We start from the raw sequence: 57,671 nt of genomic DNA, 5'->3' as shown, positions 1-57,671 counted from the left end.
CAAATACTGGGTTATGAACATCAAAACCCCATTTTTGGACATTATCTTGACCGACAGTGTAATCCGTACTGTCGATACTGTATTTATCTATACCTTTAGTCATTATCCCTCTCTACGGAATATTAATAGGGTCTATTAACCTCAATATCCCTTATTTACCTGTGACCTAGTCAAAACTCGAACGAACGATCCAAGCAGTACAAGTTGTTATCACAATTATTCAAATACTTGGATGTCTGAAGTTTAGCAGGTTAAATTATTGTTTTCAGTAAACCAGAATCAGTTCGCCGAATTTTCAAACAAAATATACGTAATTACCCAAACTACTGACGAAAAAAAGGCCGACCGAGTCGACCTTTAACTAAAAAATACTTTTAACTCAAAGCATTTTGCTGTTGGACTAATTTATTTTCAGTTCGTAAACCTAGCAATAAGCTTAGGCACATAAGCAATAATATGAACGCGAATGGTAACGCCATTGATACCGTTCCGGCTTGTAGTGCTTGGATGGATTCAGTACCGCCAACCCAAAGTAAAACCGCGGCAATCGCACCACCCATCAGCGCCCAAAATACACGCTGTGGCACTGGCGCATCGACTTTACCACCAGAGGTAATGCTATCGATAACTAACGAACCTGAATCCGAAGATGTGATGAAGAACACCATAATCAGACCAATCGAAACGACTGAAAGCACAGAACTCATTGGCAGCGCATCATAAGTATGGAATAGAGAAAGCGTAATATCTTGCAGACCATTGACACCGATCTCGCCCACCTTGTTCGCCACTTGGTCAATCGCGATTCCGCCAAAAATAGCCATCCAGATGATGATTACTGTCGTTGGAATGAACAATACAGCTACAATGAATTCACGAATCGTACGACCTTTAGAAATGCGAGCAATAAACATACCCACGAATGGTGACCAGGACATCCACCATGCCCAGTAAAATACAGTCCAACCTTGCATCCAAGTTTCATCGTCACGACCATGAGGATTACTAAGAGGAATGAAGTTTTCAATATAGCCCATGAGTGCCGTTGGGATTGCTTTAATACCCGCCAGGCCACCAGCGATCGTTACGAAGATAAGTAGACCCAAAGCAACCAACATGTTGACGTTACTTAAAACCTTCACGCCACCGTTGATGCCACGAACCACTGACATTGTTGCTAAGAAAGTGACCACTGCGATAACAACCAACTGCATGCCAATACCACCATCGGTACCGAATACATGGTTAATACCACTGGTTGCTTGTTGTGCGCCCAAACCTAACGATGTTGCAAGGCCGAACAAGGTTGCCAGTACTGCAACGATATCAACGATATGGCCAAACCATCCCCAAGTTCTGTCACCCAAGATAGGATAAAAAATCGAGCGGATTGAAAGAGGCAGACCTTTGTTGAAAGTGAAGAAGGCAAGTGCTAGAGCAACAACAGCGTAGATAGACCAGCCGTGTAAACCCCAGTTATAGATGGTTGCACCAAGTGCCAGCTTAGCCGCTTCAGGTGAGTAAGCTTCGACACCTAATGGCGTTTGATACCAACCCGTGAAGTAAGCTACTGGCTCAGCAACACCCCAGAACATCAAACCAATACCCATTCCCGCGGCGAATAACATCGACATCCAAGATAGGTTGGAGTGCTCTGCTTTGGCATCATTGCCACCAATACGTATCTTGCCATACGGGGAGACAATGAGGGCAAAACAGAAAATCACGAAAATGTTAGCAGCCCACATGAAGAAGCCATCGAAGTTGCCGATGATTTTCCATTTGATACCATCGAGCGCAGCTTTTGCTGTTTCAGGTTCAGCGACCAGAAGTGCAAGCAGGAAAATAATGATCGCTCCTGCACTGATACCAAATACAGGATTATGAACATCAAAACCCCATTTCTGAACGTTATCTTGTCCTACTGTATAATCGGTATTTTCAATACTATACCTATCTTTTACAGGCTCCATGTTTCCTCTCTAATTTGCAGCGCACTATTTGCAACATTACATTCGGCGCTTAAATTTCGAAAAGAAGCATATCAACCTGTCGCAAAAATACTAAAAAAACCGTCAAAAATCAGGTCCAAATGGCAGTTTTAGTAATTAAATTACACATTTAATGTAATTTAGCGTAAGATCACTCCACAAGCCCAGAATTAACAGCATATTTAGCTAGCTCTGCCGTAGAGTGAATATCCAACTTGTGCTTAATGTTTTGTCTATGCGTTTCAACCGTTCGATAACTGATGTTCAGCGCCTTAGCTACCTCTTTACTGCTCTCCCCTTTTGCGACCAATTTCAACACTGCTTCTTCACGTCTACTTAACGGATTCTTGATGGATGGCGTGGGAGTAATAGGCTGTGTGAACAAATTCTGAGTTACCTTTTCACAGAAGTAGGTCGAACCTTGATTCACGGTTTTGATCGCCTGTACCATCTTTTCAGCAGAAATCTCTTTCAACATATAACCAACAGCACCCGACTGCATCACTTTCATAATGTATTCACGGTTGTTATGCATGGTCAACATTAGCACCTTCGCATCAGGGTCTTCTTCTTTAATTAGATGGGTTGCGTCAATGCCGTTCATGATAGGCATGCTAATGTCCATCAACACCACATCAGGTCGCAGAGTTTTTACTACCTCTACCGCCTCTAAGCCATTGCTGGCAGTACCTATCACGCTAATATCCGGCTCGAGTTCCAATCTCGCCATAAAGCCATCCAGTACCACTTGATGATCATCAGCGATCACAACTCGAATAACTTCACTCATTCATTAATCCCTCTAGTGTCAGCAACACGGTAATTTCCGTTCCGAAGCCAATTTCACTCATCAGCTCAAAATCACCACCAATGAATTCAACTCGCTCTCTCATATTACGCAGCCCAATCCCTCGTTTCTCCATCGCTTTGTAGGTATTAAAACCCACACCATTATCTTGGATTAAAAGCTGCAATACATTGCCAATTTGCTGCGCGATAACCGTAACTTTAGTCGCTTGTGCGTGCTTTTCAATGTTATTCAATGACTCTTGAACCACTCGATACAAGGTCGTCGCCGCCTCTGATTTCAACTGACCTGGCTGCGTACTAAACAAGGTTTCCACCTCAATACCAGAGTGCGCCTGAAAGTCTAATAATAGAGAAGACAACGCTGCCTCTAAGCCAATATCATCCAATGAACTTGGACGAAGTTGGTGGGAGATATGCCTCACCTCTTCAATCGCTCTCATCAGCGAATGCTGTGACTTATCTAGATGCGCTTTGAGGTCTTCACTTTGTAACTTGTTTCCGAGCAACTCTAAGTGACAACGGCTCGATACTAATAACTGGTTAATGCCATCATGTAACTCACGCGCTAAATGCTTTTTTTCATCCTCTTGAAACATCACCGTCTTGTGGGCCAATTCCTTCAGGTTATTATCGGCGATGCGATGCTCGTGCATGTTGATCGCCAAAGTAAGCACGATAATGACCGCAACTGTCACGCTAAGAATCACCACAATCGAAAAGAACGTGGTCTCTATATTCTTGTTAATCGCAGCCTGCATGGAAGCGACTTCTTGGTGTACATCTTCAATATACAGACCCGTGCCAATCATCCAGTCCCAACGTTCTAACCAAGCCGCATAACTTAACTTAGATACCACTTCTCCCGTCGATGGCTTTTGCCACAAATACTGATGAAATCCGCCTCCGGTTTGCGCTTGCCTTAACAGTGCTTCGATAAGAAAGTCGCCATCTTCATCTTGTAACTCAAGTAGGTTTTTTCCAATCAATTCAGGTTGTATTGGATGAACGAGGTTGGTGCCGTGACGGTCGTACGCGAAGAAGTATCCATCTGAACCATACCTAAGTTTAGACAATATGATTCGAACTTCTCTTTTAGCTTGGGCTTCTTGGATATCAGGATCATTGTAGATATGTTCGATGGCATCAAATGCGAGGTCGACAGTGTCTTTGAGGGCATTTTCACGAGACTTGATCAGGCTGTCTCTGAAGATCTCCACTTCTTTTGCACCCAATGTCTTGGTTTGATGCAACGAGATCCAACTAATACTCGCCGTCACAAGCAACAACGGGAGCAGCGTCAGCAAAATCAGCTTAGCCTTTAGAGGCATTCCTTTTCCTCACAAAAAACGGCTTATTGAACACCAATAAGCCGTCTTATTTTAGCAATTTATCGTTAACCGTTGAAACATATCATTCACATTCTTGGCTTCACTCACATTCCATAGAAAGATGGGAAAGCGAGAAGTGATCCAAGCACGAGGATTTGAATCAGAATGAACGGCATTACACCTCGGTAAATATCCTTAGTGGTTACGCCTTTTGGTGCCACCCCTTTTAGATAGAACAAACTAAAACCAAATGGTGGTGTTAGGAATGAGGTTTGTAGGTTCATCGCGATAAGGATAGCAAACCAAGTCATGTTTATGCCCATCAACTCAGCGACAGGTGCAATAATCGGTACGATGATAAAACAGATCTCAACGAAGTCGATAAAGAAGCCGAGGATCAAAATAACCAACATGGTGATAATCAAGAAGCCCCACTTCTCACCCGGTAGCTGTAACATCCACTCTTCAACCAGATAATCACCGCCAGTGTAAGTGAACGCCATTGAGAACGCGGTTGCACCAAGTAAGATAGCAAAGACCATTGCCGTTACTTTTACCGTCTCTTTAGATGCGTCATACACCATCGACCAACTAAACTGACCGTATAGCAAAGCAAGTACCATAGCACCCGCACCACCTAATGCAGCAGACTCTGTCGGCGTAGCAACACCGGCGAAGATAGAGCCCAATACGACAATGATCAGCGCAAGTGGCGGTACGATAGCTTTCAGAGCATTGATGACTTCTTGCTTACGACTAATTGAGTCATCACGTTCAATCGGTTGAGCTGCTTCAGGGTTTAGCTTCGCGTATATCAATATGTACACGATATAAGCACCGACTAACATCACGCCCGGCCAAATCGCCGCTTGGAACAAGTCACCAACTGGCACACCTAGCACATCACCCAATAGAATGAGAACTATCGATGGTGGAATGATTTGCCCAAGCGTACCAGAAGCACAAATGGTGCCGCAGGCTAAGCCTTTATCATAGTTGTATTTCAACATTACTGGCAGAGAAATCAGGCCCATCGCTACCACAGAAGCACCAACTACACCGGTTGAAGCGGCAAGCAATGATCCTACTAATACCGTCGAAATTGCGATACCACCACGAACCCCACCAAACAATCTGCCCATAGACTCAAGCAACTGCTCAGCAAGCTTGGTCTTCTGTAGAACAAGCCCCATGAAAACAAACAATGGAACGGCCATCAGCACCGTATTTTCCATGATCGATTGAATTCGATATGGCATGAAGGCAAACATCTCAATGCCCTCAGCCCAAACACCAAAGATTAATGCGATACCGCCAAAGGTAAACGCTACTGGGAAGCCAAGTAAAAGTGCAAACAAGGCGACAAAAAACATTACTATTCCAATCATGTCAGCCTCTACTAATTCTTTGTATGAATATTATTTGCGTGGATAAGGTGCGGATTAAAAATCTTGTTCAGTGAATGCAGGATCAAACCCACGCCACTGAGCGCCATTAAGAAGAATGACAGCGGGATCATAGCTTTGATGATCCAACGATAAGGCAAACCACCGGGATCGCCTGAGGTCTCACCCAACTCATAACTCTCTTTAGCAACATCGATACCAAACCAAGCCACCAACAAACAAAACGGAAGCAGGAAGACAACCGTGCCAAGCAAATCAATAATGGCTTGAGCTTTAAAACTCAGCTGCTCGTAAAACACATCAACTCGAACATGCCCACCCGCTTTGATGGCATAAGGAACACCTAACAGAAATACGGCTGAGAAAAGGTGCCATTCCATCTCTTGAAAGGCGATTGAGACATCGTTGAAGGCATATCTCATGACAACGTCATACACGACGTTAGCGATAAGTAAAATAAACAACATACTGGAAAGCCATCCCAGTGCATCACCGATACGATTAAACAGGCGTTCAATATAAATTAGACTTCGCATTCCCGACTCCATGGAATTTGAAAAGACATCGCGTATTGAGTTAGTGCAGCTAAAACGAGTAGCGCTAACCAGATTCACGACATAGAAAGGGTTCTTGGGATCGTATACAGGATTTATCCTGCTTAATTATTATGATTTGAATGAACCCGCCGCTTACTCACTCTCAGTTACCTAGTAAAAAAAGCTTTGGGTTCATTTATCTTTAGTTCAACAAATGTCGACTATTTCGCTTGGCTATTTAAATAAGCTCTGTGTGAAATATCCGTCCATGAACGAACTTGTTCTAGGTAGCTTGCTTGTGAAGCTTGGATCTCTTTTGCTAATTCATCTTTCTCAGCATGCTTAGCTAATAGGCGATCATTTGCTTCTTTCAATGCAGCCATAACCTCTGGTGGGAAATCTTTAACTTGTACGTCTGGGAATTCTGTCTTCATTGAAACCCAGTTCTTGCCACTTTCATGCGTTGCTTGTGTGTACATGTCATAAGCAGCAGTACGCATTGCAACTCTAAGGATTTCTTGTAGATCTTCAGGCAACTTGTTCCATGTGCGCTTGTTCACTAGGAATTGAAGCTCTGAACCTGGCTCATGCCAACCTGTGTAGTAATAAGGCGCAATTTTGTGGAAACCCATACGTAAATCAAGTGATGGACCCACCCACTCTAGTGCATCAATTGTGCGTCGCTCTAGAGACGTGTAAAGCTCACCCGGTGCAATGTTTGTTGGTTTTGCGCCTAGCTCAGCAAGAATCTCACCAGCGAAGCCTGGGATTCTCATTTTCAAGCCTTGTAGGTCTTCAACACTATTGATTTCTTTTTGAAACCAACCGCCCATCTGAATATCAGTGTTACCACCTGGGAACGACATCAAGTTGTGTGGAGAGTAAACCTGCTCCATCAACTCCATACCACCACCGTGATAGAACCATGCGTACTGTTCTGCTGGCGTCATACCGAAAGGCATAGAAGTGAAGTAAAGTGTGTTTGGAACTTTACCTTTCCAGTAATAAGAGCCTGAGTGACCCATGTCGTATTGACCAGACTTAACCATGTCAAATACGCCAAGCGGAGCTTTATGTTTATTGGCTGAATCGATGCGGATTTGCAGTCGACCATTCGACATTTTCTCAGCCATAGCAGCCATATTCTTAGTAGCATCACCAAAAACAGGGAAGTTTGGTCCCCACGTTTCGGCAAGCTTTAAACGGTAAACCTTATCAGCAGCTGTTGCACCAGTAGCGACTAAAGCTAAACAAGCCGCTGCAGTTACCGCAACGTTTTTAAAAACTCGTGTGAGGGAGTTAGAGATGAGACTCATGTTCACGTCCTTTGTTGGGTTAACACTCTTTCATTGAGCATTTTTTATGATTCAACATAAGAGTGCACCGTGATGAAGCAACAAGATATCAGGGAGAGCACGCACGAACGGTTGGTTTAAATGTACGTATTAGACCAAAGGATTACGTATAACTACGTAGGAGATAATTCAATATCACCTACTTTAAAGGAGTTAGGTTATTCACTATAGAAACAGGTATTGATAAATACCTAAGTAGTTATAGTGAATCGAAATTAACAATTGATTCCCATTTCGTGATGAGACTCTATTCCTTGCTACATTCTGGTGATATCAACTAGCGATCTATCACTATGGACGCCCTACTTTGGGGCTTGCTGATTAGGAGCAAGAGTGCCAGGCAAGGGAATCGCTTTCGCAGGACAATAGATTGGAAATGAAGTGGCAAAACTGGGGTTGGCATTATTTGCTAGATACAAAAAAAGCCTCGAAAATCGAGGCTTAAAAACTTAACGAAGCGAATGTAATCCCACAGGATTAGATAGCTTTGTAGATAACCTTGTTACCTGCTAGCTGCTCTTTCGCTACTAGGTTTTCTTCAAGAAGTTTTTTCAATGCGCCTGTTGCCCATGAAGCTGCTTTCGCGTCTTCTTGACCAGCTGCTAGGCCGATACCTTTAGGGTTAATGCCTTCAGCATTGCTAACAACGATGTCTAGAACTTGTTGTTGCTTAGGAGTCAGTGCTACTGCAACTTCTTTCGTTGCTGCTACTGCTTTCTCTACCGCTGGTTTTGCTGCTACAGTTTTTTCTGCTACAACTTTCTCTGCGACAGGCTTCGCTTTTTTCGGCGTTGCCACTGCTTTAACTACAGCCGCTTTAGTGCGTTTCTGCAGTTTAGCCTGCACCTTACGCTTATGAGCAAGTCTCATTGAATATTTCTCCAGTTCACTGCTCTTTTCGCAGTGGTGAAAATTTGAAGCGCGATTTATACCAAAAAACAGGAGCTATTTGTAGAGTGAAGCGCCGAAAGTCGACGAAAAATACCGATATTGTCTATTAGCGTCTATTATTTAAACATCGACTTATCAATTCAGGGTCATATACACTGGTTATCCATCCAGACAAAAATATGAAAACTTGGTGTTGCCTATGGACACTCGTCACCTTACAAACTTCTCTTTGCCTTCATTCACACGCTCGTATCGAATTATCGCCGTCATTTTGGGGTTCGTTTGCTTGATCACTGCGTTATACAGCGACAACCCAAAGCTACTGATCGTGGGGGCATTTTGCATTATTGCGCTTTTGGGTACGGGCTATTATTTAATGTTGCGCAGCAGAGTCATGTTCACGCTCACCCCCACTCACTTTCAGCAGCATTTCTACAAAGGGGGTTGGGTTTTAAAATGGCGCAACATCCAAAAAATTGGCCTTTGTACTTATGAACAAGAAGGCTGGCACCAACCTTTACCTTGGGTCGGTATTAAAATTAAAGATTACTCGCCCTACCTCGATTCAATTTGCCCTAAAATCACTTGCGAGTTATTACTGAGCCAGCGAGCACTTTTGTATCTGGGCGCCAAGCAAGCGGGTAAAGAGTCAAACTTTGAAGATATGGTTCTCGACTCATCGCATTACCATGCACGTCGTACTGAGAACGGTTGTGTTGGACAGAGCAGACATAAAGAGTCGCAAAATTCAGACGACGTTTGTTTCAACGATAGTCAAAAGCAGGGCAACTTGGATACATCTGATGATAGAAATAATAAAGAAACGGTGATTAAGGACTATTCTGGATTACAGGCGATGCTTGCCAATAGGATGAAGTACCAAAGGGGTTTCCACGGTTATGATATTTTCATATCAACTCAAGATTTGAATATGAGTGGGGAAGAGTTCATTGGATTAGCTCGACGTTACTTGGCTGCTGCTGAGCGCTTTTCTGATTAAAGCGAAGACGTTTAGAATAAACGAACACGCATTGAATTAAAAAAGCTTAGCGTTCAAACAAAAGCTAAGCTTCATTTCAATCAACCGCAACACGAATGATCGGCGTGCTAATCACAGACTTAATTAATATAGTGGCATTTCATCGGCTACGAATGGGTTTGATGCGCGCTCACGACCAAATGTAGACTCAGGACCATGACCCGGTACAAATGTCACATCACTGCCTAATGGCCAAAGCTTAGTCTTGATTGAAGCAATCAGCGTATTGAAATCGCCTTGAGGGAAGTCAGTTCGGCCAATTGCGCCATTGAACAATACATCACCCACAAACGCTAAACGAGCTTGCTCACTGAATAGCACGACGTGACCCGGTGTATGACCCGGCGTATGGATCACATCAATCACTTGGTTACCAAAAGTGACTTTGTCACCCTCTTCTAACCATGTGTTTGGTTCAAAAGCTTTGCACAGTGGGAAACCAAACATTTGACTTTGGTTCTCTAAACCTTGAAGCCAAAAGTTGTCCGCCTTATGTGGACCAACAATGTTCACCTTCAAGATTTCAGCAAGTGGTACTGTTCCACCTACATGGTCTAGGTGACCGTGAGTCAATACCAAGTTCACCACTTTAACACCTAACTCTTCGATGATAGCAGCCAGTTGCTGAACATCACCACCCGGATCGACAACGATGCCTTCCATTGTCTCATCACACCACACAATTGAGCAGTTTTGAGAGAAAGAGGTAACAGGAACAACTTGATACTTAAGAGACATATACAAACCTTAGAGGGCAAACTGAAATTTGGGCAAACTATGACATTGGATGTCTACTTTGACAAGTACCTAGCATTCGCTCGCAAATTCAGCTTAACGTTACCAACTGCGTACAGGACCTGTGTCAATATGGATAAAGTTGCTACGCGCATAATAACCGACACCACCCGCGTTCAGGCTTTTGGCTACGTCTCTTAATTCTTTTAGGTTAACGCCATCAATACGGAAATCGATCGCTTTACCCAACATGTGATAACTCTTTTTTGCGACACCATTCGAGTTTGCTCGCAGTGCTTCATTGGTCGCCGGCGAACGGTAACCAGAGATAATTTGAACTTCTTTTTGAATACCTAGAACATTTTGAATCTGAGTGATCTGGTCAAACAAATTCTTGTCCATCGGGTGAATCTCATTGCGGCGGAAGTCACGGCACAATTTGCTTAGGCGAGCCATCTCATCACCAACATAGTTCGTGCCATCGAAATAGCAGGTCTCCAACCTTTCACCAGTGTGAAGATTGTTCATGCTGATCGTTCTAGGCTGATCTGGGTATGAAGCAAAAGCGATAGAAGGTGTGATTGAGGCGACAACAGCAGTACCACCAGCGTAAGTCAAAAACTGACGGCGAGAAAATAAACTTTGAGACATACAGCTAAAAAACCAATTATATCGAACGAAAAATGCACGATACATAATGAAAATTGCTGCGTCAACGTACGAAAAGCACCCAAAACGTTAGTATTTGTAACCTTTGTGCGGTTAGTTATTGATACACATTATAATTTTATCAATAGAAGCTTGGTTGTCATTTTTCGGTCAAGATCACCATTGTTGATTTCGCCGTTTGTTAACCACCCGCTTTATCGTACTGGTAAATATCACCACGGTACTGAATGCCCTCTTCTTCAAACAATACAGTTTGATAGATAATATGCACTGGAATTCTCTTCTTGAGTCGAACCTTGGTATTAGGTGCTAAGTCACCGCCTTGATTAGGAACCTTTCTAACCTTAGTCGCAAATAGCAATTCAGCCAATTGTTCGGCATGTTCGACTCTTATACAACCTGAGCTATAAGCACGAAAGTCATCATTAAACAGGCCTTTACTTGGCGTATCATGCAGATATATCGCACGTTTATTGGGGGTGTTGAATTTATACAAACCCAATGCATTTCGAGAGCCCGCCTGTTGACGCATGCGATATGGGAACGAGTTGAAATTAATGGTTTGCCAATCAATCTCGGTGGTATCGACAGTTTCCATAGAACGCCAACCATCAATCACCTGGAAGTTATGGGTTTCAAGGTAGCTTTCATCGGCTTTCACCTTAGGCAAGATGTCTTTCACCATTATTTTCCATGGCACATTCCAAGTTGGGTTTAAGATCACCGAATCTAGATTTATCTCTAAAAGCGGTGTTTTTCGCGACTTTCTGCCCACGACGACTTTGGACTCAAATACCTCTTCACCATCTTCCCAGTACTTCATATCAAAACTAGGTACATTGACGACGATGAGAGAATCTCTATCTCTTGGCCACAAACGAACGCGCTCTGCATTCAACGCTAATGAATTCAATCGATCATCAAAACTCATGTTGATCCATTTGATCGTGTCAGGCCCTATAATCCCATCAGCTGTCAGGCCATGCATGTGTTGAAAGGACTTAATCGCTTTTTGCAAATCTCGATCGAACACTGGAAGATCAACAGCCACCATTGATGTGTCTACACCCACCAGAGCGATACGTTCTACAAGCGCTACTTTATCTGAAAGATCGTCACCTAAACGTTTCAAACCTTCCTGTCTATATCGCTCGATATTAAGCTCGGATGCAGTTTCTAACACTGAATAGGTCGCCTTGAATTGATCAAAATTCCCAACAGGCGGCGCGTAAGACAGCACCATCTCCAATAAATAATCATTGGCGACGCTGCTCTTTAATCTCATCAAAATATGAGGAGAAGGTGCAGGTAATTTGGAGTGTAGCTTGCCTGAGAAGTACCACTCTTTACCGACCAGTGGCGCATTTTCTACGTAACTCAAGTAATAAATAAAGGTATCGGTCAATAATATGTCCAACTCTTTCCATTGGCGTTGGGCTTGGTATTGACGAATTTGCTTGAGTTGACGCTCAAAGAGCGGTGCCATTTGGGCTTGTTCTAGAAGCGACAATTGGAACTCAAATGCTTTAACAAGTTCAGGAGAGTCCCAAAGAATAGGAAGAGAAGAGTCTTGATAAATACTCTGGGTTAGCTCTGGATAAATGAGCATGAAAGAGAGTTCTGAATCAGCCGGAATAAATCCGCTCTCGTCAGAACTCGTATAGCTCCACGCATGCACAGAGACTAACACCAATAATCCAAAGAAGTACTTCGCTAACATGCTTAACTCCATCACCAACAATCTCATAAGTATGGCAAAGAAATTGGAGTAAGCATGTTATTTTTTAAGGCGTTTTATAAATCAAATTGCACTCCAGTGATTATCCCACTGAATAGATGATTGCTGAATTGATTTTTCATAAGGCTTTCGTTGGCTCACCACACTACCCGCTCCAGAGCTCAATCTAAACTCACCATCAAGCAGCACAGCGCCAGAAGCATCTGATAAAGCAGATAGTTCTACGAGTTCTTTAGTGTCTTTAGACCAAATACCGTAGCAGTTTCCTCTTGGCGAGGTCGCAATAATCCAATCATCTGACGCCGCAATACTCGCGATGTAGTGATTGAACCTTGCCCATTGTTCTGGCTCCGCGTTCAGTGATTCAAATCGTCTACCTTTAGTGTGCATCGCTAAAAGTGAAGGATACTCATCGGGCTCGCCACGATATTGCTGGCCACATAGTACGGTTTCAGCGCCATCATGCGCTAAGTGTCGAATGCTCAGCTTCTTGTCCAGCAATTCAACCTGCTCAAGTAGCACGCCTTCAGGTGAAACATAGCTCAAACTCGGTTGCATCGAATCAAGGTTTTTCGGTGTTCTACCGTCAGTATGAACGCCACCAACACCGATTGCGAGGTTACCGTCAGGCATGATGATGACTTCATGAGGTCCAATGCCAAAACCGGTAAATTCTTCAACTTTACGATACCCTTGCGCAACATCGTAAACGCCAATCACACCTTGGCTGCTGTCAGTTTTACCTTCAGTGGCATACAGTAATTTGCCATCTAATGAATAAATGCCATGACCATAAAAGTGACGATTACGCCCCTTAACGACCATTTTGATTTGTTCACCCTTTTTATAGTCAAACACCATAAAATAATCACCAGGACGACGAGCAAAAACCACCGCATGTGATTGAGTTGGGCAAATAGCGACGCCATGACCACGATCGGGAATCGGCAGCTGACTCAATGGCATCCCATATTCATCAGCCACAACGGCTGAATATTGGCCTCGTCCATTAAGCGCACAACCGATTAATTGAGGCTCATTAGATGAACTCACGACATTAGAGAGACTAGTACACCCAAATGGAAATACAGGAACCGCTGCACAACCTAGTGCAGCCTTAAGTAAACTTCTTCGTGTAGTATCAGTCACCATCGGTAGCATTAAATCCTATTACCACGCCAAGCTCTATCGCCACTTCTTCATGAATCAGGTACTTCAAACGTTCTAGTTTATTGTATTGAGTCAGTACTTCTCGGTAACCTTCTTTGCTCTGTAGCAGAGTAAACAGGCTTGATTCTGTAGGCCAAGTATCTAGCGTTAGCGTGAACTGGGCAGCAACACGATCAGCAAGATCGTTTAAGCCCTTCTCTCTCAATAAACCATCAAGACCATTACCATCTGCGAGGTAAAGCTTCTCAAGCGCAGCAACATTCGCCTTTAGCTGAATCATTGAGGTTTGTGCGCGCCACGACTCAGAGAAATATGGTCGCGGGTGGCCAATCTTAGCCATTGGGCGACTCAGCTTTTTCATGCTGTAATCAAGTTGGTTGGTCAATAAAGCGATGTATTCCGACTCCCAGCGCATCTCGTCCAGTGCTAGCCAAGGGTTAACCTGCCAGGCCTCAGCAATAGAGGTAGACTTCACAGCCAAGTTTTGTGCGATAGCTTGTGAAGATAGACAACCTGAAGCTTTGTCTTGAAGCAGTGGAGATTGCTCATCATACAGAGACCACTCTAAGGCACCAAGTCCTTGAACAGTAACACTCTGCTGTGCGATTTCGTCTTGTGACCAAGCTTTCTCTTGCTGAGTCAGCTGACGCATTTTTAAGCCTGTGGTGTTCTTTTTGTCTGGCCAAAACTGAACATTCCAGCTCTCTTCCAGTGCCGCTATTGGGCCTCTTTCTTGACCTTGCAGTGCCATCCAGCTGTTCATCGTGAGTTGCCACTGATTTTTCAAAGCATCCAGCTCAACATTGTTGGTTTCACAGTAACCTTGCATCAAGACTTCCAGTTCACTGGCTTGCCTAGCGAATAGGACGGCTGAATCAAACTCTTGTTGGTACACGCTACGACTGATGTGAGCGGTCATGTCTGCTTGATAAGAAACACCGTTAACCTCAGATGAAGCCGTTTGCTCACCCGATGATTGGCAGCCTGCCATGATTAATACCGACAAAGGCATTAACAAAAATTTATGTGTCATGCTGTTACCTTACTTCCTAGTTTTTCTTTTAATTATATGAATTCAATAAATATGAAACGACCGCTGAGCTCGTATTACTACAAGTTCAGCGGTAGTATGTTTTTGGCTAACTCGCCGTTGAGGCGCTAAGCTTAAGATTGCCTATAGCGAGTTCAAAAATGCCAGTAGTGCTTCGCGCTCAGTCGCATTCAAAGACAGAACCTTCTGTTTCGCCATCTCTGCTTCACCACCGTGCCAAAGCACCGCTTCCATAACGTTTCTTGCACGACCGTCATGAAGTAAGAAGGTGTGACCATTCACTTCTTTGGTATAACCGAGCCCCCACAATGGTGTTGTACGCCACTCTTGGCCGCTTGCTAAATACTCAGGGCGATGATCCGCTAAGCCTTCACCCATATCGTGCAGCAGCATATCGGTGTATGGACTAATTAACTGATTAGATAACGCAGGCAAACCTTCACGCTCACCCGTACGAATTTCAGATTGGTGGCAACTTTGGCAACCAATATCTTTAAACAGTTTTTTACCTTGAACAACCATAGGGTTCCCAACGTTACGGCGAATAGGTACAGCCAAATGCTGTGAGTAAAACTCAACAAAATCTAGAATGTTATCGCTAACTTCTGGATCCCCCCCATTTGGAAAATCATCACAAGTTGATTGTACTGATGTGCAGTTCTCATTAGGGAACAGGCGGCTCGTTAAGCCCAAATCACCATTGAATGCCGCAGCATTTTGTTGCATCAGATTTGGCTGTCCTGCTTTCCAACCAAAACGACCTAAGGTTATTTCGTTGGTTTGAACATCCAGAACGTAGTTAGCCTTACCCGACACGCCTTGCTTATCAGCTAATTGCTGCTCAGAAAATCCAAGAATCGTTTCTTTTGAAATGCTCTCAAGCAGACCAAGGCCAATCATTGGCGGCGCAACTCGAGCAGAAAATTCAGTTTTAGGATGCATCTCGCCGAAGGCAAGATCCGTAATCTTTAAAGTAGGTTTACGTAGGGTAACGACGGTGCCGTCTTTGAATTCAACAGGAACATCCTTGTAGCTAATGTTTACTTTGCCCTCCGGTTTTACCCCTTGAAGAGCGAAATCTTGCAGCTGGCCGCCGTAGGTCGGTTCAGGAATACCACCATCACGAATAAAGGCTTGTCTTTGCTCTGGTGTTTCAGCGGGAATACTCAAGCGAACTAACATCGAAACCGCGTTCTCATCACCTTTTTCAGGTGCATGACCACGGCCATCTTTGATGTGACAATTTTGACAGCCGTTTGTGTTAAATAGTGGGCCAAGGCCATCTCGTGCATCGGTCGATGACGGAGCGGGTACCCAAGGGTTTCTAAAGAAGCTATTACCTACACTGAAATCTAAGCGTTTACTCATTGGTAAATTGGCAGCAGGAAGAGAAAAAGCATTCGCTCCCTCTTTCTTTACGGTAGTTTTACCACCAGAGTAGGTTTCATGGGCGTGTAATGGAGATAAGAAAAACAGTGCGGTTAATAGTGAGGCTGATAGATACGACTTCATACATTGCCTTGCTGTGTTTTGATTTTAGTTTTTATTAGGGAATAACTTTCTTGAGTAGCAAACAATTAAGGGCTCAATGAGAGCCCCTACATTGGTTCTATACCAATCACAGTAAGTGATCAGAAATAGCGTAGGAAAAAGGCTTGAGAACAAGGCGTGATTTTCTGATAAGTAGTTATTCTACAATCAAAAATTACAACGCCGTTATCGAGCGTTTTAACTAGCTAGGCTGACCAGTTATTTACTACGATTGGTATTAACCTCGAGTTCTTAGAACTCGTGATCAGCCGTGTCTGGGTTTAGGCTATCAATGCCAATAACACCAGCAGCGCGTTCGATTGCAGCGGTTTGAGATACTAGCGCAACAATTGTTTTGTTCACTAATGCGTTACCCGCAGCGTTGTCGGCAGCGATTAGCTGATCGAAATGCTGGTTGTTTTTCTCTGCAGACGTTACTAATTCACCTACTTGTGCACGTGCTAAGTCAAACTGCTTTTGGATCTCTTTCGCAGCTTGCTCATCTTTTTGCTCTACTAGGTCAAACAGGCTTGGACCTGAAAGTAGAGTACCGTCTTCACGCTTGTATAGGCCCGTGTAAACGTTGTAGATGCCTTGCTCGTTGTAGTAGTGAGAGTTGTGAGTGTTATCAGAGAAACAATCGTGCTCGTCTTCAGTAGAGTTAGCTTCTAAAGCCACCTTCATACGCTCACCCGCTAGCTCACCTAGAGATAGTGAGCCCATTCCAAATAGCATTTTACGCAAACCGTTTTCGCTAGATTCAGCAAGAAGTTCTTGACGGTAGTTGCCTTTCTCGCCTTCAGCCCACTGCTTTTCCATCCACTCTAGATCTTGGATAAGGAGTTCAGCTGATGCTTTTAGGTATGCGCCACGACGGTCACAGTTGCCGTTTGTACATTCAGCACCAACAACAAAATCAGTATAAGCACGCTGACCTGCACCGCTGTTTGTGCCGTTCAAATCTTGACCCCAAAGTAGGAATTCAATTGCGTGATAACCAGACGCTACGTTTGCTTCAGAACCACCGATCTCGTTAAGGTCTGCAATTAGCTCAGGAGTGATGTTCGTTGCATCAACGGTAGTCTGACCAATTTGGAAAGTCTTGTTCGCAACGATGTTTGCGCTTGCGCCTTCGTTACCAAGTTCATATTGGTAATCCGAAGATACGTAATCGATCAAACCTTCATCAAGTGGCCATGCGTTTAATTGACCTTCCCAATCATCAACAACAGCGTTACCGAATCGGAATACTTCTGATTGCTGGTAAGGTACGCGAGACTCAAGCCAAGCTTGTTTTACTTGTTCGAAATTGCCAGCAGAAGGAGAAGCTAAGAAGGTATCAATAGAAGAATTCAACGCTTTTGCTGTAATTACTGAATCAGCGAACACCGCATGAGCAATATCTGCGTAGTGTTCTACAACTTGATCTTGAGTTACTGCAGCGAAAGTAGAAGCCGAGGCAAAAATGAGTGACGAAGTTACCGCTTTTGTCACTAAAGATTTAATGGTCATGAAGCATCCTTGTTGAGCTTTAAATTATTATTCGTAGTAATAGTGCAAACCATTATCATTTACACTACGGATTTGAATAATACAAACTTACAATTTTATTGCAAGATAAATACAAAAAAACCTCACATGAGTGAGGTCTTTAAACATTTTTGTGTTAGGCGCAACAAGTCAATGGATTAGATATCCAGGTTGTGCTTACCGTGTGAGACTTTCGCCTTCAGATAGCTTTCGTTACCTGATTTGATATGAGCAGACGTGTTCACTACTTCTTCAATTTCAATACCAAAAGATTTCAATTCATTGATTTTCTTAGGGTTATTGGTCACCAAGCGGATTTTGGTCGTACCTAAAGCACGTAGCATTTCAGCTGCTTCAGTAAAATCGCGTAAGTCATCACCAAAACCTAAGTGGTTGTTGGCTTCGTAGGTGTTCATACCTTCACTTTGAAGGCGGTATGCATCGATTTTGTTGTACAAACCAATACCGCGGCCTTCTTGACGAAGATAAAGAATCACTCCGCCCGTTTCGCCCATAATTCTTATAGTTTCGTCTAGCTGCTCGCCACAGTCACAGCGAGAAGAATGGAATACATCACCAGTAAGACACTCAGAGTGCATACGAACAAGAGGTATGTCTTGTGTCTTATCTGCTGACTTAAATATCACAGCAACATGCTCTTTATCTGTTTTCAACCCATGAAAAGACAGAAGTTCAGCATCAATGCTGCTTGTTACCCCTACTTTGAAATCTATTCTGGCACGTACTTCCGCCATAGCTATACTCACTTGAAAATTCTATGTATTTAACAACACTACGCTATATGTCTAGGCAATATTTTGTAGCGAACTATCTAATGATAGACACTATGAGGCTGTTAACAATCTTTTTCAAGGTCGACCACCCACAAATTGTTATATTATAACAATTATTTTTCAAGCAACAAAAAAACCCATATTGGGATGACCAACATGGGGTTATAAATTTATCTGGTGCGGCTAAGGCGATACTTTTTACAGCACGATCAACTTACTTGGGTTTGCTTCCAGATGACAAGCTGCACCCAAGCATTCTCAAGTTCAGTCAGTTCTTCCTGCGTAAGCGTAGAAATGCTCGATTTAGCACTGTATTTTTTTGCCCATTTGTCAGATCGGACATGAGTATAGAACTCTTTCTTTAAATTTGAGATTACGTTGTCCACAGATACATCCTTATATAACAGTGCTTAGCCTTTATAATCCTTTAATGTTACAAAATACAGGTCAATTCGTAAACAGTAATACATAATTTTTATGAGCTCTTTCTAACGCTTTTTATTGATAAATATATAAATAGAAAAAAAAGAACACTTGGCATCAACCAGAGCAATAAGTTAGAGGTGTTCATTGCTGGTTTATAAAGCACAAATTCACCAAACCTTTCCGTCATATATTGAGTAATTTCATTATTACTATGCCCTGCTTTCACCATATTGAACACAATAAGGCGTAAGTCTTTTGCTATCGGTGAGTTGGATTCAATCAGATTTTGGTTTTGACATTGTGGACAGCGTAACGTTTTCGCCAAGCTGATAGCACGTTGCTGTTGTTCTGGGTTTTCAAACTCAAACAGTTCAACTTGAATACTCGTATCTTTATTACTGGCAGTAAACAACTCTTCAGCCATGGTAGGAAGGCTAATCACTACAAGAGCTGACAGCATAAACAACGTTTGTATTAGAGACTTCATCATCCATTCACACCATCAAAATACATCGCAAGTTCATCTTTCCATACCGTTTCATTAATCACGCCCAATAGCTTTTTAATGATCTGGCCATTGGCATCGACTAGATACGTTTCAGGGGTTCCAATTACGCCCAACTCTAGCGCCAGTTTACCTTGAGGATCACTGATCACTACTGAGTACGGATTGCCGTCGCTCAATAACACATTGATCGCTGTCCCTGAATTATCCCGATAATTTAGCCCAACAATTGGAATGCCTTTCTTTCGCAACTCGGTCAGAAAAGCATGTTCCGTTTTACAAATACCGCACCATGAAGCCCATACATTGACCAGTTGGTAAGGATGCTGTGTGACATCAGCGAGCGTAATTTCCTGCTGACCACTGACGCTTTCACTATTCACTAACGCAGTAGATATGAATTCTGGAAATGCCCTTTTTTGCTCTGAAACGCTGGTCGTTTGTTGCTTACTGTCAAGCGCAAAGACAAATCCCAACACCACTATTAATGCCAAGACAATGAGAGTAATTAGCTTGTTACGAACGCTGGTATGCATACTGTGCAGCCTTATCAGTTTTCTTTTTACGATGAGTCAATGAGAGTAAAGCGCCGATAATGGAGAACAACCCGCCAAACCAGATCCAGCGCGCATACGCCTTGTATTGAACACGAAATGCATAGGCTGCTGAGTCTATTTTCTCGCCCATGGTGATATACACATCGCCATGCCAGAACCATTTCATTGCGGGCTCGCTCATGTTCATCACTCGAACTTGGTAATGTCTTCTTTCAGGTGTAATGGAAAAACTTTGCTCGCCAGTTTCTAGCTTAAGTATCGCCTTCTCTGCGGTAAAATTTGAGGCGACATAAAGCTCAGTATCCCGATGAGAAAGCGTCCAACCCATGAACTCTACTTGTGTACCTGGGCTTAGTTTATAGCTGCGCTCAAACGAGTGGTAACTGTTCATTGCAGCGCCTATAGCCAAGACCGCAATACCAACATGAGCAAATGTCATCACCCAGACTTTGCGTTGGAACTTGGAACTGCGCGTTACCGCTAAGCCATAAACATGAGTAAGTAAAACCCAAAATGCGAGTGACCATGTCATCAAAACCATCACTTGTCGTTGGACTTGTTCCACTTGCCATGAATAACAAACGTAACCCAATGCCAACGACAACACAGCTAACAATAAAATAACACCTTTGGTTGCTTGAGGTTTAACGCTCAACAATGGGGCTAAACCAATCACACCAAGTGCGAGCAAAGCCAAAGGCGCAATCAGTAGGTTAAAGTAAGGCGCACCTACCGATATGTTCCCTAACCCAAGCAGTTCAAAGATCATTGGATAAAACGTACCAAACACCACAACTGTCGTTGCCAAAACAAAAATGAGCACGGCGACTAAACTCAAAAAGCTCTTACTGGCGAAACTCGTAATCGGACTTGATTCAAAAGACTCCTCTCTGATGATAAGCAGAGAAAATGAACTCACCAGCACCAGCACTAATATAAGTAGTAGTGCGATACCTTTGGTTGGGTCAACTGCAAAAGCGTGTACCGATGTAAGTACGCCAGAACGAACAATAAACGTGCCTAAGATACTCAAGCAAAATGTAATGAAAGCAAGGCTAAGAGACCACTTAAGAAGCTGTTGCTTACCCTTGGCAACGCCTAGACTATGCAGTAAAGCTGTCGAAGTAAGCCATGGCAGCAAGCTGGCATTCTCAACCGGATCCCAGAACCACCAGCCGCCCCAGCCTAATTCGTAATACGCCCACCAAGAGCCAAGAATGATCCCTGCAGTTAAAAAGATCCACGCAACAAGACACCCACTTCGGCAATGGACAACCCAATCAAATTCTATTGGATCAACCAGCAAAGCAGCAACTGCAAATGCCAGCACCACAGAAAAGCCGACATAGCCAAGGTAAAGCAATGGCGGGTGAAAAATCAGACCGACATCTTGCAACATTGGGTTAAGGTCACGCCCTTCTAGCGGCAAGATCGAATTCATTTCAAACGGATTTGATGCGAATAACGTGAACCAAGCAAATATCGCGAGCAGTAGGTTCATCACCCACAGCACTCGGCTTTGGTATTCATTCGAATAGTGTTTTTGTAAGGCGATCACGCCAGACCAGACGCTGATCGTCAGTACCCAAAACAACAAGGAACCTTCATGTCCTGCCCATACGGCCGCAAGCTTAAAAAATGAGGGTAATTGGGTATTTGAATGTTCAGCGACATAGAGAATAGAGAAGTCATCACTGACAAAGGCATAGCCAAGCAATGCGACAGAAGTGAGAGAAAAAAATGCACTTGAAAGAGAGAAACTGCGGATTAAGCCTAGATTTTGCGCCCGTTTATTTAGCATTTGATAAAACGAATGCACGCCAATAAGGCTACTGAGCACAGCAACCAACACTAAACTAAACAGCCCCAAAGAACCGACCATATCACCTCAATAAGACTCTACCGGAGCAGAGCCAAGTTAAACCGTTATTCGCTTTTATTGACCAACTAGCTCCTGTTACTCAACTAGCTTCTGTTGCTCAACGAAACGGTATCTAGTGAGCAGATGTCAATTGTCCAACATCCACTCACTAACAAACTTAAGCGAGCGTTAATTGCCCTGCGTAAAGAACAAAAGTTCGCAGCATTAATACGCCCATTAGACTTAGCGAAGTCACGGAGAAAATATACACCGAGCTATGGCGAATTGAAGTTGGTGTCACTGCATTCAACAACAATGGTAAAACCATGCCAACACCGATGACGCCGTACCAGAACCAGCTCGCCCAGAATCCACTGCCGATTGCGTTCCACACTGCTTGCTCACTTTGACCACCAGCGAAGATCAGCCCAGTAAAGAAAGTAATAAGAACAAACAACTCAAACATCACGACCGGGCGTTCGAATCCGTGGATCCATGAAATACTCGGGCTATGAGGTGATTCTTTAAAGACCAACACACCAAATAAAATACACGCCGCCGCACCCGAAGATAAACTCGAGAACAAGAACAAGATCGGCAGTACTGGGTTATTCAATAGTGGGAAAGTATTTAAAGCTGACAGCAAGAAGCCCGTATAAGCAGCAAGCATCAATGCGAGAACCGCTAGGAATATTTCCAAAGCATTCTCAACCACCTCTAATTTGCCAATCCAGTTACCGACAAAATCGAGTCGTCCTTTTAACCATGCTTGATCATTCAAAAACACGACTATTTGATCTCTAAATATAATGCCGATCCAAAGGAATAGGATCACCATATATACTTGGAATAAGATCACACCCATCGACATCACAGACGTTGGATTATAGAAGATCATGATCTTCCAAAAGGATAACGGTTTTGTCAGGTGGAAAACCAAGATAAGCAGACCTGAAATGATCCCAAATGGCGCAAGAAAAGCCGTGGCCTTTAGCACACCATTATGAGCAGGATCGCCTTCAATGACCTTACGTTTTAGGTAAATGGAGATCATTACGGCACCCGCCGACATCCCCGCGAGAAATAGATAGATTGCTATAATCCAGTCCCATACCACCGTACCAGACTGAAAAGCTGCGTCCCATGCACTCATAATCAAATCTCCCCTTTTTGGTATGGCACTTTATAGAGTTTTGGTTGAGTGCCTAGATAGGCTTTATCTCTGTAAACCACCTCGGATTGAAGTACTCGGTTTATCTCACTCTTAGGGTCATTCAAATCACCGAATGTCAGCGCTTTGGTTGGGCAAGATTCGACACAAGCCGGCAACTTCCCTTGTGCTAAATTAGTGTCTCGACAGAAGTTACACTTATCTGCGGACTTGTTTTCTGGATGGAAAAAGCGCACTTGGTATGGGCAAGCCAATAGACAATAACCACAACCGACGCACTTCTCTTGATGCACATCGACAATGCCCGTTTTTTCATCTTTGTAGGCCGCGCCTGTTGGGCAAACCATCACACAAGGTGCGTTATCACAATGCTGGCAAGAGTTACGAGTAAAACGGTAATCAACATTGGGATATTCGCCTTGGGGCTCACTCTTAATAATTTCTAAGCGCGATACACCTTCAGGTACTTTGTTTACTTCACGACATGCTTCGGTACAGGCGGTACAACCAATACAAGCGGTTTCGTCATGAATCATTCCATAACGTTTAGTGCCATCTTCTTGAACATTAGCTAGCGTCTTGCGACTTGTTACCGCCGCAGTTCCCGCTACACCTGTGGTAAAAATAACGGCACCCGCGCCTGCTAAAAAGTTTCTTCTTGAGCAACTCATAGATTACTCCTCTTCTTTCTTCTGGTTGAAGTCTGAATGGCAATCCACACACAGCTTGATGGTTTGCTTCTTATCTAAGCCCAACACCTTTGCTTCAGTCGCATGAACATCATGGCAGTTTGAACACGTTAAGTTTTGCGCGTGAACATCGTGAGTCCAACTCGCTTCGCGGAGATCATCAGGTTGGTGACAATCGATACATTGGCTATTGGCATCTAGGATTAATTTAGGGTCTAAGAAAACCTTCTCGGTTCCAGGTTGTGATTGAGCCTCACGATACTTCACCACTTTAGGTGCACCTTCACGGTGATCGGGGCTAATAGAACTATGACAGTCGGTACAATTTACTTCGCGGCCAAGCAAAGCGTGTGCACTTTCACCATGTGAACCCAATACCGTTTCTTTTGAATCTTTATGGCATTGAACACACTTGTAGTCTTTGTCGCGGATTAATTCGACTTCATGTCTTGTTGATTCTCCTACTGGCGTAACAGCAGGCTCAGCAACAGCATGAATGGAATAACCATAGAGGCAGAATGCTAGAAGGGATTTAAGCATTATGACTATGGCCAATTTAATATTGCCCATTTTATCCTTTCCTTATACCGGCATTATTTAACTCTCAACTAAATAATATTCCGGTTAAACAAAAGTACCCTTAAACGATATTATTACCGCTTAAATGATATCAATTCTTATTTTGGATAAGCCACAACGCTTTCTATTGTTAGAATATACCTCTAATTGGGTAACATGAAATTTCGACAGGTTAATTTGTGAACGCAATCACCCTATTTACATCATGGTCAATTTAGGTAATTGCTTGTTATATATGATAATAATTCTCAGTTAAATTCTAATCAATCTAACTTTAAATACCACTTTAGGGTTATATAAACTTCAGCGTGATTAAGGTCACTGTCATAAATTGATCTGGGACAATCTATATCCAACACGTAACAAAATGTGTTCAGTTATGAATTAATATAAACAGGAATTCTCCAGTTCTTAATTTGAATAGCAAACTCACAACGCTTGGTATAAAAATCAGTATATTGGAGATATCACTGTGAAAAAGCATTGGATACGTAATTCGGTCACAGCACTATTAATGGTTAGCGCATCACTAGCAAGCGCGACCAGTTTTGCTGCGCCTGAACAAAACGAAATTGGCGATCCTCGTAACGATCAGTTCGAGCAAAATCACCCAGATCAATATCATTCATGGAGACAGACGTCAGAAAGCGAAACCATTGAAGACGCACTAAAAGAAGATCCGAACATGGTTATCATGTGGGCTGGCTACGGCTTTGCAAAAGATTACAACAAGGCTCGTGGTCACTTTTATGCGATTGACGATGTACGACAAACACTTCGTACTGGCGGACCGACGGACGAAAATTCTGGCCCTATGCCAATGGCGTGTTGGAGCTGTAAGAGCCCAGATGTAGCGCGTGTTATCGAAGAGCGTGGCGAAGATGGTTACTTCGAGGGTAAATGGGCGCGTCTTGGTAACGAGATCATTAACCCTATTGGATGTTCAGACTGTCACGATACCCAAAGCGAAGGCTTCAAAAATGGTGAGCCAGCACTGAAGGTCACTCGTCCTTATGTTGAACGTGCATTTGAAGCAATTGGTAAAAAGTTTGATGAGCAAAGCCGTTTAGACCAACAAGCTTCAGTTTGTGCCCAATGTCATGTGGAATACTACTTCACCGGGCCAACCAAAGGCGTGAAATTCCCTTGGGACCAAGGTACAACCGTCGGCGATATGGAACGTTACTATGATGCGATCAACTTTAAAGATTGGACTCATAAAGTATCGAAAGCACCCATGTTGAAAGCACAGCACCCTGGTTTCGAAACATGGCGTGAAGGTATCCACGGCAAAAATAAAGTCGTCTGTGCAGACTGTCATATGCCGAAAGTGACCAAAGAAGATGGCACTGTTTATACCGACCATAAAGTGGGTAACCCATTCGACCGCTTCGAAGATACGTGTGCAAACTGTCACACTCAATCGAAAGAAACCATGCGTAACATCGTTTCAAGCCGTAAAGCACAAGTTCTGAACATGAAGCTGACTGCTGAGAAGCAAATCGTAGCCGCTCACTTTGAAGCAGGTGCGGCATGGGAAGCCGGTGCGACAGAGCAAGAGATGGAGCCTATCCTACTGGATATCCGTCACGCTCAATGGCGTTGGGACTACGCTATTGCGTCTCACGGTATTCATATGCACGCACCTGAAATCGCTCTAGAAGTACTAGGTACTGCCGTTGATCGCGCAGCGGATGCTCGAACTAAAATTGTTCGTCTACTGGCGAAGAAAGGCATCACCGATCCAATCGAAATTCCAGATATCTCGACCAAAGAAGCGGCTCAAAAAGCGCTTGGAATGGACATGGATAAGATGAACGCAGAGAAACAGCACTTCTTAGACACGGTTGTTCCTAAATGGGAAGAGCAAGCTGAAAAGCGTGAAGCCAACTACGAATACTAGTTTCTTCAAATAGACCGTTAGGTAAAAACCAGTCACACTATTGTTGTGTGGCTGGTTTTTTGTTTTAAATATTCAGTGTTGGGTTTGAAGCATTCAAATCAATACGTACTTTCCAATGACCGTTTGCTAATTCAAGGAGTCAAAAATGAAGACCTTATTTTCGCTTTTAGCATTATGCATTACACTACTCAGTTCAGGCGTTAACGCATCAGAGCGCGCAGAGACAGGGTGGGAGTTGATAGAGAAAGGTGCATTAGTCATTGATGTAAGAACACCTGCAGAGTTCGAACAAGGGCATCTAGACAACGCCATCAACTACCCTCTTTCAGAAGTAGCGACTCACTTTGCTAATATTGAGAAAGACCAACCGATCGTTTTGTATTGCCGCAGTGGTAATCGCTCAGGGCAAGCGTATCAGTTCTTGCGTGATCAAGGATTTACTCAAATCCATAACGCAGGTGGTTTAACTGAAATGATCGAAAGCCAATAGATACGGAAAATAATGATTTTAGAAATTAATCACTTTAGAGTCGAATTACTTCAAAGGTAAATAGTTTCAAAATTTATTCAGGAACAACAAGCTTATTGACCAAGCCTAGCGGATCATCTCTTTGGCTTGGTTGATCGAATGAATAATCGAAACACGATCAATGCCCTTTTGATTGGAATCGAGGATTTGAGTCCACGCATCGATCGCTTGTTGATAGCGCATACTAATGAAGTGATCGGTCGCAATCAACATTAAGGCGGTACGATCGTTTGGATCAAGCTGCATCGACTGATTTAATAGCCTCTTGACCTCATCACTCATCGCCTGGGAGCTAAGGTAATAAAGTGCAGTAGCTTTAGCAGCATAAATACCAGAAGGTACTTGAGGATCTAATCGAATCGCATAATCGTAGCAAGTGAATGCCGCATCAAACTCCCCTTTTTGCATGTACACACCACCAAGCTTAAACCACAAATCGGATTGATTTGGGTCTTGATCAAGGCTCTGCTGAAGCTCATCTTGGAAATCTGTTGCCGTGTAGCTATCGCTATCATTTAAAGGAAATTGAGGTAACTCTTGTTTAAGCTGAAACCAGACAAGCACACTCAAAACCACAGCGATAAGCGAAATCATCGCATTGCCTTTTAAATGACGGCCATTTTTGCTCGCGGCAATAACAAACGCGATAAAAAACAGACTCATTAATAGTAAAGCAACCAACAACCAGATATCCATTCCACATCCTTTTATTTAGCTTTATCTCCTACTCTATCGCTTTCGTTCTGCCTCGTTATTGATCAAAGTTTAGCGTTCGAGATTTAGTGCTCAAACTTTTGCATAAAAGCGACAGGTTAAGGTCTGCTCTAAGACCTAAACGAAGTGATAAGAAAAATGAAATGACAGGTAATAAAAAACCGAGCACTTAGGCTCGGTTTTTTCATTGGTACTCTTAATTACTTAGTGTAATCGAGATTACTCAGTATCTTGCTCGCTATCACTCTCAGAGTCAGAAGCATCGGATGCTTGCTCTTCATTTGATTCAGAAACGACCTTTCCTTCTGCATTAACTGTTTCTGCGTTTACTGCGTCAGCATTTGCTTCTTCAGTTTCTTCGCCTTCAACAATCTCAGCTTCTTCTACTTCGTCGATACGTTGTAGACCTACAACATTCTCATCTTCAGCAGTACGGATCAGTGTTACACCTTGAGTGTTACGACCAACTTGGCTGACTTCCGCCACGCGAGTACGTACTAGTGTACCTGCGTCGGTGATCATCATCATTTCATCGCCTTCTTCAACCTGAACAGCACCAACTACTGGGCCATTACGATCAGAGACTTTGATAGATACTACACCTTGCGTTGCACGGCCTTTCGTTGGGTATTCAGCCAACTCAGTACGCTTACCGTAACCGTTTTGAGTCACAGTTAGGATATCGCCTTCATTTGAAGGAACAATCAGTGAAACCACTTGATCGTCTTCTGGAAGCTTCATACCACGAACACCAGATGCAGTACGACCCATTGGACGTACTTTGTCCTCGTTAAAGCGAACAACTTTGCCCGATTTAGAGAACAGCATGATGTCGCTATTACCATCAGTAATATCAACGCCAATCAGTGAATCATCGTCACGTAGGTTAACTGCGATTAGGCCGTTAGCACGTACGTTTGCGAATTGATCCAGTGATGTCTTCTTAACTGTACCGTCGCCTGTTGCCATGAAGATGAATTTCTCGTTAGAGAACTCAGAGACAGGCAGGATAGCCGTAATACGCTCACCTTCTTCTAGAGGAAGAATGTTAACGATAGGCTTACCACGAGCGGTGCGGCTTGCTTGAGGCAGTTGGTAAACTTTCAGGCGGTACGTCTTACCACGAGTAGAGAAACATAAGATGTTATCGTGAGTATTAGCAACAAGCAGACGCTCAATGTAATCCTCATCTTTCATCTTAGTTGCACTCTTACCTTTACCACCACGACGCTGAGCTTCGTAGTCGCTTAGAATTTGGTACTTAACATAACCTGCGTTAGAAAGCGTTACTACAACGTCTTCTTGAGCAATCAGCTCTTCCATGTCGATGTCATGAACCGCTGCTGTGATTTCTGTACGACGAGCGTCGCCATAGATTTCACGTACCGCTTCAAGTTCTTCACGGATAACTTCCATCAAACGCTCAGTGCTTGCAAGAATGTGCATTAGCTCAGCGATTTCTTCTAGAAGCGCTTTGTACTCGTCTAGAATCTTCTCATGTTCAAGGCCAGTTAAGCGATGAAGACGAAGCTCTAGAATAGCTTGTGCTTGTGTTTCCGTTAGGAAGTATTGGCCATCGCGGATGCCGTATTGGTCTTCCAACCAATCAGGACGAGCCGCATCAGTACCTGCACGTTCAAGCATTGCTGCAACGTTACCAAGTTCCCAACCGCGAGCTACTAAACCAGCTTTTGCTTCAGCAGGCGTTGGAGCGTTACGGATAAGCTCGATGATTTCGTCAATGTTAGCAAGTGCTAGAGACAATGCTTCAAGGATGTGTGCACGGTCGCGCGCTTTCTTCAGTTCAAAGATAGTACGACGAGTCACAACTTCGCGACGGTGGTCTACGAAGCACTTAAGCATGTCTTTGATGTTGAACAACTGTGGTTGACCATTGTTCAGCGCAACCATGTTGATACCGAAAGTTGTTTGCAGTTGAGTTTGTGAGTAAAGGTTGTTCAATACAACTTCACCGACAGCGTCACGCTTACATTCAATAACAATACGCATACCATCTTTATCAGATTCGTCACGTAGAGCACTGATGCCTTCAACTTTCTTATCTTTAACCAGTTCAGCAATCTTCTCGATCAGGCGAGCTTTGTTTACTTGGTAAGGAATCTCAGTAACGATAATGGTTTCTTTACCATTTTTCTCTACTTCAATATTCGCTTTTGAACGCATGTAAACTTTACCGCGGCCAGTTTTATAAGCATCTACGATGCCTTTACGACCACTGATAAGTGCTGCTGTCGGGAAGTCAGGACCAGGGATATAGTCCATTAGCTCATCAATAGTAATATCTTCATTATTGATAAATGCTAAACAGCCATCAACAACTTCACCAAGGTTATGTGGTGGGATGTTGGTAGCCATACCTACTGCGATACCAGAAGCACCGTTTACCAATAGGTTAGGAATTTTTGTAGGAAGTACTGCTGGAATTTGTTCTGTACCATCGTAGTTCGGTACGTAGTCCACAGTTTCCTTATCAAGGTCAGCCAGGAGCTCGTGAGCAATTTTCGCCATACGAACTTCGGTATAACGCATTGCAGCCGCGGAGTCGCCATCGATAGAACCAAAGTTACCTTGGCCATCAACTAGCATGTAACGCAGTGAGAACGGTTGAGCCATACGAACAATAGTATCGTATACAGCACTATCACCATGCGGGTGGTATTTACCGATTACATCACCTACTACACGAGCAGACTTTTTATATGGTTTGTTCCAATCATTACCCAGTACATTCATCGCGAACAAAACGCGGCGGTGTACAGGTTTTAGGCCATCACGCACATCTGGAAGGGCACGACCAACGATGACGGACATCGCGTAGTCTAGGTATGAACCTCTAAGCTCATCTTCAATATTTACGGGCGTGATCTCTTTCGCTAGATCGCTCATAGAGCCATTTTCCCTCTATAGTCAGATCGTATTTTTGAATACGTATAAGACCGAAAAATATAACACAAATTTACCTACGGAGGCATCACTTTCCCTCTCCTTTTACCATCTTGTGACCCTTGTAGCCAATCAATTGATGAGAAATTGCACCTCCGCATCATATCTCGCTGAAACATGGTCACTTTACACCCAATAAGTTCGCAAAATTGTAGATCTTCTGGTCAAGGCGAAAAGGCAAGTTATAATGCCTGCAATTTCATGGATGCCGTATTTAACTTGGAAATGCCGATTATGACTAAATCACAGAATGTAGACCCAGCAGAAATCAAGAAATTTGAAGACATGGCGTCACGCTGGTGGGATCTAGAAGGCGAATTTAAGCCTCTACATCAAATCAACCCACTACGCCTAAACTACGTGCTAGAAAAAACTGAAGGTTTGTTTGGTAAGAAAGTGCTCGATGTTGGTTGCGGTGGTGGCATTTTAGCGGAAAGTATGGCAATCGAAGGTGCTGTAGTGACAGGGCTAGACATGGGCAAAGAACCACTTGAAGTGGCACGCTTGCACGCACTAGAAACTGGCACCAAGCTCGATTACATCCAAAGTACCATTGAAGACCACGCAGAAGAGAATCCACAAACTTACGACGTGGTCACTTGCATGGAAATGCTAGAGCACGTGCCTGATCCACAATCAGTGATCACCGCATGTTCAAAATTGGTCAAACCGGATGGCCACGTTTTCTTCTCTACGTTGAACCGCAATTTTAAATCTTACTTGTTTGCGATTGTTGGTGCAGAGAAGCTACTAAAGATAGTTCCTGAAGGCACTCACGAGCATGACAAGTTCATTCGCCCAGCTGAACTTATCAAGATGATTGATAATACATCTCTACAAGAACTCGGCATCACTGGGCTGCACTATAATCCACTGACAGACACTTACCGATTAGGTCGCAGTGTTGAAGTCAATTACATCGTGCATACGCAAAATTTCGCTTAAAAAATATCAGCTATCCTACCGTAAAATTTTTTCTAAAAAAGACTAATGAAAAAGGTTGCAATTAACATAAGTTTGCGACTTTTTTCAGTCTAAATTTCGTGCGCTAGCTTCCATTTTGACCACCTAGATTTAAATTTAATCGCCTAAAATCCATCGCCCATTTTGCTCAAAGATCAAGGGATTTTTTTTTATAGGCGTGCAAAAATAAAGCATCATTAAAAGCCGACTTTTATACAATCAAGTCTCATCTATCTTCATCAGTTAGTGGTCACTTACAGTTTTTTTTCAATCCACCACTTATCCACAAGCAACCCAATTTCTTTACCTTGAAAAAGTTCGGTTGTAGCACTATCTTGTAACCCAACAAACAAATGACCCCTATATGTTGTGTTTGAACTACAATATATGGGTAGACCAAGATCACAAAGCCGACACGTAATTTACAAAAATTACACAGAAATACACAAAAACACGGCCTTGTTCAGTTTTGTTAGGGAAATTAAGCAGAATGAACCAACAACTTACTGTTACCAAGCGTAACGGGCGCAAAGAAACCATCGATCTAGAGAAGATCCACCGCGTGATCACATGGGCAGCTGAAGGCTTGCACAATGTTTCTGTATCACAAGTAGAATTGAAAGCTCACATTCAGTTTTACGACGGCATCACCACGACTGACATTCATGAAACTATCATCAAGTCAGCAGCGGATTTAATCTCTGAAGAGACTCCTGATTACCAATATCTAGCAGCACGTCTGTCAGTATTCCACCTACGTAAAAAAGCGTATGGCGAATACGAGCCACCTGCGCTTTATGACCACGTTTCAAAACTGGTCGATATGGGTAAATATGACAGCCACCTAATGCAAGATTACACGAAAGCTGAGTTTGAAGAGCTAGACCAGTACATCGACCATAAGCGTGACTTAGACTTCTCTTACGCGGCAGTTAAGCAGCTTGAAGGTAAATACTTCGTGCAAAACCGTGTAACAAAAGAAATCTACGAGAGTGCTCAGTTTCTTTACATCCTAGTGGCTGCGTGTCTATTCGCTAAATACCCTAAATCGACTCGTCTTGACTACATCAAACGTTTTTACGACGCATCTTCTACGTTTAAGATTTCTCTACCTACACCGATCATGTCTGGTGTACGTACGCCTACGCGTCAATTCAGCTCTTGTGTACTGATCGAATGTGGTGACAGCCTTGATTCAATCAACGCAACAGCAAGCTCAATTGTTCGTTACGTATCTCAACGTGCTGGTATTGGTATCAACGCAGGTCGTATCCGTGCGCTGGGTTCTGAAATCCGTAATGGTGAAGCGTTCCACACTGGCTGTATCCCTTTCTACAAATACTTCCAAACAGCAGTAAAATGTTGTTCACAAGGTGGTGTTCGTGGCGGTGCGGCAACGGTATTCTACCCACTATGGCATGGTGAAGTTCAGTCTCTATTAGTACTGAAAAACAACCGCGGCGTTGAAGAGAACCGTGTTCGTCACATGGACTACGGCGTACAGCTGAACAAACTCATGTACTCTCGTCTTGTTCAAGGTGGCAACATCAGCCTGTTCTCACCTTCTGACGTACCTGGCCTTTACGATGCGTTCTTCGAAAACCAAGACCGTTTTGAAGAACTATATGTTAAGTACGAAAACGATCCTTCAGTTAAGCGTGAAACGGTTAAAGCCGTTGAGCTGTTCTCTCTGCTAATGCAAGAGCGAGCTTCTACTGGTCGTATCTACATTCAGAACGTTGACCACTGTAATACACACAGCCCGTTTGATTCTGAAGTGGCTCCTGTTCGTCAGTCGAACCTATGTCTAGAAATCGCGCTACCAACTAAGCCACTTTCTAACGTAGAAGATGACGAAGGTGAAATTGCACTATGTACGCTTTCAGCGTTTAACCTAGGCGCAATCAACGAGCTAGACGACCTTGCTGAGCTTTCTGAACTGGTTGTTCGTGCACTTGATGCATTGCTTGATTACCAAGACTACCCACTTCCAGCAGCACGCAAGTCGACAATGAACCGTCGTACTCTAGGTGTGGGTGTCATCAACTACGCATACTACCTAGCGAAAAACGGCGTGAAGTACTCTGATGGCAGCGCAAACAGTCTGACTCACCGTACTTTTGAAGCAATTCAATACCACTTGTTAAAAGCGTCTGTTGAACTGGCGAAAGAACAAGGCCGTTGCCCATCTTTCCACGAGACCAACTACGCGAAAGGCCTACTGCCAATCGATACTTACAAGAAAGATATCGACTTAGTATGTGAAGAGCCACTGCACTACGATTGGGACACGCTACGCGAAGAGATCATGGAGCACGGTCTGCGTAACTCTACGCTAACAGCGCTTATGCCTTCTGAGACTTCGTCTCAAATCTCGAACGCAACTAACGGTATCGAGCCACCACGTGGTTACGTATCAGTGAAAGCATCGAAAGACGGCATCCTTAAGCAAGTGGTTCCTGACTTCTTAAATCTTAAAGAGAACTACGAGCTACTTTGGAACATTGGTTCGAACGATGGTTACCTGCACCTAGTGGGTATCATGCAAAAATTCGTTGACCAAGCTATCTCTGCAAACACTAACTATGATCCAAGTGTTTACGACAGCGGTAAAGTACCAATGAAGAAGCTGCTTCAAGACCTACTTACAGCGTACAAGTACGGTGTTAAGACGCTTTACTACCATAACACTCGTGATGGTGCTAAAGACGACCAAGGCGATGCAGTTCAAGTGCCGGAAGAAGATTGTGAAGGCGGCGGTTGTAAGATCTAAACCGCAATAAACATTAAGACCCCAGAGAAGAGTTATCTTCTCTGGGTTTAAAGCATTAACAGGGCCCGTTTTATTACGGGTCTTTAAAGGATTTGAGGCATTTATGGCTTACAGTACTTTTTCTCAGCAAAAAAATGACCAACTAAAAGAACCAATGTTCTTGGGTCAGTCGGTAAACGTTGCACGTTACGACCAACAAAAATTCGAAATCTTCGAAAAGTTGATCGAGAAGCAGCTTTCTTTCTTCTGGCGTCCAGAAGAAGTAGACGTATCTAGCGACCGTATCGACTACAACAAGCTTCCTGAGCATGAAAAGCACATTTTCATCTCTAACTTGAAGTACCAAACGCTTCTAGATTCTATCCAAGGCCGCAGCCCTAACGTTGCCCTACTTCCACTGGTATCTCTACCAGAAGTTGAAACTTGGATTGAGACTTGGTCTTTCTCTGAAACGATTCACTCTCGTTCTTACACACATATCATCCGTAACATCGTCAATGATCCAGGTGTAGTATTCGACGACATCGTTGAAAACGAAGAGATCCTGAAGCGTGCGAAAGACATCGCGTTTTACTACGATGATTTAATCAAGCTGACGGCTGACTACCACCGCTACGGCGAAGGCAACCACAACATTAACGGCGAAGACGTTAAGATTTCACTTCACGACCTGAAGAAGAAGCTTTACGTATGTCTAATGTCTGTAAACGCACTAGAAGCGATTCGTTTCTACGTGAGTTTTGCATGTTCATTCGCATTCGCTGAACGTGAGCTAATGGAAGGTAACGCGAAGATCATCAAGCTAATCGCTCGTGATGAAGCTCTTCACCTTACTGGTACACAGCACATGATTAACTTACTGCGTAATGGCCAAGATGACTTCGAATTCATGCAAATCGCTGAAGAGTGTAAGCAAGAGTGTTTCGACCTATTCAAAGAAGCAGCAGAGCAAGAAAAAGAGTGGGCAGAATACCTATTCAAAGATGGCTCTATGATTGGTCTGAACAAAGACATTCTTTGCCAATACGTTGAGTACATCACTAACATCCGTATGCAAGCGGTTGGTTTAGGTACTGCTTACCCAGAAGCAACGTCGAACCCAATCCCATGGATCAACGCATGGTTATCTTCAGATAACGTACAAGTTGCTCCACAAGAAGCTGAAATCAGTTCTTACCTAGTTGGTCAGATCGACAACGAAGTAAAAGCTGACGACTTTGAAGGATTCGAGCTGTAATGCCAACAATCAAAATCAACAAGCTGACTTCGATTGAATCTAACCCTTCAAACACTCTATTGGAAACAATGGAACAAGCTGGGTTAGAGCCAGAATACAACTGCCGAGATGGGCATTGTGGCGCTTGTCGTTGCACGTTGGATTCTGGGGAAGTCGAGTACGTTGGTTTTGCTATGGCTTACACGCAAGGTAATGAAATATTACCTTGTATCTGTAAAGCAAAGACTGAGCTATCGCTGAGTAACGTTATTCACAGAAACAAGCAAAAACGCGCATAAGCCAACTGGCTTTAGGTCGCTTTGTTCGAATATCGTCAATAAGAATTAAAAAGGGTCCGCTTCCTTTAGGAGTGCGGACCTTTTTCTGTTTATGTCTTTAGGTATCTGAAACAACTCGTCTATCACTCAACCAAAATCTTCCTGTTCGCTTGTGTCATACAAAACCAAACGTTTATTGCTGAGTCAGGTTAAGAGTCACAGAGCCAATATAACAAGCGCTTCGGCACTCTCCACAGCCGTTACACTTATCTTTGTCCACTGTAGGCAACTCTCCTACTTCAATGTGTATCACACCTGCTGAACACGCAGTTTGGCATGCTGAACAGTCCATTTGCATGTAATTATTGCAGCTATCAGCAAAGCTCGGCTTGAGGTCGATATAAGGCGTAACCGTTGGATGAAGTGCGCCAGTTAGGCACACTTCAGTGCATTTGTTACACATAGAACAACTGTTGTAATCCAAATTCAACAGCGCACTACCCTCTAGCGTCTCAATCACGCTATTCGGACACGCTTGCTCACACAGTCCACAACTGTCGCAAAGACGCTCAAACAGCACCTCATCGACAGCCCTAGGTGGTCTAGCATGTAAGCGCTGTGATTTCTCTTCATAACTTGCAGCAGCTTTAACTGGCTTAGAGAGTCGAGTTAAGAAACCACGCCTATTCGAATTTATTTGCTCAGACATTAGTCGATATATAACTTTTTAGTGGCAACGTTTAAATTATATTCAGATGTTAATTGATTAAGCCAATTTATTACATCACTTGATAGCTTCTTATAAAATGATAAATCTGATGCTGTATTTAATTTATCTAAATAAGTAGAAGACCAAGGTAATAAGTGACACTCAAGCAATTCACGAGCTGAATTAATATTATTATTTTCTAACAAATACGCATGAGCGAATAACATTAAACCAAATTGATCTTCTGGCTCTCTTAAACCTGTATCCAATTCAATTTGGTTTAATTCTAGAAACTGTCGATATTCCACAGTTGATGCACCAAACACCACACGGTCTTTATCTAGGTACACAGACCCCCAAGGCGGAGCTGGCATGTCTCCCACACCTTCGAACAAGCGGCTGAACTCTGCTGCGAGCGCATCTTCATCTTCACTTCTCAATGCCTGCAAGCATTCTTCAGAGAGCACTTCGCTCTCAACCAAAGCTTCAACAATGGTGACCAACTGTTCTTTACTTGTCGCTTGATAAAATAGCGAACTCAATAATTTATGCGTATCGATAATCATTATTATTTATACCGTTATAGGTTTAAAGATAATTATATAAATAAGACGATTTAATTCTTTGATCTATTTTATACATTCGATTCATAAGATTTAAATTTCGCTCTTATTTGATGCCAATCAATCAACAATCCAAAATAAAAAAAATAAAGAACAAACTACCTATAAAGTACTAGCCATCAATAGCAAAAGGCATCTTAGAATGACGAATAAGAAAGAATCTGGGGTAATGAACCTTACTCGAAGAGGCTTCATGAAAGCTTCTTCTGCAGTAGGTAGTGCAGCCGCACTTGCGGGCGGTATCGCTTTACCTTTCAAATCCAAACCAGTAGCGGCTGCGGTTGCTGAGAATGTGGATGAGAAAATCGTATGGAGTGCATGTACAGTAAACTGCGGCTCTCGCTGTCCACTACGTATGCATGTACAAAACGGTGAAATCAAATACGTAGAAACAGATAACACGGGTACTGACGAATACGGTCATCACCAAGTGCGTGCATGTCTACGTGGTCGCTCTATGCGCCGCCGTGTTTACAACCCAGATCGCCTGAAATACCCAATGAAACGTGTGGGTAAACGTGGTGAAGGTAAGTTTAAGCGTATTAGCTGGGAAGAGGCTTTTGATGAAGTCGCTGGCACTATGCAACGCCTTATCAAAGATTACGGTAACGACACTATCTACCTAAACTACGGCACAGGTACGCTTGGTGGTACGGTAACTAAGTCTTGGCCACCAGCACAAACGCTGATTGCGCGTCTAATGAACCTAAGTGGTGGTTACCTAAACCATTACGGTGACTACTCAACAGCGCAAATCGCGAAAGGCTTGAGCTACACCTACGGTGGTTGGGCAAACAACAACTCTTTCTCTGACTTAGAGAACACTAAGCTTAACATCCAATTTGGTAACAATCCTGCTGAGACTCGCATGTCTGGCGGCGGTCTGACCCACCACTACGTAGAAAGCAAAAACAAATCAAACGCAAGAACGATCATCATCGATCCACGCTACACCGATACTGCCGGTGGCCGTGAAGATCAGTGGATCCCAATTCGTCCTTCTACGGATGCTGCATTGGTAGCCGGTCTTGCACACGTGATGATCACTGAAGACCTCGTAGACCAACCGTTCCTAGACAAATACTGTGTCGGTTATGATGAGAAGACCCTTCCTGTATCAGCACCTAAAAACAGTGACTACAAATCTTATATCTTAGGTTTAGGTGAAGATGGCGTAGAGAAGACACCAGAGTGGGCTTCTAAAATCACAGGCATTCCGGTTGATACTATCGTTAAACTAGGCCGTGAAATGGGCACAGCGAAACCATGTGCCATCCACCAAGGTTGGGGCCTGCAACGTACTGCGAACGGTGAACTAGCTTGTCGTGCAATCGCGATGCTATCGCTACTCACCGGTTCTGTGGGTGTATCAGGCGGTTCAACAGGCGCTCGTGAAAGTGACATCAACATTCCGTTTGTTCGCTTCCCGACTGTGCCAAACCCAGTTGAAACGTCAATTTCAATGTTCATGTGGACTGACGCAATTCACCGTCACCACGAGATGACAGACATCACTGATGGTGTTCGCGGTGCTGAGCGCCTTAAGAACCCAATCAAGATGATCTGGAACTACGCAGGTAACTGCATCATCAACCAACACTCAGACATCAACAAGACGCACGCGATTCTTCAAGATGAAAGTGCTTGTGAAATGATCGTTGTGGTCGATAACCATATGACTTCTTCTGCGAAATACGCCGACATCATCCTGCCTGACTTAACGACATCAGAGCAAGACGACTGGTGTATGGATGGTAAAGCATCGAACATGCCTTACTTCATCTACGCACAGAAAGCGATTGAGCCTCAGTTCGAAGCAAAATCTATCTACGAGATGTGTACGCAACTTGCTAAACGCATGGGCGTAGAAAAAGAGTTCACAGAAGGCCGTACTCAAGAGCAATGGATTGAGCACCTTTACGCAGAAACTCGTAAGAACGATCCAACACTGCCAACCTTCGAAGAGATGAAAGAGCTGGGTATCTACAAGCGTAGCTACGACCACCACTACATCGCTTACGAAGATTTCCGTAAAGACCCTGAAGCGAACCCGCTGACTACACCAAGTGGCAAGATCGAGATCTACTCAGAGCAACTGGCTGATATCGCGAAAACTTGGAAGCTGAAAGAAGACGAAGTGATTCATCCACTTCCGATTTACGCGGATTCTTTTGAAGGCCATAACGATCCATTAGCAGAGAAGTACCCACTTCAGCTAACCGGTTTCCACTACAAGGCTCGTACTCACTCAACTTACGGCAACGTTGCAGAGATCAAAGCGGCGGCACCTCAAGAGTTGTGGATCAACCCAATCGATGCGAAAGAGCGTGGTATTGAAAGCGGCGACATGGTGAGTATTTTCAACGACCGTGGCGAAGTCCATATTCCAGCGAAAGTGACACCAAGGATTCTTCCTCGAGTTGTCGCACTAGGCGAAGGTGCATGGTACGCACCAGATGGTCAGAAGATCGACCATGCAGGCTCTATCAACGTGCTGACTACTCAGCGCCCGAGCCCGCTTGCTAAGGGTAACCCTCAGCATACAAACCTAGTTCAAATCAAAGCGCTAAAGAAAGCATAAGGTAGGTTGGAATGAAACAATACGGCTTTTACATTGATTCAAGTAAATGCACGGGTTGTAAAACCTGTCAGCTTGCTTGTAAAGATTATAACGATCTAGACATCAAAACGAACTACCGCCGCGTATACGAATACGCAGGTGGTGGCTTCACTCAAGATGGTGATACCTGGGTTCAGAAAGATGTTTTTTCTTACTACCTGTCTATCGCTTGTAACCACTGTACTAACCCTGCGTGTGTGAAAGTGTGCCCTTCGGGCGCAATGCACAAACGTGATGAAGACGGTTTGGTTGTGGTTGATGAGAGCGTATGTATTGGTTGTCAGCACTGTAGTAATGCATGCCCTTACGGCGCACCACAATACAATGCGAAGAAAGGTCACATGACTAAATGCGATGGTTGTTACCAACGTGTTTCTGAAGGCAAACAGCCTATCTGTGTTGAGTCTTGCCCACTTCGTGCATTGGAGTTTGGCGAAATCAATACACTTCGCGAGAAGTACGGCTCTGGTGCGGATGTGGCTCCACTGCCATCTTCAACAGAAACGCTACCGAACATCGTGATTAAGCTGAACAAAAACGCGAAGCCGACTGGCGATACCAGTGGTCACCTAGCAAACCCGAAGGAGGTGTAAGATGATTTTTCATGAGTGGTCTTTAATCTTCTTTACGGTGCTGGCGCAAACTGCGGTTGGTGGTTACTTACTGATTGGCGCACGTGCACTGATACTTGGTCATGACGAAGAGAAACTAAACAGCTACAAGGTTCCAATGTTCATTCTGTGGGCACTAATGGGTCTTGGTTTTATGTTCTCGACAACTCACCTAGGTTCTCCACTGCGCGCGTTCAATGCTTTTAACCAACTAGGTTCTGCTTGGTTGTCTAACGAAGTGTTCTTCGGTGCGGCATTCTTCGCTGTCGGTGGCCTGCAATGGCTATTGTCTGTGCTTAAGAAAGGTGGCGTAGCTATCCAGAAAGCACTGATGGTTGGCGCGATGGTGTTGGGTGTTATCTTCATGTACGCGATGATTAACGTATACATGATCAATACAGTACCAACGTGGGACAACATCTACACACCATTGAGCTTCATCATGACGATGGTTGTGGGTGGTTTACTGCTGTCTCAGTTCGTGATTGTATTCGCAAACGACAGTCGCTTTACGGTTGACCGTAACATCACCATGCTGGCTGTTATCGCAGTTGCTATCAGCTTGCTTGTGACCGTAGGAAAACTGAACCTAATCGGTGACATCCAAACTTCAGCGGCAAAAGCGTCTGAGTTGGTTGACGGTTTAGGCAGCTATGTGATTCTTCAAGTGGCACTGCTAATGGCAAGCTTGTTGATTTGGATTCTACCTATGCTGAACAAAGCAAAAGTGAACCCAGTAAACCTTAGCTTAGCATTGGTACTGTTCTTAGCTTCAGAACTCATTGGCCGTGGTTTGTTCTACAGCCTACATATGACAAGCGGTTTGTAATCACAGCCCTCTTGTTTAGTTATCTAGAAGGCTAGATAAACTAAAGGCCCAACACCTATTTAGATGTTGGGCCTTTTTATTTCGTTTTTTCTCGCGTTTTTAGTACAGACTTGGTTAGCTCGCCTAAATAATTACTTAATAATAGCCGCTGGAATAAACATGTCTTTCAATCGCTTAACCGAAGAGTAAGTACCAAACATCGGTTTGTTGTCTAAATGCCTTCTCAGCATATCGGCAGCAACGGTCTTAATCACGTTACGTTGGTCTTCGCGTGAGTATTGACGATAAAATTCAAGCACCTGGCCCCACTCTCCCGCTTCGGTCGACAATGCAACGCTGAATGTGTTGCCTTCTAACTTGCCAGTCACCAAAGCTAGCTCAGTACCGCACTTCTCTCTTGTTGCGCCAGCCAGAGCAAAGGTTGCAGCTAATGGATCGCTCTTCTCAAGTTCACTCTCTTTTGGCTCAGCCATCACCCACGAATGCCCGAAGCAATCTTCAACCTGCTCATTCAATTGCAGCCACGCTGACAATGCGCCTTTGGTCGACACTTCAGACACAGATAACGTCTTCTTTTTTTCCGCCATGATGTGTCCGATATGATCAATCATAGGCTCATCAACACTGACGACATTACTTTCTAGCAACTTGTAAACCATTTGCAGCAACTTAACGCGAGTTTCTAAGTCTGCCTTAGGACCAAACAGTTTGACCTCAATGAACGGCAGATAAGAGCGATAACCCAACTCATAACCTTCTGGCAGCTTTAATTGGTCCAAAACATCGGAGATACCGGATTCAGACAAACCAAACGTAAACAGTCGACTGCATTCAGAGGCAACCACTTGAGGGTAAGTACGCGACAAATCAGGAATAATCTCAAACGTCACCATGCGTTTGAATTCACTCGGTACACCCGGAGTGAAATAGAAAGTCGCATCGTTGATTTTCAGTTTGAAGCCGCAAGCCGTGCCCACAGGGTTATCGACAATCTCTGAACTCGCTGGCAACAAAGCTTGTTTAAGGTTGCTGTCCGGCATCGGCATACCACGTCCAGAAAACATCTCTTCCATACGAGCAAGCCAATCAGGGAACATGACGAGTTTCTGCTCGGAAGCAGTTGCAGCCGCAGCCGCACTCATATCATCAGTTGTCGGTCCTAAACCACCATTAACGATAACCACATCATAGTTAAAACTCAGCATCAGCAGTTCTTCAACTAGAGCATTCATTTGGTCACCCACAGTCGAACGTTTCGCTAGGGCAAAACCGTGCTGATAAAACTCAGCAGACATCCAAGCTGCGTTTGTGTCTACAATGTCCCCATGAAGAACTTCTTCACCAGTGCTTAACATTGCGATTTTCGTCATATTTCTATCCTTTGTAGTCATAAAAAGACACTGCATTATTTACAAACTGGTCTATGGTTGAGTTTGAGACATTTCATCTTTTCACAAATATTAATAATGTTAAATCTAAGGTTTTCTTAGGAAAAGCAATAAATTATTAGTTCCCTAAATCAGGCATTTAATAGATAATTGTGACTCTGATCAATTCTTAACTTCTCATGGAGACCCTTGTGGCCAAATCACCGTTACTAACGAAGGTTACTGCTGCATTTTCAATGCTAATGTCAGTTAACTCGGTTGCAAGCCAATACGACTTCGACCAACCAATCAACCTTTCTTACTCGGATGAATGTGCTCAAGATTACTGTGTTAATGAAAGCTTGTACACCTACAAGCCTAGCAAGAACTATGCACTAAGCGAATCAAGTGATCAGTACGATCTAACGATCGATAAGCAACCAATCTACCTTACTGTCAGCGATGGCAAAGATTGGGATTACTTAATGGGTCAAACCTACACAATTCTTGGCCTAAGTGTCGCAACCGTTGGTCTAATGACTCTTTTACCTGAAAGTATCACTAAGTGGGATGATGACCAACGTGATATCAGCGCACTGGGTAAAAAATGGAAAGATAACGTTTCCGAAGGCCCAGTATGGGACCGTGACGAACACTTCCTAAACTACGTGATGCACCCTTATTTCGGTGGTGTTTACTACACCGCAGCTCGACATGCTGGTTACGATGAATTTGAGTCTTTCCTATACTCTTGGACCATGTCGACATTTTTCTGGGAATACGGCGTAGAAGCATTCGCGGAAGTACCTTCCTGGCAAGATCTCTTCATCACGCCATTCTTCGGTGCCGTTGTCGGTGAAATGATGCTAGAAGCAGAACAAGACATCGTTGCTTCAGGTGGCGAAGTGATGGGCTCTCAAACCATGGGGGATGTGTCTCTATTCTTCCTAAACCCTGTTGGCCATATCCATTACTGGGTAAGTGATGCATGGGGCGGTGACGCAGAAGTGAACCTGAATACTAACCCTTGGTGGGATAACCAAGACGCAGCGCGATTTGCCTACGACGCAGGCGCACCATACGATTCTCAATTTGTTGGTATGAACTTTAAAGTCACGTTCTAAACCAGCCTCCACGTGACTTGCTAAGCCGTTTACTCGTTGCTTGCTAAGCTTCTGAATCACAAATAACAGCGACAACTCTTTCAAAAAGCGGCTCTCTAGCCGCTTTTTTTGTGCCCTACTCTTCATTCTCTTTTTTTGTATCACAGCTTAGTTTCAAAAATTGACGTAGGTCAAACATTGTTCGATGTAAACTTCTACACTGAAATTAAAGAACTTTATCGCATGATATCAAACATTTAATTAGTAACGATTAATTGAGACTTTGGGGGCTGATATGAACAGTACATTTATCGTAAACTTTATTGGAAAGGCATCACCAGCAACAATCAAACAACTTGCTGCGGTTACTCACGAAAACGACGGGAAATGGCTCATCAGTAAAGTGAACTTTATTGAAGACCAAGTCGCAGGCGTACTCAAGGTTCAACTTCCAGCCATCAACGAATCAATTGTCAAAGAAGCTTTCAGCGCCAATACTGACTTGATCGTGCAGTTTGTTGATTCAGACCATACTCATAACGCACAAGATACAATACATCACCTACGACTCGACTCGAACGACCGAGCAGGTATCGTCAACGAAGTAACACATGTATTGGATAGACAAGGGATCAGCATTCTCGATATGGATTGCCACCGAGTCTTCATCGCTGGCGGCGGTGGTGTTAGCTCAAGTTTGTTCACTTCCAAGATCGCCGTTAAGCTACCAATAGAAGTTTTGATTGATGACGTAGTGAATGAACTCGAAACACTCAGTGAAGATACTCGAGTGATGATTGAGAGCTAACAGATAGCGCTTAACTTCTATCTTTTCACTGGTAACATTTATCTAAAAACAAAAAAGAGCAGCTCATCGGCCGCTCTTTTTATCGTTCTAATGCAATGTTTGGTTACTTAACCGACCATTGTGACAATGAACGTTTAAAGTCTTCATAGCCAAACTCATTCAACTTTTGAACTTCGCCACCGCTACGCTCGCAGTAGATTGACGGCATTTTTAGGCCATTGAACCAGTTCAGTTTCACCATGGTGTAACCCGCGCTGTCTAGCAGGTGCAGCTTTTGACCAATCTTAAGTGGCTCATCAAAGCTTGCTTCACAGAACTGATCGCCCGCAAGACATGAACACGAACCAATTACATAGTCATGGCTACCATTTTCTGAAGCTTCCAATACCGATGCCGGTTCATTGTAGATAAGCGTATCAAGGCGATGCGCTTCGGTTGCCGAGTCGACAATTGCCGTTTTCTTCACGTTCTCTACGATATCAACTACTGTCACGACCAGATCCGTCGTTTTAGTAATGATCGCTTCACCCGGTTCAAGGTACATCTGCACGCCGTGCTTTTCAGAAAAGGCTTTTAGTGCAAGGCCCAACTTCTCGATGTCATAACCCGGCCATGTGAAGAACACACCTCCGCCCATGCTCACCCAATCCAACTTATCTAGGTGATCGCCAAACTGCTCTGAGATTGAATCAAGCAGGCCGATAAATGCATCGACGTCTTTGTTCTCGCAGTTCATGTGGAACATCGCGCCATTAATCTCGTCGAAGATCTCAGGCTTAATGTGATCAGCCTGAACACCTAAACGAGAGAATTGACGCGCCGGATTTGCTAAGTCTTGTCCTGCGTAACTTACGCCCGGATTTAGACGTAAACCCAGCGACGCTTTACCTTCAACAATATGGCGGTAAGCTTCGAATTGGCTTTGTGAGTTGAAAATCATCTTGTCGCAAATATCCGCAACTTCTCTCACGTCATCTTCGCTGTAACCCACACTGTAAGCATGCGTCTCACCACCAAAGGTTTCGTGACCAAGTTTCACTTCGTATGGGCCAGAGCTTGTCGTGCCATCGAGGTAAGGTTTGATGATGTCAAACACACCCCATGTCGAAAAACACTTCAGTGCCAATACCAACTTCACACCTGAAATCTCTTTCAGCTGCTTAGCTATCTCTAAATTCGCAATCAACTTGTCTTCGTTGATCATGAAGTATGGGGTTTTTAGTTCGTTGTTTTGCATGTTAATACCTTGCGGCCCTCGAGTTCACGAAGGCACATGATAATCGAACAAAGCCGACGCAACAGCATCGGCTTGTATTTGTACGTTCTTGTCATTCTGAAAACTTTGGATTGAATACGCAGAACTTTACCCTTGTAGCTAGGACATCGCGCGAAGTTTACGAATGTAAATAAGCACGATGGACAACGCAACGAGGGCAAAGAGCCAGAATTACTTCAAAGTATGGATCAGAGGTAAACCAGCTGCAGGCTCTAGCTCTTGGACATGCCAATCTAGACCGATCTCAGGCATCGTTGCTAGAAACGGGTCTGGGTTTAGCTGTTCCATGTTGAACACACCTTTATCAGCCCATTCGCCACGGAAGAACTGAAGTGCAGCCGTAATCGCTGGAACACCTGTTGTGTAAGAGATCGCTTGGTGCTCTACGTCTTCGTAAGCCACTTCGTGGTCTGCGTTATTGTAGATGAATACGCTGCGCTCTTTACCGTCTTTCTTACCTTGAACCCAAGTACCGATACACGTTAAGCCCGTGTAACCCGGAGCCAAAGATGTTGGGTCTGGTAGTAGTGCTTTAAGAACATGCAGAGGCTGAACCACAGTACCATCGTGCAGTGTTAGCGGATCTGGGCTAAGAAGACCGATATCACGCATGCAGTTGAAGTAGTTCAAGTATGCATCACCAAAGCCCATCCAGAATTCGATACGCTTAGCTGGGATGAACTCTTTCATTGAACGAACTTCATCATGCGCCATTGAGTAAACTTTGTGAGAACCACAGTTCGGGAATTCAAATTCAAGCATACGAGAGTGACAAGGTACTTGTTTCCACTCTTCATTTTCCCAGTAGAAAGAATCGCCTTGGATCTCAAGCATGTTGGTTTCTGGGTCAAAGTTTGTCGCAAACTTCTTGCCGTGATCGCCAGCATTCACGTCCATCACGTCAATTGAGTCAATCTCATCGAACAAGTGCTTAACCGCGTACGCTGCAAAGATTGATACCACACCTGGATCAAAACCAGCACCAAGAATACCTGTGATGCCCGCTTCAGCGAACTTCTCACGGTAGCCCCACTGCCAATCGTAAGCTTGTGGTACTTGTTGACCTTCAGAACATAGGTCAACCGCTACCGATGTATCTAGGTAAGATACTTTAGATTGGTAACACGCTTCCATGATCGCCATGTTTACCCAAGGAGGACCAGCGTTGATAACTAGATCAGGCTTAACTTCTTTAATCAAAGCAACAAGCGCATCAACATCGTCAGCGTCTACTGAACGTGCTTCTAGTTTCTTAGTTAAATCTTTAAGGTTGTTTTTACCTTTAATCGATTCGATGATTTTTTCACATTTCGCGATTGTGCGCGAAGCGATTGTGATATCACCCAGTACTTCGTTATTTTGTGCTGCTTTATGTGCAACAACCCAACCAACGCCGCCTGCACCAATTTGTAGAATAGCCATAGTATTAATTACCCTTGTTGTTCTGCTAGCTCAGTGGCTAGAGTCTGAATTTTGTTAATTAGAGATTTGAAATCTGATGTTTTTAAGCACGGGTTCAAGATAGTAAATTTCAGCGCGCTTTTACCATCGACGACCGTTTCGCCAAGAACGGCAACGCCACGAGTCAGCGCCTCCAGTCTTAACGTCTGATTCAGTTTGTCTAAATCAAGAACGCCGTTTGCCGATTGCTCATTGCTAGGCACCGAGCGGAACAGCACAGTAGACAGTGACGGCTCAGCAAGTAACTCAAAATCGTCATGCTTCTGAATCAGATCGGCAACTTGAAGCGTCTGCTCTAAGAGATGGTCGTACATATCGCCCAATTGCTTTGGCCCAACGCTTTGCATCGTCATGAAAACTTTCAGTGCATCGAAACGCTTGGTGGTAGCAATGGATTTATCGACCAGATTCGGCAGCTCATCGTGCTCACGATTCAAGTAATCTGCGTGATGCAGTAAGTACTTAAAGTTCGCTTTGTCTTTGAGCAGCACCGCACCACAGCTGATTGTTTGGAAGAACAACTTGTGGAAATCAACGCTGACAGAGTCCGCTTTTTCGATGCCTTTTAGACGAGCTTTATGACTACTTAAGATAAGCGCGCCACCATAAGCACTGTCGACATGGAACCAAAGATCTTGTTGGTTAGCGATATCAGCTATCGCTTCCAGGTCATCAATCGCACCATGATCGGTTGTGCCCGCCGTGCCAACCACAGCAAAAGGAATCAGACCTTGTGCTTTAAGTGCTTTCACTTCTGCATCTAGCAAGTCAGCTTTGATGGTGCCGTTTGCATTGGTATCGACACAGCACACTGCAGCTTCGCCTAATCCCATTAATGATGCGGATTTTTGAACCGTGAAGTGAGTTTTCTTTGAACATAGGATACGCAGTTTGCTCGCGTACTCAGGTAACCCCAACTTTTGAATCGAGTGACCGTCGTGCTTATCGGCAACCCAGTCTCTTGCTAGCAACAAGCCCATTAAGTTACTTTGCGTACCGCCGCTGGTGAAAACACCGTCAGCTTGTGCACCAAGTTGGTATTTGTCACACATCCAATCCACGACGCGCTGCTCAACATAAGTCGCAGCCGATGCTTGGTCCCATGAATCCATCGATTGATTCAACGCCGCGATAATCGATTCAGCGGCTACCGAAGCCATAAGAGGTGGAGTGTGAAGGTGTGCAATACAGTCTGGGTGTTGCACAAAGATAGAGTTTGCAGCGACAAGGTCTGCAGTGCTATCTACAACATCAACCAAAGCGTATTGGTTGTTATCGAGATCGACAGCATTGATGGCGGCTTCTAGCACTTTTGGATCTAAACCCGAATAAGGGCTTTCAACCTGTTCAAAAACGGCTTTCATCGCTTGAGTAGTTTGGTTCATCACGCTAGCAAATTCGTCGCTACCGCCTAAACCCGTCTGGATGAAATGCTTGTTCCATTCCTGATTTGATTCTTCGCTTTGTGTTTGGTCTTGTCGTAAACCACCACCCGCTGCGATGATCGCTTCTTCCATGACGCGCAATGCAAAGTCGATCTGCTCAAAAGAGATAATCATAGGTGGAAGGAAACGAATTACCGAACCATCACGACCACCCTTTTCAACCATCAAGCCGCGCTCTAATGCTGCTCGTTGAATAGCTAGGGTTAATTGGCCGTCTGATTGCGGCTCGCCAAATTTGTTGAGTTCGCCGTTTGGTTGCTTGATCTCAGCGCCAAGCATCAGGCCTTTACCACGAACTTCAGCAATACAGTTCACACGCGATTGAATCTTCTCAAGCCCATGACGTAAGTATTGGCCTGCGATGTTTGCGTGCTCAACTAAACCATCTCGCTCGATGATTTCCAACGCCTTAGCGCCAGACACCATTGCTAACTGATTTCCACGGAATGTGCCGGTGTGTTCACCAGCTTTCCAAGTATCGATACTCTTATCGAATACAAGCAACGACATCGGCAGTCCGCCGCCAATCGCTTTAGACAAACATAAGATATCAGGATTAATACCTGACTCTTCAAACGCAAAGCGATGACCCGTTTTACCCACACCACACTGAATTTCATCAAAGATCAGTAAGATGCCGTGTTCATCACAGATACGACGTAGACCTTGTAACCAAGATGCTGGAGCAGGGATCACACCGCCCTCACCTTGTACAGGCTCAACGATCATCGCAGCTGGTTTCATGATGCCGGATTCATCATCATTCAACATACGTTCGATGTAACGAATGCTCGCGTTAGCACCTGCTTCACCACCAATACCAAACGGACAGCGCAGGTTGTATGGGAAAGGCATAAAGTGCACATCAGACATCAAGCCGCTACGACGCTCTTTAGTGCCGAGGTTGCCCATCATGCCCATGGTGCCGTTTGTCATGCCATGGTAAGCACCACGGAAAGCAAACATGGTGTTACGACCTGTGGTTTGCTTCGCTAGCTTGATAGCCGCTTCTACAGCATCAGCGCCTGATGGACCACAGAATTGAAGAACCGAGTTATCTGAAAAGTCTTGAGGAAGAAAAGCTTTAACTCGCTTGATAAACGTCTCTTTCGCTTGAGTCGTGATATCAAGAGTCTGGTATGGCAAACCTGAGTCAAGTTGGTCTTTAAGTGCTTGGTTAATTTCAGGGTGGTTGTAACCCAAAGAAAGTGTACCTGCACCGGCTAAGCAATCGAGAAATAGTTGGCCACGAGTATCTTCAACTAAAACGCCACATGCTCTTTTAATTGCAATTGGCAAGCGTCTTGGGTAAGAGCGAACATCCGATTCATGCTGTTCTTGCTCAAGCAAAATAGCGTCGGGTGTTAGATCGTGCGTTCCTTCTAAGATAGGAACCATAGTTGAAAATGAGTTTGCGATACTGTTGATATCGACTTCAAAGGCTGTAGTCATAAAAGTCCCCTTGAATGTGTTCATACTCACCTCCATCAGACGCAATTACACTCTGTCCCTCTATTGATTTAGAGAGAATTCATAGTGAAACACGCGTATTGTCTAGAAATGAGATATAGCTGTACGCTCGCATAAGTCAAATGACAAATACGAAATTAGGCCGTCTTAGGACAGCAAAAATTGGTTAGCGCGAGCTCAAGGTTCAGTAATACTACTGTTTTGAAGAATTGGGCATTTTTGCAGGATCGGGCAGCTATGAGGAGCTGGTCCCTTTGGAAATGCAGAGCTGATTAGCAATGTAGTTTTAAATGAGTTCAATGTTGGGTTTCCCATTAACATGACGAATTGCGCCATAAGTATCCCGTCTATCAGCTAAAGGACTAGCCAATACCTACCCTACGTAATGTCCCAATCAGCAAGAATGGTCATTACGCGTATCCCCCAGAAGCGATCGCTGCTCTTTTTGAACATCGGTCATTCCGAGATTGCGCGGGAAAGTAACATAAAGTGAAATGAACGATCAATAGTTTTTAATAATAGCTTGATAAATAACAACGGTGATTGAGGAATTGATGTAAATATCGTCAACACTATCGTTTAAGAAAGAGATTCCCGATTCATTGGTTCCTCATGCCCGAGGAGGATGACGAGAATATACAAATGCTAGTACGGTGACTTTAAAGCTGCTAGAGAGGCTTTGAGGTCTGGGCGTCACTCCCTAGAGCGAGAAACGAGTTCATAGAGAATCTCGCTTTTTAAAACTAACTTGTCTAAACAAACTTGATTGCGAAATTTTGAAGTAGAGTTAGAAATAGGTATGAATTTTGAGTTCGAACAACAAGAGTTCTTAAACGTAAAGCTAAACGCCAGAAACCAAAAAGCCCGAACATTTCTGTTCGGGCTTTTTAATTTGGAGCGATACATCGGGTTCGAACCGATGACCTCAACCTTGGCAAGGTTGCGCTCTACCAACTGAGCTAGTATCGCATTTGCTACATCCGTTAAGACGTAGACTTTAATAGATGGTGCCCCGGGCCGGACTTGAACCGGCACAGCGCGAACGCCGAGGGATTTTAAATCCCTTGTGTCTACCAATTCCACCACCAGGGCACGCAATTCTTTATTGCGATGCCGATTACTGAAAAGTAAAACACCATCTTAATGCTGACGCCAATCAACATTACAAATTTTGGAGCGATACATCGGGTTCGAACCGATGACCTCAACCTTGGCAAGGTTGCGCTCTACCAACTGAGCTAGTATCGCATTTTCATTCATGTTCTTTCTAGTAAGAAAGAGAGAATGGAGGCGCCTCCCGGAGTCGAACCGAGGTCCACGGATTTGCAATCCGCTGCATAGCCACTCTGCCAAGGCGCCTTAGTAACTCCAACCGAATCGCTTATTGCCATCCTCTTGGGTACGGGATGCATTCTACGGATTCAGACGATTGAGTCAATATTATTTTTGTATTTTTAATTCGTTTGAATAGATTTCATACGAAACAGCCTAAATAGCTGACTTTATGTGCAAAGCACGCTGTGAACAGGCTCTTCAAAGGAGATCTATATCACATTAGATATCCACTATTGATCACTTAAACTTAGGTTAAAGATCAAAAAAGCGAGCCTCAGCTCGCTTCTTCATCAATGGTGTTTTTCATCCAACAAATCGTCTTTGGCAGCCATCAAGTATTGTGCCATTGACCAGTAAGTAAGAACAGTTGCCACATAAAGTGCAATGTAACCCACCCATACCATCCAATCATCATAGCGCCAGATAAGCACCCAAAGGGCGAACATTTGAGAAACGGTTTTTACTTTTCCAACCCAAGATACCGCAACACTTGCGCGTTTACCGATTTCAGCCATCCATTCACGAAGTGCCGAAATGATAATTTCACGAGCTATCATAGTCACTGCTGGAATAGTTATCCAAATCGAGTGGAAATGCTCAGTAATCAAGATAAGAGCCGTAGCAACCAGTACTTTGTCGGCTACAGGATCAATGAATGCGCCGAAACGAGAAGTTTGTCCAAGTTTACGAGCTAGCATGCCATCTAGCCAATCTGTAAAACCCGCTACCCAAAAAACCATCGCTGCAGCAAAAGGAGCCCATTGATAAGGTAGGTAAAAAACGACAACGAATACTGGGATCAAAAATAGTCTCAGTAAGGACAAAATGTTAGGTATATTCAAACGCATATTATTGGGCTCTTATTAATTGCGCTTTAATGGTGCGGGATTTTTACTATTGTTTCAATGCTTGATAAATGTTTTCTGCCAAAGAATGACTAATGCCCGGTACTTTGGCTATTTCTTCGACAGTTGCACGCTTAAGTTCTTGTAAGCCACCCATATATTTCAGCAAAGCTTGACGACGTTTAGGCCCCACACCTTCAATTCCTTCCAAAGCACTCGTTCTTCGCGTTTTACCACGTTTCGCTCTATGCCCTGCAATCGCATGATTATGGCTTTCATCACGAATATGTTGGATAAGGTGTAGTGCTGGCGCATCACTTGGTAAATTGAACTCTTCACCTTCAAGGGTCACTAAGGTTTCCAAACCAGGTTTACGTGTTACCCCTTTCGCTATACCCATCATTCTTGGTCGAAACGGCCAATCGTCCCAATATTGAGAAATAATCTCATGAGCACGATTCAGTTGGCCCTTACCACCATCAATGAAGATGATATCTGGGATCTTGTCGACATCAAGTTGCTTTGAATAGCGCTTTTCAAGTGCCTGAGCCATCGCGGCGTAGTCATCGCCTCCAGTAATACCAGTAATATTGTAGCGGCGGTATTCCGGTTTAACGGGGCCTTCCTGATTGAACACTACACAAGAAGCTATCGTACTTTCACCCATAGTATGACTGATATCAAAACATTCCATGCGCTTGATAGCATCCATCGACAACACTTCTTGAAGCTCTTTGAAGCGTTGGTTGATGGTCATCTTATGATTAATCTTGGTGGTAATTGCCGTTAAAGCATTGGTATTCGACAATTTAAGGTAACGACCTCGAGTCCCTAAAGGATTGGTATTGAAGTGGATCTTCCGACCCGCAACTTCACACAAAGCTTCTTGAATCGGTGTGACATCTTCCATCAAATCGGCGTTGAGAATGAGGCGAGTTGGTATGGTTCTCGCTTCGTTATGTGCGAGATAATATTGACTTAAAAAGCTCGAAAAAACTTCTTCTCGCACCGTATTGTTGGGAATTTTAGGAAAATGGCTTCTACTGCCTAATACCTTACCTTGACGGATCATCAAGATATGAATACAAGCCACGCCATTCTCTTGAGCAAAGCCCAACACGTCCATATCTTCCATTGAATCATCAGATACGTACTGTTGCTCTTGCACCCGTCTAATCGCTTGGATTTGGTCGCGGAAAGCGGCCGCTTGCTCAAAGCGAAGCTCTTGGCTAGCCTTGTCCATTTTGTCGATAAGCGTTTCAAGGACGAGCTTGTCTTTCCCCTGAAGGAATAGACGAACGTAGTCGATAAGCTCGCTGTATTCTTCATCAGAGATAATTGAACTGACACATGGCGCAGCACAGCGGCCAATTTGATACATCAAACACGGGCGCGTTCTGTTGGCATAAACCGTATCTTCACACTGGCGAGCAGGAAAAATTTTTTGTATTAAGTGTAACGTCTCACGCACAGCGCCAGAATCAGGATAAGGACCAAAGTATTCACCTTTTTTCTTCTTAGCACCGCGATGCATCGACAAACGAGGATGCTTATGGCCACTAATAAAAATATAAGGGTACGACTTATCATCACGCAGAAGTACGTTGTATTTCGGTAAATACTGCTTGATGTAGTTGTGCTCAAGAATAAGAGCTTCTGTTTCCGTATGAGTCACAGTGACATCGATTTTGTCGATATTACTGACTAGAGCACGTGTTTTTTCACTGTCTACTTTTTTACGGAAATAGCTGGAAAGGCGTTTTTTGAGGTTCTTAGCTTTACCGACGTAAATAACGACAGCCTCGGCGTTATACATTCGATAAACGCCAGGCTGCTCTGTTACTGTCTTAAGGAATGAGACTGAGTCAAACAAGTTGGTCACTATACGATCTCAGTGTTAAAGGGTCTCAGTGTCTAACATTCCATGTCTAATCGCTAAATGCGTCAACTCTACATCACCACTGATATCCAGTTTGCTGAACAAACGGTAGCGGTAGCTGTTAACTGTTTTAGGACTTAGATTGAGTTGTTCCGAAATATCCGTCACTTTCTGACCTTTGGTAATCATCATCATGATTTGAAGTTCACGTTCAGATAAGTCTGCGAATGGATTTTCAGACGCAGGCGAGAATTGGCTCAAAGCCATCTGCTGCGCAATTTCTGGTGAAATGTATCGTTGGCCACTGTTGACCATTCGAATAGCATTTACCATTTCATCCGGACCTGCACCTTTAGTAAGGTAACCTGCAGCTCCAGCTTGCATCACTTTAGTTGGAAACGGATTTTCCGTATGAACAGTTAAAACGATGATTTTAATATCAGGGTTGAAACGCAAGATCTTCTTGGTTGCTTCTAAGCCACCAATACCAGGCATATTCATATCCATCAAAATAACGTCAGTATTGTTAGTACGACACCATTTTGCAGCATCTTCACCGCTTTCAGCTTCCCCTGCTACGTTCATTCCACGGACGTCTTCAATAATACGTCGTATCCCTGTGCGAACCAGCTCGTGATCATCTACAAGGAAAACATTTATCAAACTTGTATCTCCACACTATTAATTGGCTCTGCAACCACTGTGTCGTTTCATCTGTTTGAAACAATTAAACAAAGGAACAGTGGATCGCAGCATCAAGTACATCTTAACTTAATTAGTAAAAAAAAGCTCTGTTGAATATGTGCTGAAACACGAACTTTAGCAAGTACTTATTTATAAATAAGCCAACTAAAACAATAAGCTTTTGGTTAAAATCAACTAGTTAAGACAACACCCAATAAAATTACACAAGACAAAGATATTTTCAATAACATTAAATCACCATTCGCGACAATTTCGGTTATTTGCTTATAGAGTCCCGTTATTTACAACGATTAACTAGAATTTAGTGACTATTTCTGCCGTCTATTGTGCGTAAAGGATAGCTAAATGGTAGTATTCGACTCCCCATTTCAATAGGTTACTACATTGGATATTCAGCAAGGATTCGTACTCACAAGACAAGCAAGAGACTTTTCAGGGCGTACTCAAATCGATTTATGGCTAAGTACTCCCCAAGGCCCTACTTTGCTGACGATTCAAAATGAAAAACCTGTGTTCTTTGTCGCTCAATCTGACGTGCAAGCATGTCAGGCGATTGCGACTAAAGAAGCTATTGACTGCCAATTTAAACTATTAGAATTGGCCACTTTTGAGCAAACGCCTCTGGCCGCGTGTTATACCTCTTTGTCGAGAAGTAGCTTCGGTTTAGCGCAAGCCTTTCACAACGACGAAATCCAGACTTTTGAAAGTGATGTTCGATTGGCTGACCGATATTTGATGGAACGCTTTATCAAAGGAAGTATCGAGTTTACTGGGGCTGCCATCCAAAAGAACAAACATCGTAGAGTTTCTAATGCAAAGTGTAGATCAGGCGATTACTTACCTAACTTGTCAGTAGTGTCACTTGATATTGAATGCTCAGAAAAAGGCGTGCTTTATTCCATTGGCTTAGACAGCCCGATGGACAGCCGAGTCATCATGGTCGGCGAACCACAAGAAGCAGACACCAACATCCAATGGGTTGTCAACGAAAAAGTGCTGCTTGAAGCGATGATAGCTTGGTTCTCGGAGTTTGATCCTGACATCATCATTGGTTGGAATGTCATCGACTTCGATTTTAGGCTTCTGCACAAACGAGCTGAATGGAATGAGGTAAAACTCACTATTGGTAGAGACAACCAACCAAGCTTCTTTCGCAGTTCTGCACAAAACCAGCAAGGCTTTATTACCATTCCCGGGCGCGTTGTCCTAGATGGCATCGATATGCTAAAAACGGCAACCTATCACTTTCGCTCTTGGTCTCTTGAATCTGTATCCCAAGAGCTACTTGGTGAAGGCAAAGACATCCATAACGTTCACGATCGCATGGATGAGATCAATCGGATGTTTAAATTCGATAAACCTTCACTCGCCAAGTACAACCTTCAAGACTGTGTGCTCGTAAACCGCATCTTTGAACACACTCACCTACTCGACTTCGCGATTGAGCGTTCTCGATTAACCGGTGTAGAGCTGGATCGTGTTGGTGGCTCAGTGGCAGCATTTACCAATTTGTACATGCCTCAGATACACAGAGCGGGGTATGTCGCGCCTAACTTAGAGCCGGAGAACTGGATTGCGAGTCCCGGCGGTTATGTGATGGATTCGATTCCCAACCTGTACGACTCAGTTTTAGTTCTCGACTTTAAAAGCCTGTATCCATCAATCATCCGCTCTTTCTTGATTGACCCTATGGGGCTGATTGAAGGGTTAAAGCTGGAACTAGGCCCAGGAGAAAACCAAGCGGTCGAAGGTTTTAGAGGTGGTCAGTTCCACCGTTCTAAACACTTTCTGCCAGAAATGATTGAGAACCTATGGGCAGCACGTGATGTGGCTAAGAAGAACAACGAAAAAGCATTTTCTCAAGCGATTAAGATCATCATGAATTCATTTTATGGAGTGTTGGGGTCTTCAGGTTGTCGCTTCTTCGATACTCGCCTGGCGTCATCCATTACCATGCGTGGTCATGAAATCATGAAACAAACCAAAGTTCTGATTGAAGACAAAGGCTATCAAGTTATCTACGGTGACACCGATTCAACCTTCGTGTCTCTGAATGGCAGTTATGACCAACAGCAAGCCGACGAGATTGGCCATGAATTAGCGGCTTACATCAACGATTGGTGGACGAATCACTTAAAAGAAACCTACAACCTGACTTCTATACTCGAATTAGAATACGAGACTCACTATCGCAAGTTTCTTATGCCGACCATTAGAGGCTCTGAGACAGGGTCGAAGAAACGTTATGCAGGCTTGATCAATCAAGGCGACCAAGAGAAGATCATCTTTAAAGGGCTTGAAAGTGCGCGAACCGATTGGACACCTCTCGCGCAGCAATTCCAACAAACTTTGTATGAAATGGTATTTAACGATCAAGACCCAACGGACTATATCAGACAATTTGTCGATGAAACCTCTGCTGGTAAACACGATGATTTACTGGTGTACCAAAAGCGCTTACGCCGCAAATTACACGAATACCAAAAGAACATTCCACCACAGGTTCGCGCAGCAAGATTAGCAGACGAGATCAATGCTCAGCTTGGTCGCCCTCTTCAATACCAAAACAAAGGACGTATTGAGTATTTGATTACTATGAGTGGTCCTGAGCCCAAAGAGTATTTAAAAAGTGGCATCGATTATCAGCACTATATCGACAAACAAATCAAACCGGTTGCAGAAGCAATTTTGCCGTTTATAGGACTGGATTTTGAAAGAGTTAGCGGGCAGCAGCTAGGTCTGTTCTAGATTGAATCCTCTTCCAAAGTGGTCATTGAAGCAAAAAAGCAGAGAAGTGCTGTGTTACTCAGCCCACTCTGCTTTTTAGTATTCATTGGGAGGTTACTAATCTCTATCCGATACGAAACTCAGTTTTTTGATATTG

The 57,671-nt window shown here is 43.8% G+C and carries 48 protein-coding genes and 4 tRNA genes (2 of these 52 cut by a window edge); 13 read left to right on the top strand and 39 right to left on the bottom strand.

Annotation, left to right across the window (positions count from 1 at the left end; genetic code table 11):
- The 8 genes from L8S15_RS12800 to L8S15_RS12765 form a co-directional block, all read right to left on the bottom strand.
- Positions 1 to 103 carry the start of a BCCT family transporter gene (locus tag L8S15_RS12800; RefSeq protein ID WP_280573403.1) on the bottom strand. It extends 1,469 nt beyond the left edge of the window, so 103 of the gene's 1,572 nt are visible here — the first part of the coding sequence; its start codon is at positions 101 to 103; its stop codon lies beyond the left edge, outside the window.
- Between the two features lie 271 nt (positions 104 to 374).
- Positions 375 to 1,973 (bottom strand): BCCT family transporter, encoded by a 1,599-nt coding sequence (locus L8S15_RS12795; protein WP_010438175.1) that lies wholly within the window; start codon positions 1,971 to 1,973, stop codon positions 375 to 377.
- Between the two features lie 169 nt (positions 1,974 to 2,142).
- Positions 2,143 to 2,781, bottom strand: coding sequence for a response regulator transcription factor (locus tag L8S15_RS12790; RefSeq protein ID WP_016769284.1), 639 nt, complete (start codon positions 2,779 to 2,781; stop codon positions 2,143 to 2,145).
- Positions 2,774 to 4,129, bottom strand: a complete 1,356-nt coding sequence (locus L8S15_RS12785; RefSeq protein WP_010438173.1) for a cache domain-containing protein — start codon at positions 4,127 to 4,129, stop codon at positions 2,774 to 2,776. The genes L8S15_RS12790 and L8S15_RS12785 overlap by 8 nt, the downstream gene beginning before the upstream one ends.
- 104 nt (positions 4,130 to 4,233) lie before the next feature.
- Complete coding sequence (locus tag L8S15_RS12780; protein WP_010438172.1) at positions 4,234 to 5,517, bottom strand: TRAP transporter large permease subunit; 1,284 nt, start codon at positions 5,515 to 5,517, stop codon at positions 4,234 to 4,236.
- 11 nt (positions 5,518 to 5,528) lie between these two features.
- Positions 5,529 to 6,071 carry a TRAP transporter small permease subunit gene (locus tag L8S15_RS12775; protein WP_010438170.1) on the bottom strand — a complete coding sequence of 181 codons (543 nt, stop codon included), beginning with the start codon at positions 6,069 to 6,071 and terminating at the stop codon, positions 5,529 to 5,531.
- 221 nt (positions 6,072 to 6,292) lie between these two features.
- The gene (locus L8S15_RS12770) at positions 6,293 to 7,387 is read right to left on the bottom strand and encodes a TRAP transporter substrate-binding protein (RefSeq protein ID WP_010438168.1); all 1,095 of its coding nucleotides are present in this window, start codon (positions 7,385 to 7,387) and stop codon (positions 6,293 to 6,295) included.
- A 516-nt stretch (positions 7,388 to 7,903) separates the two neighbouring features.
- The gene (locus L8S15_RS12765; RefSeq protein WP_004733388.1) at positions 7,904 to 8,296 is read right to left on the bottom strand and encodes a hypothetical protein; all 393 of its coding nucleotides are present in this window, start codon (positions 8,294 to 8,296) and stop codon (positions 7,904 to 7,906) included.
- A gap of 220 nt (positions 8,297 to 8,516) precedes the next feature.
- On the opposite strand from L8S15_RS12765, the gene L8S15_RS12760 reads away from it, so the two are divergent.
- A complete protein-coding gene (locus L8S15_RS12760; RefSeq protein WP_010438164.1) occupies positions 8,517 to 9,317 on the top strand; it encodes a DUF2982 domain-containing protein in 801 nt (266 codons plus the stop codon).
- Between the two features lie 123 nt (positions 9,318 to 9,440).
- On the opposite strand, the gene L8S15_RS12755 is transcribed toward L8S15_RS12760, so the two are convergent.
- From L8S15_RS12755 to nrfB, 15 genes are all read right to left on the bottom strand, one after another.
- Entirely contained in the window at positions 9,441 to 10,094 is a 654-nt protein-coding gene (locus L8S15_RS12755; protein WP_010438163.1) for an MBL fold metallo-hydrolase, read from the bottom strand.
- 99 nt (positions 10,095 to 10,193) lie between these two features.
- Entirely contained in the window at positions 10,194 to 10,742 is a 549-nt protein-coding gene (locus L8S15_RS12750) for a YcbK family protein (RefSeq protein WP_010438161.1), read from the bottom strand.
- Positions 10,743 to 10,941: 199 nt separating this feature from the next.
- On the bottom strand, positions 10,942 to 12,480 hold the full coding sequence (locus L8S15_RS12745; protein WP_016783886.1) for a L,D-transpeptidase family protein: 1,539 nt from the start codon (positions 12,478 to 12,480) through the stop codon (positions 10,942 to 10,944).
- Positions 12,481 to 12,561: 81 nt separating this feature from the next.
- Entirely contained in the window at positions 12,562 to 13,650 is a 1,089-nt protein-coding gene (locus tag L8S15_RS12740; protein WP_102397332.1) for a DUF1513 domain-containing protein, read from the bottom strand.
- The gene (locus L8S15_RS12735) at positions 13,640 to 14,701 is read right to left on the bottom strand and encodes an imelysin family protein (RefSeq protein ID WP_010438154.1); all 1,062 of its coding nucleotides are present in this window, start codon (positions 14,699 to 14,701) and stop codon (positions 13,640 to 13,642) included. The genes L8S15_RS12740 and L8S15_RS12735 overlap by 11 nt, the downstream gene beginning before the upstream one ends.
- A 141-nt stretch (positions 14,702 to 14,842) precedes the next feature.
- A complete protein-coding gene (locus L8S15_RS12730) occupies positions 14,843 to 16,231 on the bottom strand; it encodes a di-heme oxidoredictase family protein (RefSeq protein WP_016788536.1) in 1,389 nt (462 codons plus the stop codon).
- 270 nt (positions 16,232 to 16,501) lie between these two features.
- A complete protein-coding gene (locus L8S15_RS12725; RefSeq protein WP_016769290.1) occupies positions 16,502 to 17,761 on the bottom strand; it encodes an imelysin family protein in 1,260 nt (419 codons plus the stop codon).
- A gap of 176 nt (positions 17,762 to 17,937) precedes the next feature.
- Positions 17,938 to 18,534 (bottom strand): GTP cyclohydrolase II, encoded by a 597-nt coding sequence (gene ribA, locus L8S15_RS12720; protein ID WP_009848836.1) that lies wholly within the window; start codon positions 18,532 to 18,534, stop codon positions 17,938 to 17,940.
- Between the two features lie 248 nt (positions 18,535 to 18,782).
- The gene (locus L8S15_RS12715; protein ID WP_010438149.1) at positions 18,783 to 18,959 is read right to left on the bottom strand and encodes a hypothetical protein; all 177 of its coding nucleotides are present in this window, start codon (positions 18,957 to 18,959) and stop codon (positions 18,783 to 18,785) included.
- An 89-nt stretch (positions 18,960 to 19,048) separates the two neighbouring features.
- Positions 19,049 to 19,489, bottom strand: coding sequence for a heme lyase NrfEFG subunit NrfF (gene nrfF / locus L8S15_RS12710; RefSeq protein ID WP_016788537.1), 441 nt, complete (start codon positions 19,487 to 19,489; stop codon positions 19,049 to 19,051).
- The gene (locus L8S15_RS12705) at positions 19,486 to 20,040 is read right to left on the bottom strand and encodes a DsbE family thiol:disulfide interchange protein (protein ID WP_010438146.1); all 555 of its coding nucleotides are present in this window, start codon (positions 20,038 to 20,040) and stop codon (positions 19,486 to 19,488) included. Before L8S15_RS12705 ends, nrfF begins: the two co-directional genes overlap by 4 nt.
- Positions 20,021 to 21,943 (bottom strand): heme lyase CcmF/NrfE family subunit, encoded by a 1,923-nt coding sequence (locus L8S15_RS12700; protein ID WP_016790981.1) that lies wholly within the window; start codon positions 21,941 to 21,943, stop codon positions 20,021 to 20,023. The genes L8S15_RS12705 and L8S15_RS12700 overlap by 20 nt, the downstream gene beginning before the upstream one ends.
- Positions 21,944 to 22,100: 157 nt before the next feature.
- Complete coding sequence (gene nrfD, locus L8S15_RS12695) at positions 22,101 to 23,075, bottom strand: cytochrome c nitrite reductase subunit NrfD (protein WP_102392673.1); 975 nt, start codon at positions 23,073 to 23,075, stop codon at positions 22,101 to 22,103.
- 2 nt (positions 23,076 to 23,077) lie between these two features.
- Positions 23,078 to 23,764: a cytochrome c nitrite reductase Fe-S protein gene (nrfC, locus tag L8S15_RS12690; protein WP_280573381.1), complete on the bottom strand. Its 687-nt coding sequence runs from the start codon at positions 23,762 to 23,764 to the stop codon at positions 23,078 to 23,080.
- A 3-nt stretch (positions 23,765 to 23,767) separates the two neighbouring features.
- Positions 23,768 to 24,352, bottom strand: a complete 585-nt coding sequence (gene nrfB / locus L8S15_RS12685; RefSeq protein ID WP_010438133.1) for a cytochrome c nitrite reductase pentaheme subunit — start codon at positions 24,350 to 24,352, stop codon at positions 23,768 to 23,770.
- 481 nt (positions 24,353 to 24,833) lie between these two features.
- On the opposite strand from nrfB, the gene nrfA reads away from it, so the two are divergent.
- Positions 24,834 to 26,264, top strand: a complete 1,431-nt coding sequence (nrfA, locus tag L8S15_RS12680) for an ammonia-forming nitrite reductase cytochrome c552 subunit (RefSeq protein WP_280573378.1) — start codon at positions 24,834 to 24,836, stop codon at positions 26,262 to 26,264.
- 145 nt (positions 26,265 to 26,409) lie between these two features.
- Positions 26,410 to 26,754 carry a rhodanese-like domain-containing protein gene (locus tag L8S15_RS12675; RefSeq protein WP_010438127.1) on the top strand — a complete coding sequence of 115 codons (345 nt, stop codon included), beginning with the start codon at positions 26,410 to 26,412 and terminating at the stop codon, positions 26,752 to 26,754.
- 105 nt (positions 26,755 to 26,859) lie between these two features.
- Here the strand turns inward: L8S15_RS12675 and L8S15_RS12670 are convergent, their stop codons facing one another.
- Positions 26,860 to 27,489 (bottom strand): tetratricopeptide repeat protein, encoded by a 630-nt coding sequence (locus tag L8S15_RS12670; protein ID WP_280573377.1) that lies wholly within the window; start codon positions 27,487 to 27,489, stop codon positions 26,860 to 26,862.
- A gap of 237 nt (positions 27,490 to 27,726) precedes the next feature.
- Positions 27,727 to 30,414: a DNA gyrase subunit A gene (gene gyrA, locus L8S15_RS12665; protein ID WP_010438123.1), complete on the bottom strand. Its 2,688-nt coding sequence runs from the start codon at positions 30,412 to 30,414 to the stop codon at positions 27,727 to 27,729.
- Positions 30,415 to 30,672: 258 nt separating this feature from the next.
- Between gyrA and ubiG the strand changes: the two genes are divergently transcribed.
- The 4 genes from ubiG to yfaE all read left to right on the top strand — a co-directional run bounded on the left by ubiG (position 30,673) and on the right by yfaE (position 35,722).
- On the top strand, positions 30,673 to 31,416 hold the full coding sequence (ubiG, locus tag L8S15_RS12660; protein ID WP_016769292.1) for a bifunctional 2-polyprenyl-6-hydroxyphenol methylase/3-demethylubiquinol 3-O-methyltransferase UbiG: 744 nt from the start codon (positions 30,673 to 30,675) through the stop codon (positions 31,414 to 31,416).
- Between the two features lie 508 nt (positions 31,417 to 31,924).
- Positions 31,925 to 34,207 (top strand): class 1a ribonucleoside-diphosphate reductase subunit alpha, encoded by a 2,283-nt coding sequence (nrdA, locus tag L8S15_RS12655; RefSeq protein WP_016769293.1) that lies wholly within the window; start codon positions 31,925 to 31,927, stop codon positions 34,205 to 34,207.
- A 103-nt stretch (positions 34,208 to 34,310) separates the two neighbouring features.
- Positions 34,311 to 35,444, top strand: a complete 1,134-nt coding sequence (gene nrdB, locus L8S15_RS12650) for a class Ia ribonucleoside-diphosphate reductase subunit beta (protein WP_004733365.1) — start codon at positions 34,311 to 34,313, stop codon at positions 35,442 to 35,444.
- Complete coding sequence (yfaE, locus tag L8S15_RS12645; RefSeq protein WP_010438115.1) at positions 35,444 to 35,722, top strand: class I ribonucleotide reductase maintenance protein YfaE; 279 nt, start codon at positions 35,444 to 35,446, stop codon at positions 35,720 to 35,722. The genes nrdB and yfaE overlap by 1 nt, the downstream gene beginning before the upstream one ends.
- Positions 35,723 to 35,894: 172 nt before the next feature.
- On the opposite strand, the gene napF is transcribed toward yfaE, so the two are convergent.
- Together napF and L8S15_RS12635 are read right to left on the bottom strand one after the other, a co-directional pair.
- Positions 35,895 to 36,410 carry a ferredoxin-type protein NapF gene (gene napF, locus L8S15_RS12640; RefSeq protein WP_010438113.1) on the bottom strand — a complete coding sequence of 172 codons (516 nt, stop codon included), beginning with the start codon at positions 36,408 to 36,410 and terminating at the stop codon, positions 35,895 to 35,897.
- Complete coding sequence (locus L8S15_RS12635) at positions 36,410 to 36,976, bottom strand: molecular chaperone (RefSeq protein WP_280573371.1); 567 nt, start codon at positions 36,974 to 36,976, stop codon at positions 36,410 to 36,412. The genes napF and L8S15_RS12635 overlap by 1 nt, the downstream gene beginning before the upstream one ends.
- A gap of 199 nt (positions 36,977 to 37,175) precedes the next feature.
- On the opposite strand from L8S15_RS12635, the gene L8S15_RS12630 reads away from it, so the two are divergent.
- The 3 genes from L8S15_RS12630 to L8S15_RS12620 are packed head-to-tail and all read left to right on the top strand — an operon-like array spanning position 37,176 to position 41,093.
- On the top strand, positions 37,176 to 39,614 hold the full coding sequence (locus L8S15_RS12630) for a DmsA/YnfE/YnfF family dimethyl sulfoxide reductase (protein ID WP_280573369.1): 2,439 nt from the start codon (positions 37,176 to 37,178) through the stop codon (positions 39,612 to 39,614).
- Between the two features lie 11 nt (positions 39,615 to 39,625).
- Complete coding sequence (locus L8S15_RS12625; RefSeq protein ID WP_004733360.1) at positions 39,626 to 40,246, top strand: DMSO/selenate family reductase complex B subunit; 621 nt, start codon at positions 39,626 to 39,628, stop codon at positions 40,244 to 40,246.
- A 1-nt stretch (position 40,247) separates the two neighbouring features.
- Positions 40,248 to 41,093: a DmsC/YnfH family molybdoenzyme membrane anchor subunit gene (locus L8S15_RS12620; protein ID WP_243583441.1), complete on the top strand. Its 846-nt coding sequence runs from the start codon at positions 40,248 to 40,250 to the stop codon at positions 41,091 to 41,093.
- 131 nt (positions 41,094 to 41,224) lie between these two features.
- Here the strand turns inward: L8S15_RS12620 and L8S15_RS12615 are convergent, their stop codons facing one another.
- Positions 41,225 to 42,463, bottom strand: a complete 1,239-nt coding sequence (locus tag L8S15_RS12615; RefSeq protein ID WP_280573366.1) for a CinA family nicotinamide mononucleotide deamidase-related protein — start codon at positions 42,461 to 42,463, stop codon at positions 41,225 to 41,227.
- Positions 42,464 to 42,672: 209 nt separating this feature from the next.
- On the opposite strand from L8S15_RS12615, the gene L8S15_RS12610 reads away from it, so the two are divergent.
- Together L8S15_RS12610 and L8S15_RS12605 are read left to right on the top strand one after the other, a co-directional pair.
- Positions 42,673 to 43,584, top strand: a complete 912-nt coding sequence (locus L8S15_RS12610; protein WP_102492545.1) for a DUF3943 domain-containing protein — start codon at positions 42,673 to 42,675, stop codon at positions 43,582 to 43,584.
- 274 nt (positions 43,585 to 43,858) lie between these two features.
- Positions 43,859 to 44,371, top strand: coding sequence for an ACT domain-containing protein (locus tag L8S15_RS12605; RefSeq protein WP_010438087.1), 513 nt, complete (start codon positions 43,859 to 43,861; stop codon positions 44,369 to 44,371).
- A gap of 103 nt (positions 44,372 to 44,474) precedes the next feature.
- Here L8S15_RS12605 and nspC read toward each other — a convergent pair whose 3' ends face one another.
- The 10 genes from nspC to uvrY form a co-directional block, all read right to left on the bottom strand.
- Positions 44,475 to 45,608 (bottom strand): carboxynorspermidine decarboxylase, encoded by a 1,134-nt coding sequence (gene nspC, locus L8S15_RS12600; RefSeq protein WP_010438084.1) that lies wholly within the window; start codon positions 45,606 to 45,608, stop codon positions 44,475 to 44,477.
- Positions 45,609 to 45,818: 210 nt separating this feature from the next.
- Entirely contained in the window at positions 45,819 to 47,069 is a 1,251-nt protein-coding gene (locus tag L8S15_RS12595; RefSeq protein ID WP_010438082.1) for a carboxynorspermidine synthase, read from the bottom strand.
- 8 nt (positions 47,070 to 47,077) lie between these two features.
- Positions 47,078 to 50,029, bottom strand: a complete 2,952-nt coding sequence (locus tag L8S15_RS12590) for a pyridoxal phosphate-dependent class III aminotransferase (protein WP_198591542.1) — start codon at positions 50,027 to 50,029, stop codon at positions 47,078 to 47,080.
- An 887-nt stretch (positions 50,030 to 50,916) separates the two neighbouring features.
- Positions 50,917 to 50,992: transfer RNA gene (locus L8S15_RS12585), tRNA-Gly, on the bottom strand.
- Between the two features lie 36 nt (positions 50,993 to 51,028).
- Positions 51,029 to 51,115: transfer RNA gene (locus tag L8S15_RS12580), tRNA-Leu, on the bottom strand.
- Positions 51,116 to 51,195: 80 nt separating this feature from the next.
- A tRNA-Gly gene (locus tag L8S15_RS12575) sits at positions 51,196 to 51,271 on the bottom strand.
- A 37-nt stretch (positions 51,272 to 51,308) separates the two neighbouring features.
- Positions 51,309 to 51,382 (bottom strand) — tRNA-Cys (locus L8S15_RS12570).
- A gap of 266 nt (positions 51,383 to 51,648) precedes the next feature.
- On the bottom strand, positions 51,649 to 52,206 hold the full coding sequence (pgsA, locus tag L8S15_RS12565) for a CDP-diacylglycerol--glycerol-3-phosphate 3-phosphatidyltransferase (RefSeq protein ID WP_010438068.1): 558 nt from the start codon (positions 52,204 to 52,206) through the stop codon (positions 51,649 to 51,651).
- Positions 52,207 to 52,252: 46 nt separating this feature from the next.
- A complete protein-coding gene (gene uvrC, locus L8S15_RS12560) occupies positions 52,253 to 54,085 on the bottom strand; it encodes an excinuclease ABC subunit UvrC (RefSeq protein WP_010438066.1) in 1,833 nt (610 codons plus the stop codon).
- 15 nt (positions 54,086 to 54,100) lie between these two features.
- The gene (gene uvrY / locus L8S15_RS12555) at positions 54,101 to 54,745 is read right to left on the bottom strand and encodes a UvrY/SirA/GacA family response regulator transcription factor (protein ID WP_010438064.1); all 645 of its coding nucleotides are present in this window, start codon (positions 54,743 to 54,745) and stop codon (positions 54,101 to 54,103) included.
- A 426-nt stretch (positions 54,746 to 55,171) separates the two neighbouring features.
- Here uvrY and L8S15_RS12550 point away from each other — a divergent pair, with 426 nt between their 5' ends.
- Entirely contained in the window at positions 55,172 to 57,535 is a 2,364-nt protein-coding gene (locus L8S15_RS12550; RefSeq protein WP_016789267.1) for a DNA polymerase II, read from the top strand.
- A gap of 103 nt (positions 57,536 to 57,638) precedes the next feature.
- Here the strand turns inward: L8S15_RS12550 and L8S15_RS12545 are convergent, their stop codons facing one another.
- Positions 57,639 to 57,671 carry the end of a hypothetical protein gene (locus tag L8S15_RS12545; RefSeq protein ID WP_016768367.1) on the bottom strand. 735 nt of this gene lie beyond the right edge of the window, so the window shows 33 of its 768 coding nt (coding positions 736-768); the start codon falls outside the window, past its right edge — the gene reads right to left on this strand; the stop codon is at positions 57,639 to 57,641.

Origin of the sequence: Vibrio sp. S/42/10 (assembly GCF_029890535.1) — a bacterium.
Taxonomy (GTDB): Bacteria; Pseudomonadota; Gammaproteobacteria; order Enterobacterales; family Vibrionaceae; genus Vibrio; species Vibrio cyclitrophicus.
The sequence above is the reverse complement of the archived record's forward strand: the minus strand, read 5'-3'. Positions and strand labels throughout refer to the sequence as shown.

Excerpts from the sequence above, each read along its gene's own strand:
- L8S15_RS12795 (WP_010438175.1), bottom strand. The coding sequence starts at position 1,973 with ATGGAGCCTGTAAAAGATAGGTATAGTATTGAAAATACCGATTATACA.
- L8S15_RS12790 (WP_016769284.1), bottom strand. The coding sequence starts at position 2,781 with ATGAGTGAAGTTATTCGAGTTGTGATCGCTGATGATCATCAAGTGGTA.
- L8S15_RS12785 (WP_010438173.1), bottom strand. The coding sequence starts at position 4,129 with ATGCCTCTAAAGGCTAAGCTGATTTTGCTGACGCTGCTCCCGTTGTTG.
- L8S15_RS12780 (WP_010438172.1), bottom strand. The coding sequence starts at position 5,517 with ATGATTGGAATAGTAATGTTTTTTGTCGCCTTGTTTGCACTTTTACTT.
- L8S15_RS12775 (WP_010438170.1), bottom strand. The coding sequence starts at position 6,071 with ATGCGAAGTCTAATTTATATTGAACGCCTGTTTAATCGTATCGGTGAT.
- L8S15_RS12770 (WP_010438168.1), bottom strand. The coding sequence starts at position 7,387 with ATGAGTCTCATCTCTAACTCCCTCACACGAGTTTTTAAAAACGTTGCG.
- L8S15_RS12765 (WP_004733388.1), bottom strand. The coding sequence starts at position 8,296 with ATGAGACTTGCTCATAAGCGTAAGGTGCAGGCTAAACTGCAGAAACGC.
- L8S15_RS12760 (WP_010438164.1), top strand. The coding sequence starts at position 8,517 with ATGGACACTCGTCACCTTACAAACTTCTCTTTGCCTTCATTCACACGC.
- L8S15_RS12755 (WP_010438163.1), bottom strand. The coding sequence starts at position 10,094 with ATGTCTCTTAAGTATCAAGTTGTTCCTGTTACCTCTTTCTCTCAAAAC.
- L8S15_RS12750 (WP_010438161.1), bottom strand. The coding sequence starts at position 10,742 with ATGTCTCAAAGTTTATTTTCTCGCCGTCAGTTTTTGACTTACGCTGGT.
- L8S15_RS12745 (WP_016783886.1), bottom strand. The coding sequence starts at position 12,480 with ATGTTAGCGAAGTACTTCTTTGGATTATTGGTGTTAGTCTCTGTGCAT.
- L8S15_RS12740 (WP_102397332.1), bottom strand. The coding sequence starts at position 13,650 with ATGGTGACTGATACTACACGAAGAAGTTTACTTAAGGCTGCACTAGGT.
- L8S15_RS12735 (WP_010438154.1), bottom strand. The coding sequence starts at position 14,701 with ATGACACATAAATTTTTGTTAATGCCTTTGTCGGTATTAATCATGGCA.
- L8S15_RS12730 (WP_016788536.1), bottom strand. The coding sequence starts at position 16,231 with ATGAAGTCGTATCTATCAGCCTCACTATTAACCGCACTGTTTTTCTTA.
- L8S15_RS12725 (WP_016769290.1), bottom strand. The coding sequence starts at position 17,761 with ATGACCATTAAATCTTTAGTGACAAAAGCGGTAACTTCGTCACTCATT.
- ribA (WP_009848836.1), bottom strand. The coding sequence starts at position 18,534 with ATGGCGGAAGTACGTGCCAGAATAGATTTCAAAGTAGGGGTAACAAGC.
- nrfF (WP_016788537.1), bottom strand. The coding sequence starts at position 19,489 with ATGATGAAGTCTCTAATACAAACGTTGTTTATGCTGTCAGCTCTTGTA.
- L8S15_RS12705 (WP_010438146.1), bottom strand. The coding sequence starts at position 20,040 with ATGCATACCAGCGTTCGTAACAAGCTAATTACTCTCATTGTCTTGGCA.
- L8S15_RS12700 (WP_016790981.1), bottom strand. The coding sequence starts at position 21,943 with ATGGTCGGTTCTTTGGGGCTGTTTAGTTTAGTGTTGGTTGCTGTGCTC.
- nrfD (WP_102392673.1), bottom strand. The coding sequence starts at position 23,075 with ATGAGTGCATGGGACGCAGCTTTTCAGTCTGGTACGGTGGTATGGGAC.
- nrfC (WP_280573381.1), bottom strand. The coding sequence starts at position 23,764 with ATGAGTTGCTCAAGAAGAAACTTTTTAGCAGGCGCGGGTGCCGTTATT.
- nrfB (WP_010438133.1), bottom strand. The coding sequence starts at position 24,352 with ATGGGCAATATTAAATTGGCCATAGTCATAATGCTTAAATCCCTTCTA.
- L8S15_RS12675 (WP_010438127.1), top strand. The coding sequence starts at position 26,410 with ATGAAGACCTTATTTTCGCTTTTAGCATTATGCATTACACTACTCAGT.
- L8S15_RS12670 (WP_280573377.1), bottom strand. The coding sequence starts at position 27,489 with ATGGATATCTGGTTGTTGGTTGCTTTACTATTAATGAGTCTGTTTTTT.
- gyrA (WP_010438123.1), bottom strand. The coding sequence starts at position 30,414 with ATGAGCGATCTAGCGAAAGAGATCACGCCCGTAAATATTGAAGATGAG.
- ubiG (WP_016769292.1), top strand. The coding sequence starts at position 30,673 with ATGGATGCCGTATTTAACTTGGAAATGCCGATTATGACTAAATCACAG.
- nrdA (WP_016769293.1), top strand. The coding sequence starts at position 31,925 with ATGAACCAACAACTTACTGTTACCAAGCGTAACGGGCGCAAAGAAACC.
- nrdB (WP_004733365.1), top strand. The coding sequence starts at position 34,311 with ATGGCTTACAGTACTTTTTCTCAGCAAAAAAATGACCAACTAAAAGAA.
- yfaE (WP_010438115.1), top strand. The coding sequence starts at position 35,444 with ATGCCAACAATCAAAATCAACAAGCTGACTTCGATTGAATCTAACCCT.
- napF (WP_010438113.1), bottom strand. The coding sequence starts at position 36,410 with ATGTCTGAGCAAATAAATTCGAATAGGCGTGGTTTCTTAACTCGACTC.
- L8S15_RS12635 (WP_280573371.1), bottom strand. The coding sequence starts at position 36,976 with ATGATTATCGATACGCATAAATTATTGAGTTCGCTATTTTATCAAGCG.
- L8S15_RS12630 (WP_280573369.1), top strand. The coding sequence starts at position 37,176 with ATGACGAATAAGAAAGAATCTGGGGTAATGAACCTTACTCGAAGAGGC.
- L8S15_RS12625 (WP_004733360.1), top strand. The coding sequence starts at position 39,626 with ATGAAACAATACGGCTTTTACATTGATTCAAGTAAATGCACGGGTTGT.
- L8S15_RS12620 (WP_243583441.1), top strand. The coding sequence starts at position 40,248 with ATGATTTTTCATGAGTGGTCTTTAATCTTCTTTACGGTGCTGGCGCAA.
- L8S15_RS12615 (WP_280573366.1), bottom strand. The coding sequence starts at position 42,463 with ATGACGAAAATCGCAATGTTAAGCACTGGTGAAGAAGTTCTTCATGGG.
- L8S15_RS12605 (WP_010438087.1), top strand. The coding sequence starts at position 43,859 with ATGAACAGTACATTTATCGTAAACTTTATTGGAAAGGCATCACCAGCA.
- nspC (WP_010438084.1), bottom strand. The coding sequence starts at position 45,608 with ATGCAAAACAACGAACTAAAAACCCCATACTTCATGATCAACGAAGAC.
- L8S15_RS12595 (WP_010438082.1), bottom strand. The coding sequence starts at position 47,069 with ATGGCTATTCTACAAATTGGTGCAGGCGGCGTTGGTTGGGTTGTTGCA.
- L8S15_RS12590 (WP_198591542.1), bottom strand. The coding sequence starts at position 50,029 with ATGAACACATTCAAGGGGACTTTTATGACTACAGCCTTTGAAGTCGAT.
- pgsA (WP_010438068.1), bottom strand. The coding sequence starts at position 52,206 with ATGCGTTTGAATATACCTAACATTTTGTCCTTACTGAGACTATTTTTG.